The organism is Leucobacter sp. NPDC058333, assembly GCF_042726155.1.
Taxonomy (GTDB): domain Bacteria; phylum Actinomycetota; class Actinomycetes; order Actinomycetales; family Microbacteriaceae; genus Leucobacter.
The window spans coordinates 55,614-102,779 of the sequence record NZ_JBHXHV010000001.1; the positions used below are offsets into that span (position 1 = coordinate 55,614).

The window sequence follows — 47,166 nt, forward strand, 5'->3', positions numbered from 1 at the left end:
GACTGTGTGCGCGAGGCTGAGACGGGTCTCGGCATCGCGCGTCAGTGGGCGGCAGCAGCGGCCGCGCCGGAGGATCTCGGCCCGGTGCTCATCGACCGCATCGACCTCGCCACCTGGCTGCTCTCGCACGTCGACGCGCGACAGCTCGAAGAGCGCATCAGGCACACGCTCGCCCCCATCGCGTCGCCGCAACTGCGCGAGACGCTGACGACGTACCTCGCGGCCGAGCAGAACATTGCGCGCACGGCCGAGGCGCTGTTCGTGCACCCGAACACCGTGCGGTACCGAATCTCGCGCGTCGAGGAGGCGCTCGGCCAGCCGATCACATCAGCGTTTGCGCTCGCGAACGTGATTCTCGCGCTGTACCCCGAGCTCATCGGCCTGCGATCCGAGCTCGGAGGAGCTGGGCGGGCGTAGGCTGAGGATCGGGATCTGCGGCGCCCGCGCTCTCGCATCGGCCGCACCACGATCACAGGAGAACGATGAGCAACGACGCACACGGCGCAGGATCACAGGGCGAGGTTCAGCTTGAGAACGAGTTCTTTCGCGTCACCCGCTGGACGATCGAGGCTGGCGGGGCGATCCCGATGCACCGCCACGACTACGAGTACGTGGTCGTGCCGCTCGTCACCGACACGATGCACGTCGTGATGGCCGACGGCAGCGAGATCGTGGCCGACCTGACCTTCGGGCAGAGCTACACCCGCCCCGCGGGCTCCGAGCACCGGGTCGAGAATCGCGGCGACGGCGCTCCGATCGTGTTCGTCGAGACCGAGCGCCTCGCATGAGCGCCGCAGTGGTGCGCGACATCGCCCCGGGCGATCGCGAAGCGTGGGCGACGCTCTATCGCGGCTACCGCGACTTCTACGGAAAGCCGCACGACGAGGCCGTCTACGAGACCGTCTGGGGTTGGCTGCACGACCCGTCGCACCAGACCCGCGGCCTCATCGCCGAGGTTGACGGCACGCCCGTCGGCATTGGCCACTACCGCACCTTCGCTCGCCCCATCGACGGAGGCAAGGGACTCTACCTCGACGATCTCTTCACCGCGGCAGAAGCGCGCGGCACGGGCGCGGGCAGCGCGATCCTGCGCCGCCTCGCAGACATCGCCCGCGACGAGGGCGCCTCGCTCGTCCGCTGGATCACGGCCGACAGCAACGCCACCGCCCGCAGCCTCTACGACCGCGTCGCGACGCACACCCCGTGGGTGACCTACGATCTGAAGCCTTCGGAGTAGGGGGCGGGCGCAAGAAGCAACCCTGGCCTGGTAGTTCAGCGTGCTGACCGACGCCTCCATCGGTCCACGAGGGACTTTGCGCATGAAACCAGCACGCCCCCCGCGATCCCACCCATCACGCAGCCGACCAGAGTCCAGCCGAGAAGGTCATCGGAGAGTGCCGGCCCAGACGCAAGGACGTAGGCACCCCAACCCACCAGTGGAAGCAGTGCGACGATTGTTCCGGTGATTCGAGGCATCAACTGCGAAAGTGCGCCGCAGACAAGCCCTATCACGTAACTGAGCAAGATCATGAGAAATGCCCCTTTCTCAGATCAGAACTACTTGCACTTTGGATAGGTGGGCCACCATGTGCCGATCGTCGGGGGCACTCCCGCAATATGCACAGTCAAGCACTTCCCCCCGGCCAAATTCGCTCCATTGATCGCAGCAAGTGCAGTACATGCAATCGAAAAAGCTTTGCCTGCAGGGTGGGGCGACTTGCCCAGTGCAGCCGCGCACGTAGCGACCGTGCCAGTGACCGCAATTGACTCTGACTTGTTGAAGCCGATCTGGTAATACCCCGGATAAATCCTTACTGTCGGGTCCGCAACGACAGGAAAGGCGATGTCGGCGCTGGTATCTACATCTTGAATGAGCCGATCGCCGTCAACACGAAAAGTAGTCGGGATTGACTTGCCATTTGCGTCGACGGCCCAGGGCGCCTCGACTCCTGCAAGGAAACTTCCGTCCTCATTTACAACTGTCACCCTGCCGTCATCAAGGACGTTTAGCTCCGCATTAGCGAATGTCCACGACGGAGTGCTCTGATCGTCCAACAGGATGGCTGTGAAACGTGTACCTGACTCATCGAGCCGTTGAGCCGTAAAAACGGTACCTTTGCTCACTTGATCGTTGTTAATCGATACCGAGACAGACGCCAAGTCACGCGTTTCGCCCGAACCGAGAAGCTCGAGTGATCCGCTCTCATCGGACGCGTTATCACCCAGCGCGACCTCTTCAGCGAAATGAACCACTGCTTCAACAGCCGGTCGCGATTCCGGATCAAACCGCGAGTCGTCCGCGTTTGCATGAGCAGAAGTGGCACCCCCAAACAGCATGGCGGCTATGACAAACGATCCAAATGTTAAATAAACAGCTTTCTCTTTGTACATCTAATTAATGTACCCGAGTCATCAAATACCTTCAAGAAGAATGCCCTATCTTCTGCGCTATCGCGTTTCCCCCGTTCTCGCAGGAGCGCGTCTAACCGCGCAGCCGCTCGGTTCCCGGTGTTGCCTCCGTGCGGCCGTGCACGACGGGGGCTCCCTGCGCGTCGACCGCGACGAATACGATGCGCTCGAGCGTCAGAATCTCGGCGCCCGTGACCGCGTTTTCGACGCGACAGCTGAGCGTGATCGAGGTGCGCCCGAACCCCACGATGCGGTACTCAAGTTCGAGCAAATCGCCCCGGTCGGCGCGCGCCGAAAAGTCGATCGCCGACATGTGACGCGTGACGACGTCGATGGTGCCGAGCTGAGCCACGGCCACGATCGCGGCCTCCTCGTCGACCCACTGCAGCAGCCGGCCGCCGAACAGCGCGCCGTGCTGATTGAGGTCTTCTGGCTTAACCCACTTACGTACGATGTGCCGATAGTCACTCATGCCGTCAGCCTACTGGCGGGCGCGAACTATTCGGCACTCGGGAAGACCGGCGGGAAGAGCTCCCCCGCGCCCGCGAGCGCATCCCGCTCGCCGTACCCCGCGCGCAGCTGCTCGAACACCCGCTGACCCTCCCGACGCAGTTCGGCCAGGTCGATGCCCGGCAGTTCACCGTCGCGCATCACCAGACGTCCGGCCACCATACTGAAGTGCGCGTCGCGGCCAGTGCCGGCGAGCACGAGCGTGCGGATCGGGTCGTCGATTGCGCCCATCCGCGGGTCGTCGAGCCTGAAGGCGACGAGGTCGGCCGCGGCACCCGGCTCGATGCGGCCGAGATCGGGGCGGTGAAGCGCGCGGGCACCGCCCAGTGTCGCCGCCTCGACGTACTCGGCGAGCATGCCTCGGCCGAGATCACCGTGCTGCGCTTTCGCGAGCTGCACACCGGTGTCGATGGCACGCACGAGGTCGGGTGGAAACGAGTCACTACCCAACCCGATGTTCACGCCAGCGTCGAGGTACTGTGACAGCCGCTCCAACCAGAACGCGTATCTCGCGTTGGTGAGCGGGCAGTGCGCGATCGACACCCCGGCGGCCGCGAGCCGCGCCAAATCGCCACTGTCGCCGTGCTTGTCGCGTAAGTCGCCATCGACATCGGGGTGCACGTCGAGGTACACACCGTGCGCGAGAATGAGCCGCTCGGTGAGCAGTCCGCAACGCTCGAGCACGTCGAGCGGCGCTCCCCGCCCGTCGCGCGCGAGCACGCCGATCTCGGAGTCGAGCCCCTGCGTCGCGTGGGCACGCACGAGCACGTCACGCACGGCCGCGATCCGCCCCGTCTCCGTCAGGATCGCGTCGCTCACCGTCTCAATGCGGCAGGGCACCAGCGCACCGGTCACCAGCGGATCGCCGAGCGCCTCGACGGTGTCGAGAAACCGCACCGCCTCCGCAAACGAAGCTTCGCCGCGCGCCTCATCCCAGTGCATGCCGGGTGATCCGTCGGTGTGGGTGACGTGCACGCCCGAGCGGTACGACGGGCCGAGAAACGTGCGGATACCGAGCGCGCTCGCGGTCTGCGCGGTGTCGAGCAGGTCATCGTGGGTCTCGGCCCAGGCAACGTGCACCTCAGACGCAATCGGCATCGCACTCGTGACGCCGTGCAAGATGAGCTGCACGAGCCCGTACTTCCGCAGCACGCTGCGATCTGCTGCCGACAGCACCTCGCGCGGCGCGCGGGCGTAGTCAGCGGACCATTCGAGGCGCGCCTCGTGCTCGGGCCCCCACCACGAGTCGAGCAGCAGGTGATCAATGTCGACGAGCCCCTCAAGGTCAATGAGGCCGGGCATCAGCAGGCTCTCGCCGAGTTCGATCACCTCGTCCGCGTCGGCCGCGAGCGCGGCCCCGGCCACCCCGCTCGCCACGGCCACGATGCGGTCCCCGCTGACGAGGACGGTCGCATCACGCACCTCCACGAACCCGCCCCCGCCGATCCGCCCCGAATCGAACACGACCGCGTAGTCCGCCCGAACCGCGACCGCTCGCGAGCCCGCTCCGACCCCAGCTCCGACCCCAGCTCCGACCGCGGGGCCCGCCCCCGCTCCCGAGCGCCCATCGACCGGACCCACTTGGGTGCTCTGGCTCACGATGCCAGCCGTTCGCGTCTCTTCGGCTTCCATCCCGGGCCGGGCACCGCCGCACGCAGCGAGCGCGTGTATGGGTGGGTGGGGTTCGCGAGGAGATCCGCGGTGATGCCCTGGTCGACAATGACCCCGTTCTCCATCACCACCATGCGGTCTGAAATCTGATGCACGACGGCGAGGTCGTGCGAGATGAACAGGTAGCTGACCTGCCGCTCGGCCTTGATGTCGGCGAGCAGATTCAGAATCTGCGCCTGAATCGAGACGTCGAGCGCCGCGACCGCCTCGTCGAGCACGATCACTTTCGGGTCTGCGGCGAGCGCCCGCGCGATCGCGACGCGCTGCCGTTGGCCACCCGAGAGTTCCCGGGGGTACCGGTCGAAGAATCGCTGCGGCAACCCGACCGCGTCGAGAATCCCCTGTGCCTGCTGCTTGATCGTGCCCTCGGCCGGCCGCGCCCCGGCGGCCTTCGCGTGCAGGCGCAGGTTCGACATGATCACCTCACCGATGCGCTGGCGCCCGTTCAACGAGGAGTACGGGTCTTGAAACACGTACTGCACCTCACGCGCGCGCTCGCGGCGGGCGGCGAGGCTGCGGGGAGCAGCCGAGCGGTCCTGACCCAGCACCGTGACCGTGCCGGACGTGATGGTTTCGAGGCCCACGATCATACGCGCAACCGTAGTCTTGCCCGAGCCCGACTCCCCCACGATGGCGAGGCACTCGTCCGCGTACAGATCGAACGAGACGCCGTCGACGGCGACGACTTCTTCGCCCTTCGATCCGCGCGGTGCCGGGAACACCTTGCGCAGCTCACTCACGGTGATGATGGGTGCGCTCATGCGGTGGCCCTCGCCTTCAGTGCTTCGTGGATTTCGAGGTTGTATTCGAGCACCGGCAGCCGGTCGAGACGCTCCTCGATACTCGGCCGAGCACCCAGCAGCTCCACCGTGTACGGGTGCTGCGGGGAGTCGTAGACGTGCGTGCCCTGCTCGACGATCTCGCCCGCGTACATCACCGCGAGCCGGTCGCAGCACGCGTTCGCGAGCTCGAGATCGTGGGTAATGAACAGCAGCGAGAGCCCGCGGGCCTTGCGCTGTTCGTCGAGGATCGCCATGACGTCTGACTGGGCGGTCACGTCGAGCGCGGTGGTCGGCTCATCGGCGAGGATCAACTGCGGTTCTGCGAGCAGCACGCTCGCGATCATGACGCGCTGCAGCAGCCCACCCGAGAGCTCATGTGGGTACTGCGAGAGCCGCCGCTCCGCGTGCCGCACCCCGACCTCGTCGAGCAGCTGCACAGCGCGGCGCTTCGCCTCGTCGAGCTTCACACCGCGGTCGCGCACGAGCGCCTCCGTCAGAAAGTCGCCCACGGTGTGCACGGGATTCACGTGCGCGCGAGGATCCTGAAAGATCATCCCCACGTCACGCGCCCGATACCGCCGCAACCGCTCCCGCTTCATGTCGAGCACCGATTCACCGTCGAAGCGCACGGCACCCTCGGTGCGAAACCCAGCCGCGAGCATTCGCGTGACGGCTCGCGTGGTGAGCGACTTGCCCGATCCCGACTCCCCGACCAGCCCGAGTGCTTCGCCCCGATCGAGGGTGAAGCTCACCCCGTTCAACAGGTCGAGCCGGCGGTACTTCGTGATGAGGCTGGCGTGCAAATTTTCCACCTCGAGCAGCGGTGTGCTCATCGGATGCTCCTTGCGTTCGAGGCGAGCCGGTCGCCAATGACGGTGATGCTCCACACGATCAGCACGATCGCGAGTCCCGCTGCGATCGCTTCGAGGGCCTGGCCACGCAGCAGCGAGTCGAAGCCGCTCTTGACCATGAGGCCGAGATCGGCGGTCGGCGGCTGCACGCCAAGCCCCAGAAATGAGACCGCGGCGAGGTCGATCACCGCGAAGCCGAGCGATGACACGGCCTGGGCGACGACGATCGGCTGCACGTTCGGAAAAATCTGCCGCAGGCTGATGCCCACGCCCGACTGACCCTGCAACCACGCCGCCTGCACATACGGCATGCCGCGCTCGCGAAGCGCCGCACCGCGCACCACGCGCGCGACGTAGGGGATGTACCCGATTGAGAGTCCGACCACGACGGTCGGCAGATTCGGCCCGAAGATCGCAACGGCGATGAGCGCAAATACGATGCCGGGCACCGCGAACAGCACGTCGAGCACCCACGAGATCACGGTGTCGACGCGGCCTCGATTCCAGGCTGCAATGAGGGCGAGCGCGCTCCCGACAACTGTGGCAATGAGGATCACGAGCGTCGGGCCGAGCAGCGTAATGCGCGCGCCGTACATCAACCGCGACAGCAGGTCTCGGCCGAGTGCGTCGGCGCCGAGCAGGTGCTCGGGGGTGGGGCCAGAGAGCGCCGCGAAAAGATCCGGAAAGTCGGGATCGTAGGGCGCAAGCCACGGCGCGAACAGCGCCGCAACCACGAACACGGCGAGCACGACGACGGCGATGATGCCCGTCGGCCCGAGCTTGCGACCGGCGAGTACGAAGCGGCCGGGGTCGGTCGCCCGCGACCGGCGCAGGGCGATCTGAGTGGTGCTCGGCGCGGTCATTGCTTGCTCCCCAGTTGGATGCGCGGATCGATGATCGTGTACAAAAAGTCGACGACCGCGTTGATCACGACGAACGCGACGACGAGCACGAGAATGACAGCCTGCACCACGGCGAAGTCACGCTGCAGAATCGCGCGGACGAGCAGTGATCCGAGGCCGTCGAGCGCGAACACGTTTTCAATGACCACGGCACCCGCGATGAGCGTCGCGACCGTCAGCCCGAGCACCGTCGTGATCGGAATCAGGGCGTTCCGCAGAATGTGCCTGCGCACGATGATGCCGGAACGCAGGCCCCGCGCGACGGCCGTCTGCACGTGCTCGCGCCCCTCTTCTTCGAGCACCGAGGCGCGCGTGATGCGGGCCTGATACGCGGCGCTCGCGACGGCGAGGGCAATCGCTGGCAACACGAGGTGGGTGAGCGTGTCGAGGCCACCACTGCCGCTACCGTTTGTCGGAAACCAACCGAGCCCGACGGCGAAGACGCTGATCAGCGCGACACCGATAACGAAGGCCGGGGTCGCAAGGCCGAGCGTTGCGAGCGTCGTCACGACCTGATCGACCCACCCGCCCTTGAGCGAGGCGACGAGTCCGAGACCAACGCCCACGACCGCGATGATGAGCGTCGCCAGCGCGATCAGCGCGACCGTCGTGCCAATGCGACCACCGATGAGATCGGAGACCGGCTGCCGATACACGACCGAGTCGCCGAGGTTGCCGGTCAGAATGTCGCCGACCCACGAGAAGTACCGCACGAAAAACGGGTCGTCGAGGTGGTACTGCGCGGTGACCCGCGCGATCTGCTCGGCCGTGCCGCCCCGGGGCCCGAGCACGAAGCTGAGCGGGCTCCCGGGAGCGAGATACAGCATGCCGAAGACCACGAAGGAGGTCACGAACAGCACGAGCACGAGGCCGCCCGTTCGCTTCAGCAGAAATGCGGGAATCGACACGAGCTACTCCACGCCCCCGATGGTTGCCGCCCACGGGTACCCGAGGTACGCCGACGAGGCGGTGGCTCCCGAGATCGCCTTGTTCTGCACGAGGATCACCGGCAGGTCACCCATCGGCAGCCACGGCAGGTCGCGCGTGATCTTCTCTTGCGCGGCGATCGTGTACTTCGCGCGCTCGACCGGATCGAGCGTGCCGCGGGCCTCGGCGAGTTCTTTCGCAGCGCCGTCGTACTTGATGAAGTTATTCGTGCTCTCGGGCGTGAAGGTCGTGTACACGTCGAGCGGATCTGTCACGTTGCCGTAGTAGGTCGTGAAGAACCCGTCGAGCCCCTCCCGCGCCTTCGGATCGAAGTAGAGGTTGCCGAACTGCTCGACCGGAATCACCTTCGTCTCGATCTTGAGCCCGATTGCCTCGCCGGCCGCCTGGATCAGGTTGGCCGTTTGCTCGTGCACGGCAGACGAACCCTGCACCCCGAGCACGATCGGCTCGGAAACGTCTCCGGCCTCCGCGAGCAGCGACTTGGCCTTCGCGATATCGGGCTTGATCGAATAGCTGTCAAACGCCTTCTGGAAGAGGTCGCCAGCCTCACCGGTGCCGTAGTAAGCGGGCCCCGCCAGCACGGGCGACGGGATCGCCGCACCCTGGAACACCACGTCAGCGATGGCTTCGGTGTCGATCGCCGCGAGCAACGCCTCACGCACCTTCGGATTCGAGAACGTGCCGGTGTCTTGAATCGCCCGCAATGACCAGAAAATGTACGACTTTCCGAAGGTGATCTTCGCGTCGCTGTCTTCAAGCTGTGTGAGTCCCGCCGGCGGAAGATAGAAGAACTGGCCATCCACATCACCCGTGCGCAGCGCGTTCACCGCCGTCGACTCGTCGGCGATGAAGCTGAAGGAGAGCTGCTCGACCTTCGGCACGAGGTTCGCATCCCAGTAGTCGGCGTTCTTCGTGAGCGTGATCGCCTTGCCCGGCTCCCAGCTTTCGAGCGCGAACGGGCCCGTGCACATCAGCCCGCCCTTGGGAGTACCGAACTGCTCACCCGCGGCCTCGGCAGCCGCCTTCGAGACGATTGCGCCCGCGGCGCTCGACATGCCCTGCGCGAAGAGCGCATCGGGCTGGCTCAGCGTGACGGTGACCTCTGCGTCGCCGGTCTTCTCGACAGACTTGACGTTGGTGAAGTAGTCAGACCAGTAGGTCGCCGAATCGGGTCCGACCTGGCGGCTCAGCGAGTAGACCACGTCGTCAGCGGTGAGCGGGGTGCCGTCCCAGAACGTGACGCCGCTGCGAAGCGTGTAGACGTACGTCGTGTCATTGGGTGAATCGACCGATTCGGCGAGAGCGTTCTCGATTTCGAGGTCGGGGGTGATGCGCGTCAGGCCCTCGCAGAGATTCGAGTCGACCGTGTTCTCGGCGTAGTTGAATGAGAGCATGGGGTCGAGCGAGAGCGGCTCGTACGGCAGATTCCAGGTCACCCGGTCGACGGGGGCGGTGCCCGGGTCGGTGGTGGTAGCGAGGTCAGCGGCGTCGATGTTGAACGCGGCGCTCTTCGAGCCGCCTGCGGCGTTGCCGCCGCCCGCACCACCGCCCGAGCAGGCGGTGAGGGTCAGCGCAGCGACGGCGAACGCGCCGATCAGCGTGAGTGGTCGGATAGACACGGGGACTCCTTTGTTCCAGCGAATGGTGTGACGAGAGGTGAGTGTGAAGTGAAGCGTTCAGGCCACTGCGACGCCGCCGCGCACCACGCGGCTCGGCGCCGGGCGATCCGTGACGAGCTGCGCGATACTGCCGGCCGCGAATTCGAGATACGTGTCGCTCTCGGGGGTCCAGCCGGCGATCTCGGGTAGGCCGAGCATCTCGCCGCCCGCGACCGACGCGATGGCGAAGGCCCGCTCGAGGTCGGCGTCGGTGAGCGCACCGGTGCGATAGGCCAGCAGGTGCGCTCGGTCGACCATGCTGCCGGTGCCGAACGGGCTCCACGAATCGCGCACGCCGTCAGACCCGGCGACGAGACGCACGCCGTGTCGTTCGAAGCGGTCGATGTCGGGCACGGGGTCGGGGCCGAGCGCGCACGTGGTGATCCAGATCCGCGCTTCGGCGACGAGATCGAGCGTCTCCCCGAGGCTCACGAGCGCCGTGTCGCAGAGCGCGAACGCGTGCCCGATCGTGACGCGACCCTGACGGCCGCCCGCGATCGTGCGACGCGCGATCTCGCGAATCTGCTCGAGTCCGTGCTCGCCACCGTCGTGCAGGTGGATGTCGATGTCACGGCCGGCGCGGTCGGCCAGGCCGAATACCGCGTCGAGGTGCCCGTGCAGATCGCCCTCGATGCCGCCTGGATCAATGCCGCCCACGAGATCGGCTCCCGCGTCGAGCGATGCGGCCATCACCTCGAGCGTTCCCGGATTCGTCAGCAGCCCGAATTGCGGAAACGCGACGATCTTCACCGTCAGACCCGGCAGCCGCTCAGCAGCGGCCCGCACCCCCTCGACATTCGCGATGCCAATCTCTGAGGAGACGTCAACGTGGGCTCGCATGCCGAGGGTGCCATTCGCGAGCGCGTGCGACAGCAGCGCGAACGAGCGCTCCTCGACGGTGTTCGGAAAGTCGAACTGCGTCGCGCGATCGTTTTCGATGAGCTCGGCAAGGGTGGCCGCTGGCCGACGCGACATCCACGGGCCGCCCCACGACGTCTTGTCGGGATGGATGTGCCCGTCGACCAGGCCGGGGGTGCGCAGCCGGGGCTGAGTGGGGGTCGCCGTCATTGGTGAGCCTTTCGCGTGAGAGAGACCGTTTGCGCGACTCCGAGATGGCGCCGGTTAAACGTAAGACATATGATAACCATACAAGTACCCCGATCTGCAAGGATGGTGACGTGCAACACATTCAACGACGCTCTCTCGTCGACACGGTGGTCGATGAGCTGAAGCGCGAAATCTATGAGGAGCATTGGGTGCTCGGCACCCGGATCCCCTCAGAAGCTGAGCTCACCGTCGCGCTCGGCGTCAGCCGCCCCTCAATTCGCGAGGGGGTCAGAGCACTCGTACAGCTCGGCCTGCTCGAAACCAGGCAGGGCGATGGCACGTACGTCATCGCCACCGACCCGACGCAGGTCGCGCTGCGCCGCGCGCTGCACTCCGCCGACAGCCGCGAGGTCATTCGCGTGCGCCGCGCGCTCGACGCGCTCGCCGCGTCAGAGGCCGCGACAGCGCGCAGCGAGGCAGACCTCGCCGCGTTGACGGCGCTGCTCGACCAGCGCCGCGCGGCGATCGACGCCCGCGACTCCGAGGCCTTCACCGAAGCAGACGTCGCGTACCACCTCGGCATCGCGAAAGCCTCTGGCAACCGCCTGCTCTCGGATATCTACGCGAGCTTTGACACCTCACTGCGCGAGTCAATTTCAGACGCATCGTGCCTCGCCGTCGGTGGCGACCCGGATCGCGCGGACCAGCACGAATCACTGCTTCGGGCGATTGCCGCCGGCGATGCAGACCGCGCGCGCGATGCCGCACTCGGCGTCCTTGCCCAGCAGGAACGCCTGCTCGATGAGCAGCCCTAGCCGCCGACAGGGGGTCGCAGCAGGAATACTCACCGTCGCCGTCGGGCTGAGCGTACGCTACCCGATCACGAGCGTGTCGCCGTTGCTCGGCGAGATCAGGGACGCGTACGGACTCTCGCACACCGCGATTGCCGTGCTCACCTCCATTCCCGTGCTGCTCTTCGGTCTCGCGTCGCCACTCGCACCGGCGCTCGTGGCGCGGCTCGGCCTATCGCGATCCATTTCGATCCTGCTCGCCGCCCTCGCGGTCGCGACGCTCGTGCGCCCCCTCGCCCCCGTTCCACTGTTCGCCGGCACCGTCATCGTCGGCGCGACGATTGCGCTGCTCGGCATTCTCGCCCCGCAGATCATTCGCCACTCGCTCGCAGCGAAGGGCGGATTCTGGACAGGGGTGTACACGACCTCGTTCGGCGTCAGCGCCGCGACCGGCGCTGCCCTGTCGATCCCGCTCTTCCACGCGTTCGGCGACCGCGCGGGCGCCGCGCTCGCCGCGTGGTCCGTGCCGCTGCTGATCGCGACCGCACTCGCGCTGGTCTTCAGTCGCCGGGTCGACGGCGGTGTGGCCGGCGGTGCGAGCCCGGGCGACCAGCCGCGCACGTCGGTGTTCAGGGCGCGCGGCCTCTGGCCAGTGACCGGATTCTTCGGCTGCCAGGCGCTGATCTACTTCTCGCTGACCGCGTGGCTCCCGACGATCGCGATCTCGCGCGGCGCAGACCCCGCACAGGCGGGACTGCTGCTCGCCTGGATGAGCATCGCCGGCCTGCCCGCCTCGCTCATCGCGCCGAGCCTCGCCTCGCGCGCCCGGTGGCGAATCGGCCTCCTCGTCGGCACGGCAACGCTCGCGATCGCCGGTTTGCTCAGCCTCGCGTTCGCGCCGACGACACTGATGCCCGTTGCCATAGCGGTGCTCGGCATAGCGTTGAGTTCGGCGTTCGGCCTCTCGATCGCGCTGATCGTCTTCACCGCCCCGAGCATCGCGCAGACCGCGTCGTTCTCCGCGGTCAGCCAGGGCATCGGATACGGGGCAGCCGCCGCAGGGCCCCTCGTACCCGGCCTGCTCGTCGAGTCGGGTGTCGGGTGGTCTGCGGTGCTCGTGATGCTCGCCATCGTGGCGCTCGGCGAGCTCGCGTTCGGCGTCGCCGGGGCCCGGGCGTCGCGCACCCCGCGCGCCTAGACTGAACGGATGGTCGCTTTCGCCGGAATCTTGCTGCTCATCAACGCCGTCTACAACGTGGTGGTGTGGCCGCGCTTCTGGACCCGCGTCGCGAAGGACCCCCGGGCGCGCGACGATCAGGGCCGCGCAACCAAGTTCTTGCGGGTGCACGCCATCCTGATCGGCGTCGCGCTGCTCATCGCGCTCGTCTCCGCGATAGCGGGCATCTGGCTGCTGGTCGCTTAGGGCCGCGCGGGCGGGGCCCGGGGTCGGTACTCGCCGAGCCCCGCTGTGCCTGCCGAACCCCGCTGTGCCTGCCGAACCCCGCTGTGCCTGCCGAACCCCGCTGTGCCTGCCGAACCCCGCTGTGCCTGCCGAGCCCCGCTGTGCCTGCCGAACCCCTACTTACTCGCCGAATCCCTCCCCAACATGCGTGATCGCGGGAGGGGCTCGGCGAGTAAGTAGGGGTTCGGCGCATTAGCTGGCACGTGGCGGGCGGCGACGGGCCACACGGGCGGGCGGGCAGCGATGAGAGACGGGCGGGCGGGCGGCGGGCCACGCGGGCGGCGGGCGGGCAGGCGCGTCGCAGTAGCAGGGCCGTGAACCGTACACTGGGGGCATGAAGCGGATCCTCACCTACGGTACGTTCGATCTCCTGCACTGGGGACACATCCGTCTACTGCGCCGTGCAAGGGCGCTCGGCGATTACCTGGTCGTCGCAGCGTCGTCCGAGGCGTTCAACGCTGGCAAGGGTAAGCAGACGTATCACGACTTCGAAACGCGCAAGAACATGCTCGAGGCCGTGCGCTACGTCGACCTCGTGATTCCCGAGGAAGACTGGGATCAGAAGATCCGCGACGTGCAGAAGTACGAGATCGACACCGTCGTGATGGGCGGCGATTGGGAGGGCGACCCCCGCTTCGAGGTTCTGCGCGATTACTGCGAGGTCGTCTATCTCGATCGCACCGAGGGAGTCTCGACCACCAAGATCAAGAACGAGCTCGGCACGAGCGCGTAACGCATCGGCGGGAGCCGGGCACCCGATGTGGGGCCCGGCTCCCGCCTGTGTGTGGCGGCTGACCGCTACTCGGCGACCACCCCCGCACCGGCGCGCTTGCGTCGAATCACGAGCGCCGCGCCTCCGGTCAGCGCGAGGAGCAGCGCGAGCGCGATGCCACCGGTCAGCTCCATGCCACCGGTGTTGCTGAGCGCACCCTCGGACCCGTCGGCAGCGCCACCGGCACCACTGGCGGATCCGGCTGAGCTAACCGAGGCCGAAGCCGATCCGGCATCGGCTGAACCGGAAGCGGCGGCGCCGCTATCCGAGCTGCCGACGGCACCTGCATCGGCACCCGCACCGGTGCCACCGTCTGCCGCGCCGTCTGCCTCGGCATCGGGGTCACCGCCCGGCACCTCGGCCGCAACGGCCACCGTGTCATCCCAGCCGATGAGCGAGGTGCCCGCCGCCTGAGTTGCCGCGATGCGCAGCTCACCCGCTTCGATGCCCTCGGGCAGCGCCGCGACGGTAAGCGACCCACCGTTGACGACACCAGCGGCCGCGGGAGCAGCTGCGGGAGCGTCAACTGGCTCGGCAGCAGGCTGCGCCGGATCCGCTGCGGGCACGCCCGCACCGAAGTAGCTCAGCTCGACCTCGGTACCATCGGCGACATCGGTGAACGTCACGTCGAACGGCTTGCCGATCTCGATCTCGTCGGGCACCTGCACTCCGCCGCGAGTGTCGTCGGTGAGGTGCTCTTCGCCGAGGGTCACCGGCACCGGCGTGCCCGCGTTCGCGTTCACGTCAAAGAGCGCCCGCGCGATCCACGAGTAGCTCCCCACCGGGTGCGTGCGGAAGTTCACCGATGTGCCCAGCATCACGAGTTCGCTACCCGATTCTGCCTCGGCCGAGACGACCGACGCCTGACCCGCCGCATCTGCCCGGCTCGCCCCCGCCGAATCGGCCCAGTGGCCCGAGACGAACAGGTTCTCTGCTGCGTAGCGCTGCTCCACAGCCGCGTTCTCACCGAGGCCTGAGTACCAGACCGCTGGCGTGACGAACGCCGTGTCTTGCGGGTAGGTCGAGAGCAACCCGCCCTCGGTGTTCTCAACGCGCACGATGCCGTTCGAGCTGCGCGTGCCGCTGGTCGCGGTCACCTGGGTGAGACCGAAGGTGTTCGCGACGCTTGCAACCGCCGCCCCCTTCCCCGCGACGCCGTTGCCGGCGGCGATGAACCGCGTCACCGCGTCAGCACCGGCGGCCTGCGCGCCATTGAACGCGAGGTTGCCGCCGACCCAGAGCACATCGACGTCGTCGAGCAGCGCGGGGTTCGCGGTGAGCGACGCAGCGCTGACCTGCACCTGGTCGGTAAAGCCGAGGCGGTTCAGGGTGACCCGGTCGTCCTGATTGCCCGAGTAGGCGACCCGCAGCGCTTTGAGCGCCGTGCTCGGCTCGGTGAGTAGGCGCGCGCCCGTCGAGGCCGTGAACTGCACCCCGTAGGCGTCGGCTACGGCTTGGGCGGCAGCCCGCGTGACCTCGTCATTGCCGAGAATCACAGAGCCATCGGCGAACTCAGAGATCGCCACGCCCTGCTCGAGCAGCACGTTGATCGCCTGGTACTCGGCGGCGCCGGGCGTTGCGAGTTCGAGATACCCCGCGCCCTCGGGCAGCACGCCAGTAGGCGCAGCGGCCGAGACGGCCTCGAGCCCCACCCCGTCGAGCGATGCGTCTTGCGTTGCACCGACGGGGAAGACGTCTGCGCCCCACAGCAGCGCGAGACTCCATGCCGACATGTCGTACATGTCGGGGACGCGCGTCGAAATGTCTGAGCCATCGGCGAGCAGCACATTGGCCATGCCGCGGAGCGGCTGATGCATGTCGACCACGTAGCTGCCGGCGGGGTACGTCGTCTCCCCCACCGTCACCGGGGTCGTCGCGCGCGACACCTCGACGCCATTGGCGATGAGCTGGTCAACGAGACGCGCAGCGTCGGTCACCGAGCGCTGCTGCTCAACGTTCTCGGGAATCACGTATGCACGGGGAAACTGCGCGCCGTAGACGTCGGTCTCGTCCCAGATCTCGATCCACTCCTGCGGAATGCCGGGGTAGTCTGCGGGGTTCGGATCAGCCGGGATCGACTTCAGCGGTTCGCCCGCGTCACCGCGACGGAAGATCTCCATCTGGTTCTGCAGCAGCGCGCCCGAGTTGTCTGCGAAGTACTCCGTTGCGGTCTCGACGGTGACCATGCCCACCTCGACATTGACGTCGGTGCGGCGCTGGCTCTCGACGGGATCAGCAGTGCGGCCGAGCGGCAGCTCGACGGTGTTCGTCACCGCGCCCTGGTAGGCGAGAAACTGCGGCGTGAACAGCGGCGGCCAGTCATCCCAGCCCGAGCGCACGTCGCGGTAGGGAATCTTGATCTTGCCGGTGTTTTCGGTGGTCACTCCGCCGTCGGCGGCGAGGTAGGTGTTGCCCTCGATGTTCGCGCCGGTCACGGCCTCTTCGATCGCGAGAGCGGCCGAGTAGGCGTGCGGCAGGAAGAGGTCGTATTCGTAGTTCTCACCGTGCGGCGGGCCGCAGGGTTCGATCTGCAGCACATCGGTGTAACCGTGCAGATCGACATAGAACGTGGGCTGGATCACGCCAGCGAGATCGCGGATCACGCGGGACTCGGGCGTGACGCCCGTGATCATGTCGCGGTTCGCGTCGAAGCCCTCAGCGTTTGCGCGCGTGCCGTTGACGCGGCCGTCGGGGTTGTTGGTCACGGTGAAGTAGAAGCGATACTTCTGCAACATCTCGACTATTGCTGGATCATCTGACATCGCGAGTTTCTCGATGTAGTCGAGCACGATGTCGGCGCCCTCCCACTCGTTGCCGTGGATGTTGCCGTTGAACCAGATCGGCACCTTGTAGCCCGCGTTGAGCGCCGCGTCGGCGGCGGCACCGGCCGGGTCGTGCTTGATCTTGTCTTTCCAGGCCCGCTGCTGCGCGGTCTGCTCTGGCGTCTCTGGTGCGGTCAGCGTGACGAGCTGAATGTCGCGCCCCTGGGTCGAGTTGCCCACGACCTGCGCCGACACCCGGTCGCTCGTCGCCATCAGACCGTTAACCGTGCGCGCCACCTCGGCGTAGGGCACGGCGCCGCGCACGAGCGACTGGTCAGCCGCATCGTCTGCCACCTCTGGCAGCGGCGTCTGAGCCGGATAACTACCCGGCCCCTGCACTCGATCGGAGATTTCGTAGGTGATTGGAGTGGGCAAATCGCCCGGTGCCGCGGTGGCCGCAGAGGAGACTCCCCCCACGAACAACGCCGCGATCAGTGCCCCCGCACCGATCATGGCCAGTGATGACCGTTTGGTAACCATTGTTGCCTTTCTGATTGTCGTCATTGACGCCAGCTGCGGCAGAGAACCCCCACCATCACAGCCGGGTATTACACAAATGGCGGGGGCCCAAATGGGTCCCCGCCACGATCCTGCGTCGGTACTTCGGCGCGCGTGCGCCTACAGCACCTTCGACAGGAACGCCTTGGTGCGCTCACGCTGCGGATTGGTGAGCACGTCGGTCGGATCGCCCGATTCGACGACCACGCCGCCGTCCATGAACACGAGCTTGTCTGCGACCTCGCGCGCGAACCCCATCTCGTGCGTCACGACGATCATCGTCATGCCGCTCTCGGCGAGGCCCTTCATCACATCGAGCACCTCGCCAACGAGCTCGGGGTCAAGTGCCGAAGTCGGCTCATCGAAGAGCATCAGTTTCGGCTCCATCGCGAGCGCTCGGGCGATTGCGACGCGCTGCTGCTGCCCGCCCGACAGGTGCGCCGGGTAGTAATCGTGCCGCTCTGCTAGCCCGACTCGCGCCAGCAGCTCCATCGCGTGCGCCTTCAATTTCGCGCGATTGTTTTTCTTGAGCAGCGTCGGCGCGATCATCACGTTCTCGAGCGCGGTCAAGTGCGGGAAGAGGTTGAATCGCTGAAACACCATGCCGATGTCTCGGCGCTGCTCCGATGCTTCGCGCGGGTGCATCTCGTAAAGCTTGTCGCCTTTCTGGCGGTAGCCGACCAGCTCGCCGTCGACCGACAGCCGGCCAGCATTGACCGTTTCGAGGTGGTTGATGCACCTGAGGAAGGTGGACTTGCCCGACCCCGAGGGGCCGACGAGGCAGAGCACTTCGCCGCGCTGTACCTCGAGCGAGATGGACTTCAGTACGAGATTTGAGCCGTAGGCCTTTGACACACCCTCGGCCTTGACCATCGGCGTATCGGTCGCGTGAACGCTCATGCGCCACCCCCTCCGGGTCGGTTGTGCGGGGGCACGATCGTCTCTCCGCCGCCAGCACTCGGGTAGGTCGGGTGACTCTCGTCAGAGAGGCCGACGACGCCGATCGACTGCGTTTCAACCGTCGGCTTCATGACGTCGGGTCGCTGCGCCACGCCCTTCGCGAAGTGCTTCTCCAGGAAGTACTGGCCCACCATCAGAATCGAGGTGACCGCCAGGTACCAGATCGATGCAACGATCAGCATCGGCACCGGCTGGTAGGTGACCGCCGAAATGTCACGGGCACGACCGTAGAGGTCGAGCGTGAACGGCACCGCGGTCACGAGCGAAGTGGTCTTCAGCATCGAGATGACCTCGTTGCCGGTCGGGGGAATGATGACGCGCATCGCCTGCGGCAAAATGACGCGGCTCATCGTGTGCCACCATCCCAGGCCGAGAGCCGTCGCAGCCTCTTCTTGACCCTTGTCGACCGACAGCAGACCGGCGCGCACGATCTCGGCCATGTAGGCGGCCTCGTTCAGTGCAAGGCCGATCACGGCGAGGGTGAAGTAGCTCAGCAGGTCTTTCGTGTTCAACGAGAACGCGGCGTCGGTAAAGGGAATACCGAGCGTGACCGTCTTGTAGATCGTGGGAACGAGGCCCCAGAACACGAGCTGCACATACACGGGCGTACCGCGGAAGAGCCAGAGGAACACCCACGCGATCGACTTCACCACGGGGTTCGGCGATTGCCGCATCACGGCGATGGCGACACCGAGCACCACGGCGATGATCATTGAGTAGACCGTCAGCTGCAGTGCGTAGCCCGCGCCCGAAACAATGCGCACATCGAACAGGTACTTGCCGACCTCGCCCCAGTTGAACACGGGCCGATTGAACGCCGTGTCGTAGAGGAACAACGCCACGATAATGACGAGCACAACCGCGAAGACCGTGCGCCAGGGGTGTCTGAGTCGGATCGCCTCGATCGGCACCGACTCCTGGTGCGGGGCCTCGGGCCCCGCACCAGTTGAGTGGGATTCAGACATAGTTACGCAATCACTCCGTGCCAGCGTTGATGTCGGCCTGCTCCACGGCGCCGGCCTCAATGCCAGCGTCGGTGAGGATCTCGAGGTAGGTACCGTCGTCAATCAGCGACTGCAGCGCCGCTTGCACTGCCTTGGTGGTGTCGCTGCCCTTCTGAGTTGCGAAGCCATACGGCGCCGCATCGAAGACGTCGCCGACGGTTTCGAGCTTGTCACCAAGCTTGGCGACTGCGTCGCCGGTGACCGGCAGGTCGGCCGAGAACGCATCTGCACGGCCGTCGACGACGGCCTGGGTCACCTCGGGCTGGCCATCGAAGCGCAGCACCTCGATCGGCTCCTTGCCGGCGTCGGTGCACTCCTTCGACTTCGCGGGCAGCTCGTCGGTGTCTTGCACCGTGGTCGCCTGCACAGCGATGGTCAACCCGCACGCATTTGCGGGGTCGACGTCGGCACCGGTTGCGGCAGCCCACTGGGTGCCGGCGTTCAAGAAATCGACGAAGTCGACCGACTTCTGACGCTCAACGTTGTCGGTGAATGACGACGAACCCATGTCGAGCGCGCCCTCCTGAATACGGGGGATGATGCTGTCGAAGCCAAGGATCTCCCACTTCGGCTCAAGGCCGAGCTTCGCGGAGACCGCCTCGGCGAGCGTGACACCCCAGCCAACGGGGTTGCCGTCGGCGTCCTTGTACTCGTTCGGCGGGTACTCGGCATCGGTGCCGATGCGCAACTCGCCCGAATCCTTGAGTTCCTTCGGCAGCAGCGCAACCGCCGCGTCGTCCGCCTTGATCTCGGCTGACGGCTTGGAGTCGGTTGAACCCGAGCCGCTTTCGGAGTCTGCGTTGTTGACGCAGCCGGTCAGTGTCAGCACGGCCGCCGCGGCCAGTGCGGGAATTACATAACGAATCTTCATTGATTCCTCCAGGGATCGGAAGGGGCCGGGCGGTCCGGTCTGAATCTCGACCCCGAGCCTACTGTGCTCCTGTAACGGATCTGTGACAGAGTCTCTCCCCGGGTCCATACAGGGACTGCCGCGGAGGTCTCACTGCCGCGAGATTCCGCCCCGCGTACGAGTGCCGCGCCAGAGGTAACATTCCGGTTAAGCTGGGAACGGCTCCAGAACGAGCCGCCTGGCACGCGAAACCCCTCGGCCAGGTATTGCTGGTTCGGGTCGAACCGAACAGGTTTGGGGGCAGAGTGCCGGCGAACGTTGAGCTCATTGCGGGCCCCGCGGTCGAATCGCAGGGCAGGCTCCGCCGTGATGAACTCTTGCAGCGACTCAGTCGCGCGGCGCGCATCGTCGTCGTTAACGCCGAGCAGGGATCCGGCAAAACCGAGCTGATGTCACAGTGGCTGTCCCAGCAACCGTCTGCCGCGTGCGCGTGGGTGGCACTTGATGCCCACGCCAGCGACCCTCACGTGTTCTGGCTGCGCATTCTGCAAGCGATGAATTCGGCGCGACCCGAGACCTTCGGCGCGCTTGTGAACGATTTCGCGAGCGGGCGCATCCCGCCGCACGAGGCTCTCGCGCTCATCACCTCGGCCGCGATGCGCGACCCGCATCCGGTAACGCTCGCCATCGACGACCTTCACTACGCCGACGCGGAGCTACAAGAGCAGCTCGTGTCACTGCTGCGGCGCGCGCCGCACATGCGACTGTTCGCGACCTCGCGAACGAACTCCCGGTTCGAGATTCCACTGACCGCGGCCGGCCTCGACGTGACGCTCATCACCGCCACGGAGCTTGCATTCACGTCGGCCGAGCTCGCAGCAGTCGCATCGACGCTCCCGTATCAACTGTCGCACGCTGAACTCGCGGCTCTGCGGCGCTCGACGCACGGGCATCCGCTCGCCGTGCGCCTTGCGCTTTCCGTGATGACCAGCCTCTCGCGGGACGGCGCGCACCGCCCGACGACGCACGAGGTCACACGGGGCGTGGAGTCACTGCTCGCCGATTTCGCGCCCGCGTTCGAATCCGTCGCAGATCGCGAACTCGCCCTCGTCACCTCGCTCGTTCCGGAGGTCGACGAAGCACTTGCTGAGCGACTGGGCGGCATCTCGTCGTGGGCCGCCTTCGAACGTTTCACCCGGCTCGGGTACGGCCGACTGGCACGACAGCGGGGCCGCCCGGTGTTTCGCATGCACACGCTGACCACGACCGCGTTGCGTCCGCGAGCCATTGCAGAACTGCCCCCCGAGCGCGTCGCCGAAGTGCGACAGCTTGCCTTTGAGCAGCTGTACGACAAGGCCGACCCGATCGACACTCTCGAAATGCTCGTTGACGGCGGCATGGACCGCGCGATTTTCCCCCACTTCGTACGCAATTACTCGGAGATCAGCCCGAAGCGGGCCGACGAACTCGTCGCGATCACCGACGGCATTTCGCCAGAGCGGCTGGCCCGCGAGGGCACGATCCCGATCATGATTGCGGTGGCTCTGAGCGACTCATCGGTCGTACCCACGCCCCGGATGCGCGAACTGCTGCAGATCGGCATGCCGACGCTCGAGAATCGCGCCTCTGAGGCGCGCGGCGCGGCGGGGCGATTGCTGCTGCTCGCCAGATTCGCCGGGCTCCGCGCGAGCCGCGAATATGAGGCCGCGGTCGACGCCGGTGAAGAGTTCTTTCGGCAGAGCCCCATCGGCACACCGAGTTGGCGCTCGGGCATGCACGCCGCTCGCCTCGAGGTCATCGTCACCGAGGTGCTCGCTGCGCGCATCGCACACGTCTTCCCGCTCGCCGAAAAGCTCGTCAGCGACCCGCACCTCGGCCGTCAGGCGTACCTGCACTCGATTCTCGCGTTCGCCTACGCCCGCATGGGCGACATGCGCGCCACGAAGCGAGAACTGAGCGCGGTTGATGCAACGCGGCTCGGGTGGCAAGGATCGATGCCGAGCGTTGCGTGGCACCTCGCGAGCGCACTGCGTGCCGCGAGTCTCGGCCGGCACGACGCCGCGATCGAGATACTGCAGCCGGTGATCGAGCGGCTCGATGCGTACGAGCTGTGGCCCGGGATCGTGTGGACGCGCGGAATGGTGCGTCTCATGTCGGGTCAGGCAGCACACGGATTTCAAGAGCTCGACGCCGCCCTCTCCGAACGACAAGACATGCCGATCAGCGAGGGGTGGGCCGAGCAACTCCAAACGCTGCGCGGTGAGCTGCTACTGGCGACCGGCGACCTCGTTCGCGCGCGGGCGTCGCTCACGCACGACGGCACCGATCCCGCATCGCAACTCGCGCGCGCCCGGCTCGCGCTCCTTGCCTCCCAACCCTCAGAGGCGCTCGCGCGACTCGACGCGATCGACGCAGTGGAGTTCGGTTCGGTCGACGATATAGGCAGCGCAGCGCTCGGCAGCGCCGACGTGCTCTACCCAGCCCAGGTGGTGCAGCAGCAGTTCTTACGCGCCGCGGTGCACGCCAGGCAAGGCGACCCCGAAAGCGCGTCCACGCTCGCAACACAGGCGTTTCTTGCGCTCGACCGCCTCGACAATCGGCTGCCTCTGTCGTGGGTTCCGGCCGGCGATGTCGCCGTTATTCGCACGCTCGTGCCCGCCGATATCTGGCGCGCGCCGTCTGGCAGCCCGTTCGCGAGTGACGAGGTGATGCTCGAAGAGCTCTCCAAGCGCGAAGCGCTCGTGCTGCTCGAACTCGCGCGGGGCGGATCGATCGACGATATTGCTGGCGAGCTGCATGTGTCGTCAAACACGATCAAGACGCAAACCCGCAGCATCTACAAGAAGCTCAAGGTGTCGAGCCGGGCCGAGGCCCTGATCCGGGCGCGTCAGATGGGTCTCGTGTAGACGCGTGTTCACGCGCGCAACCGGCCGCTGGTACTTCGCGGCGCAGACCCTCGCCGGGGTCGCGTGGTGGGTGTCGGTCTTCACCGTGCCGTGGGTGCGCGAAGCGACGCTCGGCGATCTCAACCCCGCACTGGTCGCTGCGTTCGATCTGCCGCTGTTCGTCGGCGCGTCGGCGCTCGCGGCCTTCGGTGCGAGATGGGCCATCTGGATCGTCACCCCGTGGACCGCGCTCGTGACCGCCGGTATGGCGCTCTACGCCACGATCACCGGGCTAGCCGGGTGGGGCGCAGCCGCGATGATTGCCGCGACGGTGGGCAGCGTCGGGGCGGCATTTCTCGTGTGGTGCAAGCGAATGCCCACCGAGCGCCTGCTCGTCGGCCCGTTCGCGTTCCGCGAGGCCTCGGCCGCGGAGCCCCGCGGACACGTGGCACGCACGGCGCGTCAGATCGTGGTCTTCTGGGGGCTATTCCTTGTTGTGATCCCGACCTGCATTGCTCTTCTCGAAGCACGCTGGGGGCTGCGTCTCGACTGGACCGCTGGCGCGCTCGTTGGCATTCGCGTGATCGGCGCGGTGCTACTCACGGCAGCCAGCGCGCTCGGCATCTGGTCGGCGCTCGCCATGTCTACGCGCGGCGATGGCACGCCGCTCCCGTCGGCCACCGCACGCCGCCTGGTTATCGCGGGGCCCTACCGCTGGGTGCGCAACCCGATGGCACTCGCTGGTATTGCGCAGGGCGTGGCGGTCGGGCTGATGCTCGGTTCGTGGTGTGTGGTGATCTACGCAATCGCGGGGTCGTTCTTCTGGAACTGGGTCATTCGGCCGCACGAGGAGGCGGACCTGCAGTCTCGGTTCGGCGAGCAATTCGAGCACTACGCGGATCGCGTCGCCTGCTGGGTGCCTCACCGCCCGACGGTGGATGCGAGTCGCGCGCTGTAGCAACGAGAGTGTCGTAACCGGGTCAGTCGCGTCTGCCGAACGTGGCCGGGTCGACTGGCCTGGCGTGCTTCGGAAGCGTCTCGATCACCTGCAGATACGACTCGGTCACGAGGTCGTCGAGCAGTTCGGCGTCGAGCACACCGCCCGCAGACACCGTAATCCAGTGCTTCTTGTTCATGTGGTAACCGGGCACGATCTCGGGATAGGCCTCACGCAGCGCGTTTGCGTCGGCCGGCGCCGCCTTGAGCGTGACGATCTCTGACCCCTGCAGTGTGGAGCACAGCATGAACACCTTGCCGCGCACCTTGTACACGTCGATCTCTGGCGCGAACGGGTGCTCAAGCACTGCGCCAGGCAGTTCTTCAGCTCGCGCTGCGGCGCGCTCGTGCAACTGGGTTCCGTCCATGGATTGATTCTCCACCATGCCACCGACATCGCCCACGTACGTTGCTCACGAACTCGGCCCATACTCGTCGTCTGAATCACCATCAGAGAGCACATCGCAATTGCAGAGAAACCCGGCCGCGGTCTAGTCTGATGTAAGCAAGGCTGTCCTAAGTTGCGACGCGCAACCGACTCGGAGGCGCCTCGCATTCACCCGCTATCAGAATTCTTCGCATGCCCTCAGCAGCCTCCAGTCGCACGTCACGCGTGCCCGTCGCCTTGCACGGCGAGCACCTCGATCTGCACTACGGCAAGCACCAGGTCGTTCACGAAGTCTCTATTTCCCTCGAACCCGGCCGCGCGACCGCACTCATCGGGCCCAATGGCAGCGGCAAATCGACCCTGTTGCGTGCGCTCGCACGGTTGCACCCCGCGCCGAACGGCGCAGTGTCGATCAGCGGGGGCACGCACGATACATCGGCGCCCGCCCGCCCTATGTCCATGCTCACTGCCCGACAGTTCGCGCACGAGGTAACACTCTTCTCCCAGTCTCGGCCCGCACCGCAGGGACTGACAGTCGGCGAAGTCGTCGCGTTCGGCCGCCACCCGCACCGCCGCCGCTTCGCGGGTCTCAACGACGCGGATCGGCGCGCGATCGACCATGCGCTCGGCGCCACGGGGGTACGCGACATGGCGGAGCGCCCCGTCGGCGAACTATCGGGGGGCGAGATGCAGCGCGTCTGGCTCGCGGCGTGTGTCGCACAAGAAACGGGTGCTGTACTGCTCGATGAGCCGACCAACCACCTTGACCTGCGCTTCCAGATCGAGACACTCGATCTGGTTCGTGACCTCGTTGAAGAGACGGGCGTCGCTGTCGGCATCGTGCTGCACGACCTCGACCACGCAGCGCGCGTCGCCGACCACGTGATCCTGATGGACCGGGGCCGCATTCGAGCCTCGGGCCTCCCCGCCGAGGTACTCACGCCCGAGCACCTCACGGAGGTGTACGGCATTCCCGTCGACGTCGAGATCGATGGCAGCACGGGGCGCATCCGCATCGACCCCGTCGGCCGCCACGAGGCTCGCACCGCCCCCATTGCCACGACCGCCCGGTCGCTCTGACCACCCCTCCGAAAGGACACCCATGATTCGTCCCCTGCGCACTGCAGTTGCCGGTGCCGCCATCACGCTCATTGCCCTGACCGCCGCGGGCTGCGGCACCACCGCGGTCGAGTCGAGTGCCGGTGATGGCCCGCAAGCAACGTCTGAGGCCTGCCAGAACGACACCTCCGCGACCGCGACCGGACCCGTCGAGATCACCGACGGGGTGGGGCGCACCGTGAAGCTCGACGCTCCGGCTCAGCGCGTCGCGGTGCTCGAGTGGCAGCAGGTCGAAGACGCGCTGACGCTGTGCGTCGCACCGGTCGCCGTCTCTGACCCCGAGGGCTACAGCACGTGGGTGAGCGCCGAGAAGCTCCCGGAAAACGTGGTCGACCTTGGCACCCGCGGCGAGCCCGACCTCGACGCGCTGTACGGGGCGGATCCGGATCTCATCATTGTCGAGGCATTCGACGCCGACGCCGACATCGTGCGCACCCTCGAGAAAGAGAGCGACGTGCCCGTGCTCGTGACGGTCGGCGCAGACACCAAGGATCCGATCGGCAACATGAAGCAGGTGTTCACGCTCATCGCCGAGGCCACGGGCCGCACCGATCGCGCCGATGAGGTGCTCGCTGACTTCGACCAGCACCTCGCTGATGCGAAGCAGAAGGTCTCGAAGGCCGACCTGCCAACGACCGACTTCGTGTTCTTCGACGGCTGGGTCGAGGGCAGCAATCTGATCGTGCGCCCGTACGGCGAGGGTGCGCTGTTCACCGCCTTTGGCGAGGAACTCGGCCTCACTCCCGCGTGGACGAGCGACATCGACAAGGCCTACGGCAGCGGCGGCGTCGACCCCGCCTATGGGCTCGCGCAGACCGATCTCGAGGGACTGACCGCTGTGGGTAACGCCAACCTGTTCTACTCGAAGGACGAGGAGGGCGGGTACACCGACGAACTCGAAAAGAGCTCGATTTGGACGTCGCTGCCGGCGGTTACCGAGGGTCGCGCCCACGCGTTCCCGGCCGGTGTCTGGGGCGCTGGCGGTCCGCTCTCGGGTGAGCAGGCTGTCGACGCCTTCGTCGACGTGATTCTGCAGAAGTAACCCGACGACGATGACGATGACGATGACGATGAACAGGAGCAGGAGCTCGCGCGGTGTCGGCGTGCTCCTTGCCCTGCTTATCGCCGTCGTGACCGTCGGCGCATGGCACGTCACGCAGGGCACCTCTGGCGTCGGGGTATGGGACCTGATTCGCTACGCGGGCGGTGCCCGCGAGACAGTCGGCGGCGTTCCCGTCGGCGACGTCCTCACCGGGTCGCGCCTACCGCGGCTAGCCGCCGGGGTCGCCGTCGGCTTCGCACTGGGCGCAGCCGGCGCGCTGCTGCAGTCGATCACCCGCAACCAGCTCGCCTCCCCCGATACGCTCGCCGTCACCGCGGGCTCCTACTTCGCGCTCTCGGCAGTCGCGGCCTTCGGCCTGACGCTCCCGCTCTGGGCATCGGGCGGCGTCGCGTTCGTCGGCGGGCTGCTGGCTGCCGCGCTGGTGCTCGCGCTCTCGGGCGCCAGCACGAGTACGACGCGCCTGATCCTCGCCGGATCCGCGCTCGCAATGGCACTGGACGCCGGTACCGCGATGCTGCTGATCCTGTTCTCGGAGAACACGACGGGTCTCTTTGCGTGGGGCAGCGGCTCGCTCGCGCAGCTGAACATCGACGCGTCGCTGCGGGCGCTTCCGCTGATTGCCGTGGTGATAGCCGCTGCGTTGCTGCTCGCCCGCCGCCTCGATGTGCTCGGCCTCGGCGACGACACCGCGTCGGCGCTCGGCGTGCCGATCCGTTCGACCCGCCTCGTCGCTGTGCTCTGCGCGGTGCTGCTCACGAGCACCGCCGTAATGCTCGCCGGACCCATTGCCTTCGTCGGCCTCGGCGCTCCCGTGCTCGCGCGGTTGATCGCGGCACAGGTGCCGGCGCTCACCCGGCACATCCTGCTGATTCCGACCTCTGGCCTGATCGGTGCGCTGCTCGTGCTGCTCGCCGACACCGGCCTGCGCGCGCTGCTCGGCGCGGAGGGCGCCACGTCGGTGCCCACCGGCATCCCGACCGCGCTGCTCGGCGCGGCGGTCATCGTCGTCCTCGCACTGCGGATGCGCGATGCGGGCGGCGTGCGCACTCCGCCCCAGGCGCGGGCCCCCGGTCGATCCCGAAAGCGCCTCGTCACCGTCGTCGGCGTCTGCGCGATACTCCTCGTCGTCGCGGCCCTCGTCGGCCTGCTCGCGGGGAGCCTCTGGCTGCGCACCGGCGACCTCGTACTCTGGGCCCAGGGCCTCGCCCCCGACCTGATTACGCGCGCGGTCGACGAGCGGGTACCGCGGGTCGCCGCCGCACTCCTCGCCGGGGCAGCCCTCGCACTCTCCGGCACCATCGTGCAATCGACCGTGCGCAATCCGCTGGCAGAGCCGGGCCTGCTGGGGATCACGGCGGGCGCCGGGCTCGGAGCAGTCGTCGCGGTGACCTCAGGCGGCGGCAGGCCGCTACTCATCACGCTGGCACTGGTCTTCGGGCTCGCCACGTTCGGCCTGATCGCGCTGCTGTCGTGGCGCGGCGGCATGCTGCCGGATCGCTTCGTGCTCATCGGCATCGGGTGCGGGTACGGGCTGAGCGCGCTCAGCACGTTCCTGCTGCTGCGCGCTGACCCCTGGAATGCGCCGCGCATTCTCACGTGGCTGTCGGGTACCACCTACGGTCGCACGCTCCCCGATGTGCTGCCGGTGGCGTGTGCCCTGGTGATCGCCCTGCCGATCCTCATCGGACTGCGCCGTCACCTCGATCTCCTCATGATCGACGACGACACCCCGCGGATGCTCGGCATCAGACTCGAAAAGACCCGGTTCCTGCTGCTCGCGATCGCGGCTGCCCTCGCGGCCGTCAGCGTCGTGGCGGTCGGCGTCATCGGCTTCGTCGGGCTGGTGGCCCCGCACCTTGCTCGCGCCATCGTGGGGGCGAGGCACACCCGCGTCATTCCCGTGGCGATGCTGCTCGGCGGGCTGCTGGTGTGCGTCGCGGACACCCTCGGACGCACGCTCATTTCCCCCGCACAGCTGCCGGCCGGGCTCATGCTCGCGCTGATCGGGGCGCCCTACTTCGTGTGGCTGCTGCGCCGCTCAGCGTCGTAAAACGCCAGAATCATGTCGGCGATCAGCATCGCTTGCTGGTTCACCAGGCCGTGATCAGTGCCGGGCACGATGCCGAGCCGGGCGTTCGGGAGCGCCGCAGCGATCCGCAGGCTGTGCAGCGGGCGCACGGTATCGCGGTCACCCGAAATGATGAGGGTCGGCGAGGTCGCGCTCGCGAGCTCGGCCGGATCAATGTGCGGTTCGGTCGTCCACAGGCGAACGCACTTGTCCCAGACGACATCGATGTGGGCCGGGCCATCGGGTGACAGGCGCGCATAGGCGCTGCGCTCCGCGCTGACGGCTTGTGGCGCTGCGTCGTGGCTCGACGCGACCGGCAAATCGGGCAGGATCGGCCCATTGACTGCGGGATCGCGGTCATACGCGGACGGGTCCAGATTCGCGCTGATCGCCGCGAGCGAGCGCACGCGCGCCGGGTGCTGCATTGCGAGCATGAGCCCGATGATGGCGCCGTCGCTATAGCCGACGACGTGGGCATCGGAGAGCTCGTGCGCGTCAAGAAATGCCAGCGCGTCGGTCACACCGCGCTCGTAGGAGTAGTCCCCTGCGATGTCCGCGGATCGGCCGTGGCCAGGGCGCTCGTAGGCGTACACACGGTGCTCGGCGGCGAGCGCTTCAGCGATGGGCGCGAGCGATTCGAGCGAACAGAATCCCCCGTGGAGCACGAGCACGGGCTCGCCCTCGCCCGCGCCCTCACCCTCGCCCGAGATTTCCGTGTACAGGTCTCTACCGTTGACGTGCACGTACCCCATCCGTTTTCCCTCCGCCCGATCACCGTGTCTACCCGCGGCCTACAGCGTAGTCCGCTGCGCGGCGCTGGCTCGGGCGAGCCAGCCCGCCGAACCCCTAGCCGCTCGCCGAACCCCTCCCACAATTGCGTGTTTTCGCTAGGGACTCGGCACGCTGCAAGGGGCTCAGCGAACACGGACGGGCTCAGCGAACACAGAGGGGCCCAGCGAGCACAGAGGGCGAGCCAGCCCGCCGAACCCCTAGCGCCAGCCCGCGGCCAGCGCTCGGAGCTTGCGGCCGCGGGCGCGCCACATGAGTGCGAACACCGGGCGCATCAGCGGGGCGACGGCGCCGCCAATGTGCAGTTCGTCCGTCCAGACGGCTCGCTGCTCGGAGGCGCGCGATCGCGAGATCGTGATCTCGTGCCGCCAGCTCGTGAGCAGGGCGAGCGGTCCGGCAAGGGGCTGACCGTGATCCCGCATTGTTTTGGGCCAGTCAGCACCCGAGGCCGCCGCGAGATCGGTGATGCGGATCAGCTGCGCCCCCACCGGCACCAGGCCGAGCACCGTGAGTCGCACGCGCATTTCGACGCCCGTTGCGAGCGCCTCTGGCACGTCGCCCCGCGGCTGCAGGGTGAGCAGCGGCGCATACAGCTCCGCCATCACGGCCGGGTCGTGCAGGGCACGCCAGGCGGCGTCGGGCGGGCAGGCGGCCTCGAACTCTGTACGAATGCGCATGGGTCAAGTCTGCCCGGTTCGGTCGCAAAACCGCCCAAATATTGCCCAACGCCAAGAGCTTGCCCAGGGGCGCATAAGTACCGTGCAAAATCGGTGAAAAACAAAGCGAGTTACCGTGCGCATGGGACAAACTGGTCGCATGAGCACCCCCGCGCCCCCGCAGCGATTCACCCGCATCGATGGTTCCCCGGTTCGCGCCGTCGTCGTAGATGACGAACGCAATCTCACCGAGCTGCTCACGATGGCGCTGACCGCCGAGGGGTGGCTCGTCGAGAGCGCCGCGAACGGCCAGGAGGCGCTGAACGTCATTCGCGAGCACGCCCCAGACGTCGTTGTACTCGACGTCATGATGCCGGGAATCGACGGGCTCGATGTGCTGCGGCGGCTGCGGGCCGCTGGCAACGACGTCCCCGTGCTGTTCCTCACGGCGAAAGACGCCGTCGACGATCGCATCGAGGCGATCACGGCGGGTGGCGACGACTACGTGACGAAGCCGTTCAATCTGCAGGAGGTCATCGCGCGCTTGCGCGGCATGGCTCGCCGCTACGTCGGGGTGACCGGCGACGACGGCCCTCTCGTCGTCGGAGACCTCACGCTCGACGATCGCAGCTACGAGGTGCAGCGCGGGGGCGTGCCCGTGAAATTGACCGCCAAGGAGTTCGATCTGCTGCGCTACCTGATGCAAAACCAGCGCCAGGTGCTCACCCGCGCGCAGATTCTCGAGAACGTGTGGAGCTACGACTTCGGCGGAAAATCGGGTGTCGTTGAGATCTACATTTCGTATCTCCGCAAGAAGCTCGACGCGCTCGGGCCGGCACTCATCCATACCGTGCGGAGCGTGGGCTACACCATTAAACCGGCCGACGCATGAGCGCACTCGCCTCTCCCCGTCAATGGTCGCTGCGTCGCCGCCTCTTCGCGGGCACCACACTGCTCGTACTCGTGACGCTGCTGTTTTCGGGCGTCGCGACGGTGCTGACGCTGCGCGCATCGCTCTACGATCGCCTCGACACCGATGTGCGTATGGGGCTGAAGTTCGCGACATCACCCGATCAGTTCAACCCCGACGCGGGCTCCAACGCCGCGGGCTCCAACGCCGCGGGCTCCAATGACACAGGATCCAACGCCGCCAGCCCCGGATCGGGCGATGCGGCGTCGTCCGGCACCAACGGCCCGCAAGACGCAGGCCGCGGGCAACGACTCGACACACTCGAAATCGTGATCGCCGCTGATGGCTCCGTCTCGAGTTCTTCATACGTGTCGCGCGACGGCACGACGACCTCGCTCACGGCGACACAGGTCGAAGCCGTCACGGACGCGATCACCGGGAGTGCGGCTCCGACCACGGTGGATCTCGGCGGCACGCTGGGCGACTTCCGCGTCGTCTCAGAGTCGGCACACGGCTCGACGGTCGTGTCTGGCATGTCGACGAGCGGGGTGACGGCGACGCTGGCATCGCTCATCGCGATCCTGGTCGTGGTGACCATTGCGGCGCTCGCCATAGCGGGCGCCGGCATCGCGTGGCTCGTAACCGTGTCGCTGAGGCCGCTGCGCCGCGTCGCGGACACCGCCGAGCGCGTCGCCCAGCGACCGCTCGCGGTCGGTGCGGTGACGCTGCCGGAGCGCGCCGAACTCACGGAGGACCCGCGCACCGAGGTGGGCCGAGTTGGCGCAGCGCTCGATACGCTGCTCAATCACGTCGAGGCGGCGCTCGGCGCTCGGCAAGAGAGTGAGGATCGGCTGCGCACGTTCATCGCCGATGCCAGCCACGAGCTGCGCACCCCGCTCGCGTCGATTCGCGGCTACGCGCAACTCGCCCACTCCGAGGCGGCCGAGATGACACAGACGCAGGAGCGATCGTTCGACCGTATCGAGTCTGAGGCCGAGCGCATGGGGGTATTGGTTGAAGACCTGCTGCTGCTCGCCCGGCTCGACTCCGGCCAGAAGTTGCGCCGCGAGCCCGTCGACGTGACGATGCTCGCGATCGAAACCGTCAGCGACGCCCACGCTGCGATGCCCGATCACGAGTGGATCGTCGATGTCGATGAGCCCGTCGAGGTCGACGGCGACGACCAGCGCATTCGCCAGGTACTCATCAATCTGCTCGGCAATGCGGGCAAGTACACCCCGGCGGGCACCCGGGTGACGGTGTCGGTGACGGCGGCGGTGACAGGCGCTGCGGGATCAGCAACCATCACAGTTGCCGACGATGGTCCCGGGATCGACCCGGCGCTCGTGCCCCGCCTCTTCGACCGCTTTTCGCGCGGCGATACAGCGCGAAACCGCGATGCTGGCAGCACGGGTTTGGGGCTCTCGATCGCGGCGGCGATCGTGCAGGAGCACGGCGGCACGATCGACGTGGCGAGCGACGCCTCTGGCACGAAGTTCACGATCGTGCTGCCACGGAGCGGCGCTGCGCCGGCCGTCCTGGTCGGGTAGCGGCGGCGAACGTTACGGGGGGACGCCGCGTAGGCGTTCCCCCGTAACGCGCTACGCCGACACGAAGAAGAGTCGCTTGTTCGCGAACTCGCCGATGCCGATCGGGCCCATCTCGCGCCCGAACCCTGAGTGCTTCACGCCGCCGAACGGCAATTCTGCGGCCTCGGCCGCAATCGTGTTCACGTGGCTCATGCCGACTTCGAGTTGCGACGCGACGCGCACGGCGCGCGCCTCGTCCGCCGAGAACACCGAACCACCGAGCCCCAGCGCGCAGTCATTCGCGAGCTCGAGGGCTTCCGCGTCGCTCGACACCCGGTACACGGTCGCAACCGGCCCGAAGATCTCTTCGCCGTACGACTCTGAATCGCGTGGCACATCGGTGAGCACGGCGGGCGAGTAGTACGCGCCGGGCCCCTCCGAAAGCACACCGCCGGCCACGAGCTTCGCGCCCTCGGCCACGGCCTTCTGCACCTGCGCGTGCACGGTCTCTGCCGCGGTACGCGTCGACAGCGGCACGAACTCGCCGTCTGCGAGGTTCAGCTGATCGCCGGGCACGAGGCCTTCGGCGAGCTTCGTCAGCTCGCCGACGAACTCGTCGTAGATGTCGTCCATCACGATGAGTCGCTTGTTCGAGTTGCAGACCTGACCGGCGTTGTAGACGCGGAAGTCCCACGCCTGCTTCGCAACCTCGGCCACGTTGTCGGAATCGAGCACGACCATCGGGTCGATGCCGCCGAGTTCGAGCACGCACTTCTTCAGGTTGGATCCCGCCTGCGCACCGATGATCGCACCGGCCCGCTCCGAGCCCGTCAGCGAAACGCCCTGCACGCGCGGGTCAGCGATAATCGTCGCGATCTGATCGTGCGACGCAAACAGGTTTTGGTAGCCACCGACGGGTACGCCGGCCTGCTCCATAATCTCCTGAATCGTGAGCGCCGAACGCGCGCAGACATCGGCGTGCTTGAGCATGATCGTGTTGCCGAGCACCAGGTTGGGAGCTGCAAAGCGCGCCACTTGGTAGTACGGGAAGTTCCACGGCATCACGCCGAGCAGCGTGCCCACCGGGCGGTGCTCGATGTAGGCCTTCCCGGGAATCGTGCTCGGGATCTCGTAGTCGGTGATCAGGCTCGGGCCGTGCACCGCGTAGTAGTCGATGATCGACGCCGCGAATTCGACCTCGTCGATCGACTCGGCGATCGACTTTCCCATCTCCAGCGCGATCAGGCGAGCAAGCTCGTCTTTGCGCTCAATGAAGATCTCGGCGACCCGTTTGACGACGGCGGCGCGCTCTTGCACGCTCCGCTCTCGCCATTCCCGGTATACGGCGTCGGCGCTCGCAAGCGCCTCCTCGATCTGCGCATCGGTCGCGGCCTCGAATGTTTCGAGAACCTCACCCGTGGCAGGATTCTGCACCCGGTACTTGGACATTGTTATCGTTCCTCCAGTTAGGGCGGCGCGTCAGCGCGCCAGGACCAGCATGCACTCATGCAGCTCCGAACTCCACTGTAACGAGGCTGTCCTCGCCGGATGAGAAGTTGCACCCACCCCGCACGCGTGGCGCGACCCCCGCGCCACCCCCTGCTCCTGCTCCTGCTCCTGCCTACCCCCCTCGGGTGAGCAATTTTTGTCACCAGAAGAGTCAAAAGTGACAAAAATTGCTCACCCGAGGGGGGTTAGGAGGGGGAGAGGGAGAGAGGGGAAGGGAGGGGGAAGGGCGTGCACGCTCAGGTTCGGGCGTGACATGCGACTCTCGCTACGTTGCGCGCCGCACGCGCGACCGTGACCACCAGAGCGCTGTAGCGGCAATCACGAGTACGATCGCGACCACGAGCAGGTCGGGCACGGCGTGCGAGCGCTCGAGCACCCAGCCCTCGATCCTCGCCTGATCTGACGCCCCCAGCACCCCGCTCAGGCTCGTCGTGCCGCGCGTCGCCAGCATGAACGCGCCGATTGCGATCGTCAGCGCGCCCCCGATTACCCCGGTCCAGGTGTTGCGCCACCGCCCCAGCTGCACCTCCCGCGGCCGCACGATACGGCGCACAAAGGGCAGTCGTGTCCAGAGCAGGCTGAGCAGCAACAGGGGCAACGCCATGCCAGCGGCGAAGGCGAGCAGCGTGACGCCTCCGAGCAGTGCGTTACCCGAGACCGCAGCGACAGTCAGCACCGCTCCGAGCAGCGGTCCGGCGCACACGCCGGCGAGGCCGTAGATCGTGCCGAGGGCGTAGACCGACAGCGATGTCGTGCCGCCACCGTCACCCGCTCGGCCGCGCACGAACGGCAGCGGCACGTTCAGCAGCATCATCGCACCGAGCGCGATCACCACGATTGATGCCACCAGCACGAAGCCGTCGCGATGCGTGTTCACGAATGCGCCGAGCGTGCCGGCCAGCACACCGAGCGGCACCAGCGTCGTGATGAGGCCGAGGTAGAACACCCCGGTGCGCGCGAGCATGGCGCCCGGTGAGGTGAATGCGTAGGAGAAGAATGCGGGCAGCAGCATGACCGAGCACGGGCTCAGCAGCGTGAGCACGCCGCCGAGAAACGCGCCGACGAGACCGAGTTCCACGCGTCAGGCTGTCGGGTCGGCGCTGGCGTAGGCCGCAGCCACGGCGTCGTCGAGGAAGGTGCGGAAGGTCTCGACCGGCTGCGCCCCAGACATTGCGCTCGTGCCAACCGCGAAGAACGGCACGCCCGTGACGCCGATCTGCTGCGCCGTCGAGGTGCTCGCCTGCACGGCGGCGCGCAGCTTTGGGTCGTCAAGATCGGCGGTGAATCGCGCCATGTCGGGCACGCCGATCTGCTCGGCGAATCCGATCAGTTGCTTCCGCGGCAGGTCGGGGTGGCCCTCGGCGGGAGCGGCGGCGTATACCGCGTCGAGATACTCGACGAACTTGCCCTGCTTGCCCGCGGCGCGCGCGGCAACCGACGCCGTCTCGGAGGCGTCGCCAAAGAACGCCACATCGCGCACCTCTATGCGCACCTTGCCACTCTCGACGTACTCAGACACGAGCTTCGGCAGCGTCTCCTGGTTGAACACGGCGCAGTACGGGCAGCGCATGTCGGTCCATTCCACCAGCACGACCGGCGCGTCGACATCGCCGATCGCCATAGGATCATTGGGATCTCGCGTCTCGAAGCCGGGCGCGGCAGTAGCCTCGGCGTCGGCCTCAGCGTCGGCACTCGCACCGGCCCCGGGTTTCGCTTTCGCGGCATCCTCGGCCGACTGATTCTCCGCCGCCTTGCCAAATGCGCCATCGCCCGCGTTCATCGACGCCTGCGCGAAAATCACCACGCCGAGAAACACGAGCGCCGCTGCTGCGAGCAGCAACCACGACTTCCGCCTGCGGGCGCGGGTGGGGTCGGGCTGGGTCGTCGATCCTGATTGTTGAGCCACCAAACTAGGATACGAGATGTATCCGAGTGGACCCTCGGAGCCACTGCCGCAGAATAGGGACTATGAATGACGCGACGGATCGATCCGGCTCGGCTCCCTCGACGCCCGCGGTACCTGGGACCGGGACCGGGACCGGGAACTCCGATTCTGCGGCCCTCCGCGCCTACGCCGCCGTGCTGCGCGGCATTCTGACGGGCAAGCACGCGGGCGGCGACATGCTCAGCGAGTCGACCATCGCAGGCGCCGTCGGCGTGAGCCGCACGCCGGTGCGCGCGGCTCTCATTCGGCTGCAAGACGAGGGTTGGATCACGATCTACCCGAAGCGCGGCGCCCTCGTGCGGGAGTTCAGCGCGCAGGCGGTCGCCGACCTCGCGCAAACCAAGGTCTTGCTGGAGTGTGGAGCGGTGCGCGCGACGTGCCCCGCGCTGCGTCGGCGTACGGCGGCAGAGCTGCGCGGGCAGCTCACGGCGCAGGCTGAATCCCTCGAAAGCCGCGACCTCCCCGAGTTCGTCGAGCTCAGCATCGCGTTCCACCGAGGCTTCGTCGCGGCATCGCGCAACGCCGTGCTCACCGAGCTCTACGATCGACTCGCAGACCGGCAGCGGTTTCTGCTGTTCAGCTACGGGCAGCGCCTGTTCGACCGCAGCGACGAGATCTTGGTCGAACACGCCGCAATGCTCGACGCGCTCGAGGCGAGCGGCGTCGCCGCCGATGCCCCACCCGGAGCCCCCGAAAACACCGCAGCGCTCGAGGCACTCAATCGCTTCGATGCCCTGCTGCGACACCACCTGAGCGAGACGTACCGGCTCGATCCGTAGGCACGAGTCTCGGCTGTTTCACGGCAAGCGCCAGTAGCGTTTTGAGGCATGGACGACAGACCCGGTCATAGTACGAAGCTCACCTCCTCAACGATCTTTGGGGGTGAGCGATGACAGGGGAAATCTGGGGCCTCCTCGCGGGAGTGCTCCTCACGCTCGGAACGGGCGTCTTTGTTGCGTCCGAATTCGCGCTCGTGAATTTGGATCGCCCGGAGCTTGAGCAGCGTCGCGCGCGCGGCGAACGACGCCTCGGCCCGACCATTTCGGCACTGAAGATCACGTCGACGCATCTCTCTGCCGCGCAGCTCGGCATCACGCTGACGACCCTGCTCGCGGGCTACACCTTCGAACCGGCCATCAGCTCGCTGCTGCGCGCACCGCTCGAGGGCCTCGGCCTACCGTCGTCCGTCGTGCCCGGTGTCGGCGCCGTCGTCGCGATCGTGCTGGCGACGCTGTTTTCGATGATTCTCGGCGAACTCATCCCGAAGAACTTCGCGCTTGCGGTGCCGCTCGCCACCTCCAAGGCGATCATCCCGCTGCAGATCGCGTTCACCTTCGTCTTCCGCCCGATCGTCGCACTGCTGAACGGCACCGCGAACCGTCTCATCCGGTCAATGGGCATCGAGCCGAAGGAGGAGCTGTCGGGCGCGCGCACCGCCGAGGAGCTCAGCTTCTTGGTGCGCCGGTCGGCACTTGAGGGGTCGCTCGATCACGACGACGCGACAATGCTGCACCGCACGCTCTCGTTCTCCTCGCGCACCGCGCAAGACGTGATGACCCCCCGCGTGATGGCCGAGATGCTCCCCCGCACCGCGACAGCCGCCGAGGCCATTACGAGGAGCATCGAGACCGGGCTGTCCCGCTACCCCGTCTACGACGACAGCGTTGACAACGTCATTGGCATTGTGCACGTGAAGTCGGCGTACGCAATCGACTTTGAGCGTCGCGACTTCACGTCGGTGACGGAGTTTATGACCGAACCGCTGCGCGTGCCAGAGGCCGCCGGCGTTGAATCGCTGCTCGAAGAGTTGCGCCAGCGCGCCTTCCAGTTCGCCGTCGTCGTTGACGAGCACGGCGGCACGGCCGGTGTCGTCACGCTCGAAGACCTGGTCGAGGAGCTGCTCGGCGACGTGCGCGACGAGCACGATGCGTTGCTCGAAGACGTCACCTTCGAGCACGACACGATCCTGTTCCCAGCCGCTCTGCGTCCCGATGAGCTCTGGGATCGGCTCGCGATCCGGGTTCCCGCGAGTGAGGAATACGAGACCATCGCGGGTTACGTGCTCGAAACGCTCGAGCGCATTCCCGACCTCGGCGAAGAAATCGAGCTACCCCAGGGCACGCTACGCGTCGAAGCATTCGAGGGCGCGCGCATCACTCGCCTCAGCTATCGCACGAGCGACCGCGAGTCAGACCCGGCATTTAGCACTCGCGACCGCGTGATGAATGACTTTGAGCGGGGTCTTGAGCAGGGACACGAGCGGGGTCTTGAGCAGGGATTCACTCCGCGATTCAACCGGGGAGCAGAACGATGAATGAGTATCTGCCCGGCCTGATCTGGCTCGTCGTCTTGCTCGTGGTGAACGCGTTCTTCGTGGGCGCCGAGTTCGCCGTCATCTCTGCCCGCCGCTCGCAGATTGAACCGCGCGCTGCCGCGGGCAGCAAGGCGGCGAAGACCACGCTGTGGGCGATGGAACACGCGACCCTCATGCTCGCGACGAGCCAGCTGGGCATCACCGTGTGCTCGCTCGTCATTTTGAATGTGTCGGAGCCCGCGATCCACCATCTGCTTGAGATCCCCTTGCTCGCCTGGACCGGATTAACGGCCGAGGCCGTTTCGATCACCGCGTTCATCGTCGCGCTCGTGCTTGTCACCTTCTTGCACGTCGTGTTCGGTGAGATGGTGCCCAAGAATCTTGCGTTTTCGGTGCCGGATCGTGCCGCCCTGCTCCTCGCCCCTCCGCTGGTGTTCGTGTCGCGGGTCGTCGGTCCGCTCATCAAATCGCTGAACTGGGTGGCGAATGGCGCGCTGCGGCTGTGCGGAGTGCAGCCGCGAAACGAGGCGAACACGGCGTTCACCATCGATCAGGTCGCGAGCATCGTCGAGCAATCGAAGCGCGAGGGCACGCTCGAAGACACGAGCGGCACGATTGGGGCGGCGTTCGAGTTCACCGAGAAGCGCGTTGCAGATGTTGAGGTGCCGCTCGAATCGCTCGTGCGTCTGCCGCTCGACGCCACCCCGCGTCAGGTGCAGCGCGCGGTCTCCGAGCACGGATATTCACGGTACGTGTTGCACTCGGCAGACGGAACACCCGAGAAGTACCTGCACCTGAAGGACATTCTTGACCTGGTGTCTCCCACCGAGATCGACGCGCCGATTCCGGCCGACCGGGCGCGCGAGCTGCCGACTGTTGCGGGTGAGGCTGAGGTGGAGCAGGCGCTCGACCTGCTGCGCGAGCGCGGCGCACACATCGCCCGCGTCGTCTCGGCTCAGGGCGGATTCAGCGGCGTGCTCTTCTTGGAAGACATAGTCGAAGAACTCGTCGGCGAGGTAGAAGACACGTCCCACGCCCTTTAACCCAGCCCGCCCTCTCGCGGGTGAGCGATTTCTGACACAAGCGGCACGCTATGTGTCAGAAATCGCTCACCCGCGCGGGGTTAGGCCGAAGTGACTACCACCACTGGGTCGGAGGTTGGGGCGCCCGTGGGCGAGCCACCACGATCCTCGACCGTGACCGCCAGCGCGTCGCCGGGCTCGAAGCCGTCCGCGAGTACCGCCGCGCTGCCCTTCGCGTCCGCGTGCATTACCCCGAGCGAGATGGGGGTGTCGCCGCGCACGATCCACAGCTCATAGTCGTGGTTCTCGGGCGCGGCCGCCATGCCGTCGGCCACGAACACGGCCTGCTGTGTCGAGTCCGACCAGTGCAGCGTCGCCTTGCCGTTGCCGTCGAGATCGACGGTCGTCGTGCGCGCATCAGACGCTGACTCGACCTGCTGCAGCGCGACCGACACCGGATCTTGCGGCGTCATCATGCCGCGCACGGGCAGCGCCAGCGCGATCGCGAGCAGCACCGCGATCGACGCCGCCAACCCAAACCACGCCGCTTTCCGACGCGAACGCGTGAACGCCTGCTCGGGGTCCTCGGGCTCCTCGACCAGCTCAGGAATGTGATCGGCGCGAGGTTCGACGGGAGGCGCGGGAGTTGCGGGTGCCGCGGGCGCAGCAGACGCAGACGCGGGGGCCGCAGGCGCTGCTGCAGCCACCGAACCGGGCGCACCGGCCTCGAACTGCGGGGTGCGGGCGATCATGTCGAGGATCGCGCCGCGCGCCGCGCTGGGAGGCGCGACCTCTGGCGTTGCTGCGCCGAGCTCTGCAACGGTATCGCGATCCTCATCGACGATCATCAGCCATTCGGGATGCGCCGCAAGCGCCTCCGAAAACGACTGCTCCTCGTCCGGGGAGAGCGCGTGCAGTGCGCGTGCTGCGGAGAGTTCGCGGAATTGTTGCTCGTTCATCGCGTCGCCTCCAACTCTTTCCTGAGGCGGGAGAGCCCGTCTCGAATTCGTGTTTTGATGGTGCCGAGCGGTGTTCCGAGGAGCACCGAGATTTCGCGCTGACTGTAACCGCCGAAGTAGGCGAGCACGATTGCGCGGCGTTGAGGTTCTGGCAGTTCGCTGAGCCCCTGGACGGCGCGGGTGCCGTCGATCATGAGCTCCACCTCATCGTCGACTCCCGGGTGCGGTGCGGCCAGATCGCGCGCACCGACGACGAGATCGCGGCGGCGCGAGGCCTGCGATGCCCGCACTCGGTCGACCGCACGGCGGTGCGCGATCGTGAGCAGCCAGGTGCGCGCACGGCCACGATCCGGATCGAACGAATCCGCCGACTGCCACGCCTCGAGGAACACCTCCTGGAGCACCTCTTCGCTCTGCGACCGGTCGACCAGCACCCGCAGGATCAGGCCGAACACACGAGCCGAGAGCAGATCGTACAACTCTGCAAAGGCACGCTGGTCTCCCACTGCGGCGCGTGCAAGCGCCCTGTCCGCCGGATCAGCGCTCGCGCCGTCCTCCGGTATCTCCACCCCGTCAATGACCATCTCGTCCAGCATGCCCCATTCACCTCCGCTCTGTCTTCGCCTGATGTCTGCGAGTCTCAATCGTTCTGCTCCCGTGATACCGAGTTACCGTGATACCGAGTTACCCGAACGTGAACGAGTACACCTGTACGCCCTGGGGAACCTGCACATCGAGCGTTCCCTTGTCGGGGTCGTCAGCCTCGACGAGGCGATACGACTTCGGCGTCCCATCGATCTTGACCGAGCGCGTGCCACCGCCCTCGACCGCGACCTCGATGGTGCCGCTGCCGGCGACCACCGCACGAACCTCCTGCCCGCGGTAAGCCAGGCGGATCTTGCTCTCACCGGCCTTGCCAGCCTCGCCTGCCCCGCCGGCCCCGTCGGCCGGAGTCGCGTACTGCGTCTCGATGTTCCAGTCACCCTCGAGAGCGAAGGTGTCTTTCGCCTGGGCCTTCGGCAGCTCGTACGTGTTCTCGCCAGCGCTGTACTTGCCGGGACCGGCGAAGTTACGATCCTTCGATGATCCGAGGAAGGTCTCAGGCGTCGTGCTGCCCTGCTCCGGCGTCACATCCGTGACATCGGTCGCGCCTGGCAGCTGCTCGTCGGGATTCGCGTCGGCAAGGAGCTCGCGCATGAGCTTCTCGGTGGTCTCGTAGTTGCCCTCGCCGAAGGAGATGTGACGCACCGTGCCCTCGGCGTCGATCAAATAGTGCGCGGGCCAGTAGCGGTTGCGGTAGTTCGTCCAAGTCGACAGGTTGTTGTCCATTGCGACCGGGTACTCGATACCGAAGTCTTTAATGCCGGCTTCGACGTTCGACTGTTCCTTCTCGAACGCGTACTCGGGCGAGTGCACGCCGATCACGGTCAGCCCCTTGTCGCCGTAGGCCTTATCCCACGCGACCACGTGCGGAATTGAGCGCTGGCAGTTGATGCACGAGTACGCCCAGAAGTCGATGAGCACGACCTGACCCTTGAGTTCGTCGAGGTTTAGCGCCTGACCGTCGGGCGTGTTCAGCCAGGTTTCGATGCCCTTGATCGCGGGCGCTTTGCCGCACTCGGCAAGTTCCTTGGCATCGTTCGCGCACTTATCGAGATCGCGATTCTCGTCGGTGACGAGGCCGCCGAGATTCAGCGCGCTCTTGCCGGCGTCGCTCTCTGCGAGATCCCGCTGGATCCCCGACGTGTAATCGGGGAGCAGTCGCTGCAGTGCCTGGGGCACATTGAAGGCGAGGGCGACGGCGAGCGCGATGAGCGCGACCCCGCCGACGATGCGGATCGTGCGCTCCCGCTTGCGGAACCCGCGGATACGCTGTGCCACGCTGCGACCCGCGAGCGCGAACGCCAGCAGCGGGATCGCGACGCCGAGTGCGAACGACACCGTCAGCAATACCGTCTCGGGGCCGATCTGGCCGGTCGCTCCGGCGACGATGATCGCCGCGAGCACCGGACCGGCGCACGGCACGAACACCGTTCCAAGGGCGAGGCCCATGCCGAAACCGTTGCCACCCTCGCCGACCTTGCGGCGCGGCAGGCGCTGGAACGGCTTCTCGAGCAACTGCTCGAAGCCCGGGAAGAGCATGCCGACGCCGATGATCAGTAGTACGGCGACGCCCGCCCAGCGGATACCGCTCTGCGGAATGTTGAGCAGGCCGAGCAGCAGCGATCCGAGCAGTGTCACCACTGAGAAGCTGAGCACGAGGCCCGCGATGATCCAGAAGGGACGGCTGCGCTTTGCCGGGATCACCTCCGGTGTCTTCCCTGGAGCGGCCGGTTGTGCGCCCGCCGTGAGGAAAATAACCGGCAGCACCGGCAGTATGCACGGCGAGATGCCGGTGATGAGTCCGCCGAGCAGACCGATGAGCACGATATCCATGAGTAGCCCTCCTGTTGGGGAGTCTTCGGAACGAACCCCGTTTCGGATGGGTGGGCCTCGCGACCCGGGATACGTTCTCCCCTTCCTGGAGGCGTCCTGGAGGCAACCTGGAGTCGTCCTGGAGGCGACAAAAACTCCGCCTAAAACGGCCATATGAGCGGACTTTCTGTCGCCACCCCTCCCCCGGGCCTGGGCGCGCCACCCTGGGGGCGACAGAAAGTCCGCTTAAAACGCCTCTATCCGCGGAGTTTTTGTCGCCACCAGCCGCCCCCACCATCCAGCAACCAAAAAAACTTTTCCCGATTTCCCATCCGGTGCGGGGAGGGCTCCGAAGACGTTCACAAGCCGCGGAAATCTGCGGATCTCATCTCGAGGAGGAACCATGTTCACCAAGAAGAAGACCCTCGGCGCCGCGTTCGCACTGACGCTGGTCGGCGCCGCGATGCTCACCGGCTGCTCAATGGGGGCGTCGTCGGACGACACCGCCAAGAAGGATCAGACCGCCGAGCAGTCGCAAGAGAGCACACCGACCGAAGAGTCGACGGAGTCGTCGACCGCCATGGATCCGGCAGCGAATCTCGTCGGACCGGGTTGCGCAGCGTACGCCGAGGCCGTTCCGGACGGTGCGGGCTCAGTCATGGGCATGTCGCAGGATCCGGTCGCTGTTGCAGCCTCGAACAACCCGCTGCTCAAGACCCTCGTCTCCGCGGTCAGCGGCCAGCTGAACCCCGATGTCAACCTCGTCGACACGCTGAACGGTGACGAGTTCACCGTCTTCGCACCGGTGGATGACGCCTTCGCGAAGATCGACGCCGGCACCATTGACACGCTGAAGACCGACAGTGACCTGCTCACCAAGATCCTCACCTACCACGTGGTCCCCGGCCAGATTGAGCCCGCCGACATCGCCGGTACGCACACCACCGTTGAGGGCCAGGACGTCAAGGTAACGGGATCCGGCGACAAGCTGATGGTCAATGACGCCAATGTCATCTGCGGCGGCGTACAGACCGCGAACGCGACTGTCTACCTGGTAGACAGCGTGCTGATGCCCCCGGCCGAGTAATCACGCCGGTCCGATAGACCCGGCCTCGAGTTCCGGGCGAGACGCCAAGAAGCGCAGATACGCAGACGAACTCGACGCCACAAGGTCAATGTGCCCGTCGCTCGCACAGGAGCGACGGGCACATTGTTGTGTGCGGGCCGGCAGCGCGAACGAAACAACCGGCGCCGGATCGGCGTTCGTTACACGCGCACCAGCATCTTGCCGGTGTTCGCGCCGCGCATCATGTCGAGGAACGCGTCAACCGTGTGGTCGATCCCATCGACGATGGTCTCGTCGTACGCGATCTTGCCCGCGGCGAACCACTCACCCATGCGCTGCTGGAACTCGGGCGCGAGCTGCAGGTGCTGCCCGACAGTGAACCCCTCGAGCCGTAGCGCGCGGGTGATGAGATTCGACATGTTGTCGGGGCCCGGTACGCGCTCGGTTGAGTTGTATCCGGCAATTGCGCCACAGAGCGCCGCGCGGCCGCCGTCGTTGAATGCGTCGAGCGCGGCTTCGAGGTGGTCGCCGCCGACGTTGTCGAAGAAGACATCGATGCCGCCCGGCGCGGCCGCCGCGAGCTGGCCGCGCACGTCACCGTCCTTGTAGTTGAAGGCCGCGTCGTAGCCGTACTTTTCGGTGAGCAGCGCGACCTTCTCGGCGGATCCCGCGGAGCCGACCACCCGGCCCGCTCCGAGGAGCTTCGCGATCTGCCCCGCAGCGGTGCCGACGGCTCCGGCCGCGCCCGAGATGAAAACGGTTTCGCCCTCCTTCAGCTGCGCGATCGAGGTCAGGCCCGCGAACGCGGTGAGCCCGGTCATGCCCATGATGTGGAGACGCAGCGAGAGGGGAACACCCTCGATCTCGGGAACGACGCGGAACGTTGCCGCGTCGCCCTGCACCAGATCTGACCAGCCGTGCTGGTGCAGCACGACCGCGCCCTCGGGGACGTCGTCGGACGCAGACTCGACCACGCGACCGATCGCGCCGCCCTGAATCTGCTCGCCCAGCTCGTAGGGGGCGACGTAGCTGCGAGCATCGCTCATGCGGCCGCGCATGTAGGGATCAACCGACACGAACTCGTTGCGCACGCGCACTTCGCCGGGCTGCAGCTCCCCCAGTTCGACCTTCACGGTGCGGAAGTCGTCGTGCGTGGGCCAGCCCTTGGGCCGGGAAACGAGCTGAATCTGCGTGCTGATGGGTGCGGTCACGTGGAGCCTCCTGAGTGTGCGGGTGATTCGGCGTTCCGAGTTGCGGTTCGGGGCGGACGCCTCGGGTCGAAACCCGGGGGCGGAAGCCCCCGATCCCGCGCTATTCGGAACGATCATTCCAATATATACTGGAACGACCATTCCCGAAAGGCGCACCCATGCCACGCTCAGCTTCATTCGATCGCGACGCCGTCGTGAGCGACGCCATGGCGGTGTTTTGGAGCGTCGGCTACGAGGGCGCTGCGATTCCCGAACTTGAGCGTGCCACCGGCCTGAGTCGGTCGAGCATCTACAACAGCTTCGGATCGAAGCGCGGCCTGTTCGACGCCGCCGTCGAGCAGTACCTCGACACGGTGATCCGCCCGCGCCTGCGCCCGCTCCTCTACGGACCGGGCGACGGGCCGGGCGATGGATCGGGTGACGGCCCGGGCGACGGGCCGGCCAACGCCGTCGCCCCAGACGCGGTCATCGCGTATCTCGTCGGGCTGCGCGCGGCGCTCGCTGATCCCGCGTCGCTCCCGGCGCAGAGTGGCTGCCTGCTCATCAACACCGCCGGTTCCCCGATCGGCGAGGACACGGCGATCGCCGCCACCATCGCGGCGTATCGCGGCGAGTTGCGGGCCGCACTGGGGCGCGGGATCGCCGCCCACTTGCCGCGGCTCGACCAGTCCGCGGCGGATCGCCTCGCCGACGCCTGCACCGGGCAGGTCGTGGCTGCCCTCGCACTCGCCCGTATCGACGCGGGCAGCGCGGGCGCCGCGGTCGATACCGCGCTCGCGCTCATCGCCGCGGCGTAGGCGAAGCGCGGGGGGCCTGGCGCCGAGGAGCTGAGGGGCTCAGCCCGCTGAAACCGCACCACTCCGCCCTACCTTCGACGCGACGGCGGGATTCGAACCCGCTGCTCATCGGTATGACCCGTTCACCGGAACCATCCGGATCGCCGCGATGTACCGATGGTACGCAGCTCGTCGGCCGCGGCGCCGGGACATGACGCTCCGTGTCGCGCGATGTCGCCTCGTGTCGTCTCATGTCGCGCGACGTCATGCAGGATCTCGCACTCAGCGACTCAGCACCTCCCTCGTTACGCTCGAGAGCAGACGCGATCGCAGATGCGCCCGCGCGTATGACCCGAACGGAGCACACGGCATGGCGACGATCCCGCAGCTCGACGAGCTCTACGCACAGGCCCCCGACACGACGCTTGCCGAGTTGCGCGCGCACCGCGCACCGCTGGTTTTCGGGCCGACGCCCCTGCACCCCCTCGATCGATTGCGCGCGGTACTCGGCGGCGACGGCCCGCGCCTCTGGATCAAACGCGATGACCAAACGGGGCTCGCACTCGGCGGTAACAAGGCGCGCAAGCTGGAGTTTCTCGTCGCGGAAGCGATAGCGGCGGGTGCCGACACGCTCGTCACCGTTGGCGCGGTGCAGTCGAATCACGCTCGGCAAACCGCGGCGGCGGCCGCCCGCGCCGGGCTCGACGCGGTGCTCGTGCTGCGGGTGCCGCGGGGCATTTCGGCGGAGCGCCGGAACTCGGGCAACGTGCTGCTCGACGACCTGCTCGGCGCGACGGTCGAGTTCGTCGACGAGACCGCGGATGACCCGCACCCCGAGCGCGCCGCCGCAGAGCAAACGCTCGACCGCCTGCGGAGCGCGGGGCGCACCCCCTTCTTCATTCCAAGCGGCGGCTCGACCAGTACTGGCTCGCTCGGCTACCTTGAGGCGTACGCCGAGATCGCGGCAGTGGCGCAGCACGTCCGCTTCGATGAAATCGTGGTCGCCTCGGGCAGCGGCGGCACGCAGGCCGGGCTGTTGGTCGGGCGCGAGCTGCTGCCACAGGCCGGACGACCGCGCATTCGCGGCGTCGCGGTCGCTCCCGACTCAGAGACGCTCGCGGGCGAGGTCACCTCACTGTGCTCAGAAACGCTCGCGCGGTTCGGGATCGCGGCGCGCGGAGTGGCGCTTGAGGGGGCGCTCAGCGATGCGCTCGAACCGGTCGCGCTCGATCCAGACTTCGTCGGCCCGGGATACGGCGCCTTGACCGCGCCCGCCCGCGAGGCGATCGAACTCTTCGCCCGCACCGAGGGCATCTTTCTCGATCCGGTATACACCGCCAAGGCTGCAGCGGCACTCATCGCCGACGTGCGCGCTGGCGCGCACCCCGCAGACGCGAACCTGCTCTTTCTTCACACGGGCGGATCCCCCGCCCTCTTCGCCTACACCCAAGAACTCACCCCCTAGCCCCCTTCCCCTCTCTCCCTAGACCCCTAAATCCCTACCCCCCCCCCGGGGGGGGGGGGGGGGGGGGGGGTGTGGAGTTTTAGGCTGGGACGGGCGGAGAAAGAGCATGACCAGGAAGGGGATAGTGAGTGGGGGTGGGTGTGG

43 protein-coding genes (1 of these 43 cut by a window edge) are annotated in these 47,166 nt (G+C 66.9%); 20 read left to right on the forward strand and 23 right to left on the reverse strand.

All coding sequences use genetic code 11. The features are described 5' to 3' along the window. The 3 genes from ACFWHR_RS00265 to ACFWHR_RS00275 all read left to right on the forward strand — a co-directional run. On the forward strand, window positions 1-417 hold the final stretch of the coding sequence (locus ACFWHR_RS00265) for a PucR family transcriptional regulator (RefSeq protein WP_382446264.1). Its footprint begins 795 nt before the window's first position; the window shows 417 of its 1,212 coding nt (coding positions 796-1,212); the start codon falls outside the window, past its left edge; its stop codon occupies window positions 415-417. 65 nt (window positions 418-482) lie between these two features. Next, entirely contained in the window at window positions 483-788 is a 306-nt protein-coding gene (locus ACFWHR_RS00270; RefSeq protein ID WP_382446265.1) for a cupin domain-containing protein, read from the forward strand. Continuing rightward, complete coding sequence (locus tag ACFWHR_RS00275; RefSeq protein ID WP_382446266.1) at window positions 785-1,237, forward strand: GNAT family N-acetyltransferase; 453 nt, start codon at window positions 785-787, stop codon at window positions 1,235-1,237. The genes ACFWHR_RS00270 and ACFWHR_RS00275 overlap by 4 nt, the downstream gene beginning before the upstream one ends. A gap of 320 nt (window positions 1,238-1,557) precedes the next feature. Here ACFWHR_RS00275 and ACFWHR_RS00280 read toward each other — a convergent pair whose 3' ends face one another. The 9 genes from ACFWHR_RS00280 to ACFWHR_RS00320 form a co-directional block, all read right to left on the reverse strand. Further along, on the reverse strand, window positions 1,558-2,391 hold the full coding sequence (locus ACFWHR_RS00280; protein ID WP_382446267.1) for a hypothetical protein: 834 nt from the start codon (window positions 2,389-2,391) through the stop codon (window positions 1,558-1,560). A gap of 91 nt (window positions 2,392-2,482) precedes the next feature. After that, window positions 2,483-2,881 carry an acyl-CoA thioesterase gene (locus ACFWHR_RS00285; protein WP_382446268.1) on the reverse strand — a complete coding sequence of 133 codons (399 nt, stop codon included), beginning with the start codon at window positions 2,879-2,881 and terminating at the stop codon, window positions 2,483-2,485. A 26-nt stretch (window positions 2,882-2,907) separates the two neighbouring features. Next, window positions 2,908-4,518, reverse strand: a complete 1,611-nt coding sequence (locus ACFWHR_RS00290) for a chlorohydrolase family protein (protein ID WP_382446269.1) — start codon at window positions 4,516-4,518, stop codon at window positions 2,908-2,910. Next, window positions 4,515-5,351 carry an ATP-binding cassette domain-containing protein gene (locus ACFWHR_RS00295; RefSeq protein ID WP_382446270.1) on the reverse strand — a complete coding sequence of 279 codons (837 nt, stop codon included), beginning with the start codon at window positions 5,349-5,351 and terminating at the stop codon, window positions 4,515-4,517. Before ACFWHR_RS00295 ends, ACFWHR_RS00290 begins: the two co-directional genes overlap by 4 nt. Then, window positions 5,348-6,205 carry an ABC transporter ATP-binding protein gene (locus ACFWHR_RS00300; protein WP_382446271.1) on the reverse strand — a complete coding sequence of 286 codons (858 nt, stop codon included), beginning with the start codon at window positions 6,203-6,205 and terminating at the stop codon, window positions 5,348-5,350. The genes ACFWHR_RS00295 and ACFWHR_RS00300 overlap by 4 nt, the downstream gene beginning before the upstream one ends. Next, complete coding sequence (locus ACFWHR_RS00305) at window positions 6,202-7,086, reverse strand: ABC transporter permease (protein WP_382446272.1); 885 nt, start codon at window positions 7,084-7,086, stop codon at window positions 6,202-6,204. Before ACFWHR_RS00305 ends, ACFWHR_RS00300 begins: the two co-directional genes overlap by 4 nt. Continuing rightward, window positions 7,083-8,033 (reverse strand): ABC transporter permease, encoded by a 951-nt coding sequence (locus tag ACFWHR_RS00310; RefSeq protein ID WP_382446273.1) that lies wholly within the window; start codon window positions 8,031-8,033, stop codon window positions 7,083-7,085. The genes ACFWHR_RS00305 and ACFWHR_RS00310 overlap by 4 nt, the downstream gene beginning before the upstream one ends. Window positions 8,034-8,036: 3 nt before the next feature. Next, complete coding sequence (locus tag ACFWHR_RS00315; RefSeq protein WP_382446274.1) at window positions 8,037-9,692, reverse strand: ABC transporter substrate-binding protein; 1,656 nt, start codon at window positions 9,690-9,692, stop codon at window positions 8,037-8,039. A 57-nt stretch (window positions 9,693-9,749) separates the two neighbouring features. Continuing rightward, window positions 9,750-10,799: an amidohydrolase family protein gene (locus ACFWHR_RS00320; protein ID WP_382446275.1), complete on the reverse strand. Its 1,050-nt coding sequence runs from the start codon at window positions 10,797-10,799 to the stop codon at window positions 9,750-9,752. 110 nt (window positions 10,800-10,909) lie between these two features. Between ACFWHR_RS00320 and ACFWHR_RS00325 the strand changes: the two genes are divergently transcribed. From ACFWHR_RS00325 to tagD, 4 genes are all read left to right on the forward strand, one after another. Continuing rightward, window positions 10,910-11,593: a FadR/GntR family transcriptional regulator gene (locus ACFWHR_RS00325; protein ID WP_382446276.1), complete on the forward strand. Its 684-nt coding sequence runs from the start codon at window positions 10,910-10,912 to the stop codon at window positions 11,591-11,593. Next, window positions 11,580-12,767, forward strand: coding sequence for an MFS transporter (locus tag ACFWHR_RS00330; protein ID WP_382446277.1), 1,188 nt, complete (start codon window positions 11,580-11,582; stop codon window positions 12,765-12,767). Before ACFWHR_RS00325 ends, ACFWHR_RS00330 begins: the two co-directional genes overlap by 14 nt. Before the next feature lie 9 nt (window positions 12,768-12,776). Further along, window positions 12,777-12,992: an SCO4848 family membrane protein gene (locus tag ACFWHR_RS00335; RefSeq protein ID WP_382446278.1), complete on the forward strand. Its 216-nt coding sequence runs from the start codon at window positions 12,777-12,779 to the stop codon at window positions 12,990-12,992. A gap of 373 nt (window positions 12,993-13,365) precedes the next feature. Next, window positions 13,366-13,764 carry a glycerol-3-phosphate cytidylyltransferase gene (tagD, locus tag ACFWHR_RS00340; RefSeq protein WP_382446279.1) on the forward strand — a complete coding sequence of 133 codons (399 nt, stop codon included), beginning with the start codon at window positions 13,366-13,368 and terminating at the stop codon, window positions 13,762-13,764. A gap of 65 nt (window positions 13,765-13,829) precedes the next feature. On the opposite strand, the gene ACFWHR_RS00345 is transcribed toward tagD, so the two are convergent. From ACFWHR_RS00345 to ACFWHR_RS00360, 4 genes are all read right to left on the reverse strand, one after another. Beyond that, entirely contained in the window at window positions 13,830-17,105 is a 3,276-nt protein-coding gene (locus tag ACFWHR_RS00345; protein ID WP_382446280.1) for a M14 family zinc carboxypeptidase, read from the reverse strand. 138 nt (window positions 17,106-17,243) lie between these two features. After that, the gene (locus ACFWHR_RS00350; RefSeq protein ID WP_382446281.1) at window positions 17,244-18,023 is read right to left on the reverse strand and encodes an amino acid ABC transporter ATP-binding protein; all 780 of its coding nucleotides are present in this window, start codon (window positions 18,021-18,023) and stop codon (window positions 17,244-17,246) included. Beyond that, entirely contained in the window at window positions 18,020-19,048 is a 1,029-nt protein-coding gene (locus ACFWHR_RS00355; RefSeq protein WP_382446282.1) for an amino acid ABC transporter permease, read from the reverse strand. Before ACFWHR_RS00355 ends, ACFWHR_RS00350 begins: the two co-directional genes overlap by 4 nt. Before the next feature lie 10 nt (window positions 19,049-19,058). Beyond that, window positions 19,059-19,958 (reverse strand): ABC transporter substrate-binding protein, encoded by a 900-nt coding sequence (locus ACFWHR_RS00360; protein WP_382446283.1) that lies wholly within the window; start codon window positions 19,956-19,958, stop codon window positions 19,059-19,061. A 284-nt stretch (window positions 19,959-20,242) separates the two neighbouring features. Here ACFWHR_RS00360 and ACFWHR_RS00365 point away from each other — a divergent pair, with 284 nt between their 5' ends. Next, the gene (locus tag ACFWHR_RS00365) at window positions 20,243-22,843 is read left to right on the forward strand and encodes a LuxR C-terminal-related transcriptional regulator (RefSeq protein ID WP_382446284.1); all 2,601 of its coding nucleotides are present in this window, start codon (window positions 20,243-20,245) and stop codon (window positions 22,841-22,843) included. Between the two features lie 4 nt (window positions 22,844-22,847). Then, window positions 22,848-23,780: a methyltransferase family protein gene (locus ACFWHR_RS00370; RefSeq protein WP_382446285.1), complete on the forward strand. Its 933-nt coding sequence runs from the start codon at window positions 22,848-22,850 to the stop codon at window positions 23,778-23,780. A gap of 22 nt (window positions 23,781-23,802) precedes the next feature. Here the strand turns inward: ACFWHR_RS00370 and ACFWHR_RS00375 are convergent, their stop codons facing one another. After that, window positions 23,803-24,186 (reverse strand): MmcQ/YjbR family DNA-binding protein, encoded by a 384-nt coding sequence (locus tag ACFWHR_RS00375; protein WP_382446286.1) that lies wholly within the window; start codon window positions 24,184-24,186, stop codon window positions 23,803-23,805. Between the two features lie 212 nt (window positions 24,187-24,398). Between ACFWHR_RS00375 and ACFWHR_RS00380 the strand changes: the two genes are divergently transcribed. From ACFWHR_RS00380 to ACFWHR_RS00390, 3 genes are read left to right on the forward strand one after another with little or no spacing between them, the layout of a single operon-like run. Further along, window positions 24,399-25,286, forward strand: a complete 888-nt coding sequence (locus ACFWHR_RS00380) for an ABC transporter ATP-binding protein (RefSeq protein ID WP_382446287.1) — start codon at window positions 24,399-24,401, stop codon at window positions 25,284-25,286. A 22-nt stretch (window positions 25,287-25,308) separates the two neighbouring features. After that, entirely contained in the window at window positions 25,309-26,367 is a 1,059-nt protein-coding gene (locus tag ACFWHR_RS00385; protein ID WP_382446288.1) for an iron-siderophore ABC transporter substrate-binding protein, read from the forward strand. Between the two features lie 22 nt (window positions 26,368-26,389). Continuing rightward, on the forward strand, window positions 26,390-28,438 hold the full coding sequence (locus ACFWHR_RS00390; protein ID WP_382446289.1) for an iron ABC transporter permease: 2,049 nt from the start codon (window positions 26,390-26,392) through the stop codon (window positions 28,436-28,438). Here the strand turns inward: ACFWHR_RS00390 and ACFWHR_RS00395 are convergent. Further along, a complete protein-coding gene (locus ACFWHR_RS00395) occupies window positions 28,402-29,208 on the reverse strand; it encodes an alpha/beta fold hydrolase (RefSeq protein ID WP_382446290.1) in 807 nt (268 codons plus the stop codon). The genes ACFWHR_RS00390 and ACFWHR_RS00395 overlap by 37 nt on opposite strands. A gap of 237 nt (window positions 29,209-29,445) precedes the next feature. After that, window positions 29,446-29,922, reverse strand: coding sequence for a hypothetical protein (locus ACFWHR_RS00400; RefSeq protein ID WP_382446291.1), 477 nt, complete (start codon window positions 29,920-29,922; stop codon window positions 29,446-29,448). Window positions 29,923-30,061: 139 nt separating this feature from the next. Between ACFWHR_RS00400 and ACFWHR_RS00405 the strand changes: the two genes are divergently transcribed. Further along, window positions 30,062-30,793, forward strand: coding sequence for a response regulator transcription factor (locus ACFWHR_RS00405; protein WP_382446292.1), 732 nt, complete (start codon window positions 30,062-30,064; stop codon window positions 30,791-30,793). Beyond that, window positions 30,790-32,361: a sensor histidine kinase gene (locus ACFWHR_RS00410; protein ID WP_382446293.1), complete on the forward strand. Its 1,572-nt coding sequence runs from the start codon at window positions 30,790-30,792 to the stop codon at window positions 32,359-32,361. The genes ACFWHR_RS00405 and ACFWHR_RS00410 overlap by 4 nt, the downstream gene beginning before the upstream one ends. Window positions 32,362-32,412: 51 nt before the next feature. On the opposite strand, the gene ACFWHR_RS00415 is transcribed toward ACFWHR_RS00410, so the two are convergent. The 3 genes from ACFWHR_RS00415 to ACFWHR_RS00425 all read right to left on the reverse strand — a co-directional run bounded on the left by ACFWHR_RS00415 (window position 32,413) and on the right by ACFWHR_RS00425 (window position 35,755). Beyond that, the gene (locus ACFWHR_RS00415; protein WP_382446294.1) at window positions 32,413-33,789 is read right to left on the reverse strand and encodes an NAD-dependent succinate-semialdehyde dehydrogenase; all 1,377 of its coding nucleotides are present in this window, start codon (window positions 33,787-33,789) and stop codon (window positions 32,413-32,415) included. Between the two features lie 325 nt (window positions 33,790-34,114). Then, window positions 34,115-34,927, reverse strand: a complete 813-nt coding sequence (locus ACFWHR_RS00420; RefSeq protein WP_382446295.1) for a cytochrome c biogenesis CcdA family protein — start codon at window positions 34,925-34,927, stop codon at window positions 34,115-34,117. Between the two features lie 3 nt (window positions 34,928-34,930). Beyond that, window positions 34,931-35,755, reverse strand: coding sequence for a DsbA family protein (locus ACFWHR_RS00425; protein ID WP_382446296.1), 825 nt, complete (start codon window positions 35,753-35,755; stop codon window positions 34,931-34,933). Window positions 35,756-35,817: 62 nt separating this feature from the next. Here ACFWHR_RS00425 and ACFWHR_RS00430 point away from each other — a divergent pair, with 62 nt between their 5' ends. The 3 genes from ACFWHR_RS00430 (at window position 35,818) to ACFWHR_RS00440 (ending at window position 39,151) form a co-directional block, all read left to right on the forward strand. After that, a complete protein-coding gene (locus tag ACFWHR_RS00430) occupies window positions 35,818-36,573 on the forward strand; it encodes a GntR family transcriptional regulator (protein ID WP_382446297.1) in 756 nt (251 codons plus the stop codon). Window positions 36,574-36,683: 110 nt separating this feature from the next. Then, window positions 36,684-38,108, forward strand: a complete 1,425-nt coding sequence (locus ACFWHR_RS00435) for a hemolysin family protein (RefSeq protein ID WP_382446298.1) — start codon at window positions 36,684-36,686, stop codon at window positions 38,106-38,108. After that, window positions 38,105-39,151 carry a hemolysin family protein gene (locus ACFWHR_RS00440; protein ID WP_382446299.1) on the forward strand — a complete coding sequence of 349 codons (1,047 nt, stop codon included), beginning with the start codon at window positions 38,105-38,107 and terminating at the stop codon, window positions 39,149-39,151. The genes ACFWHR_RS00435 and ACFWHR_RS00440 overlap by 4 nt, the downstream gene beginning before the upstream one ends. Window positions 39,152-39,231: 80 nt before the next feature. On the opposite strand, the gene ACFWHR_RS00445 is transcribed toward ACFWHR_RS00440, so the two are convergent. The 3 genes from ACFWHR_RS00445 to ACFWHR_RS00455 all read right to left on the reverse strand — a co-directional run bounded on the left by ACFWHR_RS00445 (window position 39,232) and on the right by ACFWHR_RS00455 (window position 42,525). Next, the gene (locus ACFWHR_RS00445) at window positions 39,232-40,089 is read right to left on the reverse strand and encodes an anti-sigma factor domain-containing protein (RefSeq protein ID WP_382446300.1); all 858 of its coding nucleotides are present in this window, start codon (window positions 40,087-40,089) and stop codon (window positions 39,232-39,234) included. Beyond that, window positions 40,086-40,685, reverse strand: coding sequence for an ECF RNA polymerase sigma factor SigK (gene sigK / locus ACFWHR_RS00450; RefSeq protein WP_382446301.1), 600 nt, complete (start codon window positions 40,683-40,685; stop codon window positions 40,086-40,088). The genes ACFWHR_RS00445 and sigK overlap by 4 nt, the downstream gene beginning before the upstream one ends. Window positions 40,686-40,773: 88 nt before the next feature. Next, complete coding sequence (locus ACFWHR_RS00455) at window positions 40,774-42,525, reverse strand: cytochrome c biogenesis protein CcdA (protein WP_382446302.1); 1,752 nt, start codon at window positions 42,523-42,525, stop codon at window positions 40,774-40,776. A gap of 382 nt (window positions 42,526-42,907) precedes the next feature. On the opposite strand from ACFWHR_RS00455, the gene ACFWHR_RS00460 reads away from it, so the two are divergent. Beyond that, window positions 42,908-43,591 (forward strand): fasciclin domain-containing protein, encoded by a 684-nt coding sequence (locus ACFWHR_RS00460; RefSeq protein ID WP_382446303.1) that lies wholly within the window; start codon window positions 42,908-42,910, stop codon window positions 43,589-43,591. Between the two features lie 179 nt (window positions 43,592-43,770). On the opposite strand, the gene ACFWHR_RS00465 is transcribed toward ACFWHR_RS00460, so the two are convergent. After that, window positions 43,771-44,781, reverse strand: a complete 1,011-nt coding sequence (locus ACFWHR_RS00465) for an NADP-dependent oxidoreductase (protein WP_382446304.1) — start codon at window positions 44,779-44,781, stop codon at window positions 43,771-43,773. 158 nt (window positions 44,782-44,939) lie between these two features. On the opposite strand from ACFWHR_RS00465, the gene ACFWHR_RS00470 reads away from it, so the two are divergent. Together ACFWHR_RS00470 and ACFWHR_RS00475 are read left to right on the forward strand one after the other, a co-directional pair. Continuing rightward, entirely contained in the window at window positions 44,940-45,578 is a 639-nt protein-coding gene (locus ACFWHR_RS00470) for a TetR/AcrR family transcriptional regulator (RefSeq protein ID WP_382446305.1), read from the forward strand. 349 nt (window positions 45,579-45,927) lie between these two features. Next, complete coding sequence (locus ACFWHR_RS00475; RefSeq protein WP_382446306.1) at window positions 45,928-47,022, forward strand: D-cysteine desulfhydrase family protein; 1,095 nt, start codon at window positions 45,928-45,930, stop codon at window positions 47,020-47,022. The last annotated feature ends 144 nt before the right edge of the window (window positions 47,023-47,166 follow it).

Bases quoted from the DNA above. Each gene is read 5' to 3' on its own strand.
- ACFWHR_RS00270 (WP_382446265.1), top strand. From the start codon at position 483: ATGAGCAACGACGCACACGGCGCAGGATCACAGGGCGAGGTTCAGCTT.
- ACFWHR_RS00275 (WP_382446266.1), top strand. From the start codon at position 785: ATGAGCGCCGCAGTGGTGCGCGACATCGCCCCGGGCGATCGCGAAGCG.
- ACFWHR_RS00280 (WP_382446267.1), bottom strand. From the start codon at position 2,391: ATGTACAAAGAGAAAGCTGTTTATTTAACATTTGGATCGTTTGTCATA.
- ACFWHR_RS00285 (WP_382446268.1), bottom strand. From the start codon at position 2,881: ATGAGTGACTATCGGCACATCGTACGTAAGTGGGTTAAGCCAGAAGAC.
- ACFWHR_RS00295 (WP_382446270.1), bottom strand. From the start codon at position 5,351: ATGAGCGCACCCATCATCACCGTGAGTGAGCTGCGCAAGGTGTTCCCG.
- ACFWHR_RS00300 (WP_382446271.1), bottom strand. From the start codon at position 6,205: ATGAGCACACCGCTGCTCGAGGTGGAAAATTTGCACGCCAGCCTCATC.
- ACFWHR_RS00305 (WP_382446272.1), bottom strand. From the start codon at position 7,086: ATGACCGCGCCGAGCACCACTCAGATCGCCCTGCGCCGGTCGCGGGCG.
- ACFWHR_RS00320 (WP_382446275.1), bottom strand. From the start codon at position 10,799: ATGACGGCGACCCCCACTCAGCCCCGGCTGCGCACCCCCGGCCTGGTC.
- ACFWHR_RS00330 (WP_382446277.1), top strand. From the start codon at position 11,580: ATGAGCAGCCCTAGCCGCCGACAGGGGGTCGCAGCAGGAATACTCACC.
- ACFWHR_RS00335 (WP_382446278.1), top strand. From the start codon at position 12,777: ATGGTCGCTTTCGCCGGAATCTTGCTGCTCATCAACGCCGTCTACAAC.
- tagD (WP_382446279.1), top strand. From the start codon at position 13,366: ATGAAGCGGATCCTCACCTACGGTACGTTCGATCTCCTGCACTGGGGA.
- ACFWHR_RS00345 (WP_382446280.1), bottom strand. From the start codon at position 17,105: ATGGTTACCAAACGGTCATCACTGGCCATGATCGGTGCGGGGGCACTG.
- ACFWHR_RS00350 (WP_382446281.1), bottom strand. From the start codon at position 18,023: ATGAGCGTTCACGCGACCGATACGCCGATGGTCAAGGCCGAGGGTGTG.
- ACFWHR_RS00355 (WP_382446282.1), bottom strand. From the start codon at position 19,048: ATGTCTGAATCCCACTCAACTGGTGCGGGGCCCGAGGCCCCGCACCAG.
- ACFWHR_RS00360 (WP_382446283.1), bottom strand. From the start codon at position 19,958: ATGAAGATTCGTTATGTAATTCCCGCACTGGCCGCGGCGGCCGTGCTG.
- ACFWHR_RS00375 (WP_382446286.1), bottom strand. From the start codon at position 24,186: ATGGACGGAACCCAGTTGCACGAGCGCGCCGCAGCGCGAGCTGAAGAA.
- ACFWHR_RS00380 (WP_382446287.1), top strand. From the start codon at position 24,399: ATGCCCTCAGCAGCCTCCAGTCGCACGTCACGCGTGCCCGTCGCCTTG.
- ACFWHR_RS00385 (WP_382446288.1), top strand. From the start codon at position 25,309: ATGATTCGTCCCCTGCGCACTGCAGTTGCCGGTGCCGCCATCACGCTC.
- ACFWHR_RS00390 (WP_382446289.1), top strand. From the start codon at position 26,390: ATGACGATGAACAGGAGCAGGAGCTCGCGCGGTGTCGGCGTGCTCCTT.
- ACFWHR_RS00395 (WP_382446290.1), bottom strand. From the start codon at position 29,208: ATGGGGTACGTGCACGTCAACGGTAGAGACCTGTACACGGAAATCTCG.
- ACFWHR_RS00400 (WP_382446291.1), bottom strand. From the start codon at position 29,922: ATGCGCATTCGTACAGAGTTCGAGGCCGCCTGCCCGCCCGACGCCGCC.
- ACFWHR_RS00405 (WP_382446292.1), top strand. From the start codon at position 30,062: ATGAGCACCCCCGCGCCCCCGCAGCGATTCACCCGCATCGATGGTTCC.
- ACFWHR_RS00410 (WP_382446293.1), top strand. From the start codon at position 30,790: ATGAGCGCACTCGCCTCTCCCCGTCAATGGTCGCTGCGTCGCCGCCTC.
- ACFWHR_RS00415 (WP_382446294.1), bottom strand. From the start codon at position 33,789: ATGTCCAAGTACCGGGTGCAGAATCCTGCCACGGGTGAGGTTCTCGAA.
- ACFWHR_RS00430 (WP_382446297.1), top strand. From the start codon at position 35,818: ATGAATGACGCGACGGATCGATCCGGCTCGGCTCCCTCGACGCCCGCG.
- ACFWHR_RS00435 (WP_382446298.1), top strand. From the start codon at position 36,684: ATGACAGGGGAAATCTGGGGCCTCCTCGCGGGAGTGCTCCTCACGCTC.
- ACFWHR_RS00440 (WP_382446299.1), top strand. From the start codon at position 38,105: ATGAATGAGTATCTGCCCGGCCTGATCTGGCTCGTCGTCTTGCTCGTG.
- ACFWHR_RS00445 (WP_382446300.1), bottom strand. From the start codon at position 40,089: ATGAACGAGCAACAATTCCGCGAACTCTCCGCAGCACGCGCACTGCAC.
- sigK (WP_382446301.1), bottom strand. From the start codon at position 40,685: ATGCTGGACGAGATGGTCATTGACGGGGTGGAGATACCGGAGGACGGC.
- ACFWHR_RS00455 (WP_382446302.1), bottom strand. From the start codon at position 42,525: ATGGATATCGTGCTCATCGGTCTGCTCGGCGGACTCATCACCGGCATC.
- ACFWHR_RS00460 (WP_382446303.1), top strand. From the start codon at position 42,908: ATGTTCACCAAGAAGAAGACCCTCGGCGCCGCGTTCGCACTGACGCTG.
- ACFWHR_RS00470 (WP_382446305.1), top strand. From the start codon at position 44,940: ATGCCACGCTCAGCTTCATTCGATCGCGACGCCGTCGTGAGCGACGCC.
- ACFWHR_RS00475 (WP_382446306.1), top strand. From the start codon at position 45,928: ATGGCGACGATCCCGCAGCTCGACGAGCTCTACGCACAGGCCCCCGAC.